The 57,671-nt window shown below is 44.3% G+C and carries 42 protein-coding genes and 1 pseudogene (2 of these 43 only partly in view); 4 read left to right on the plus strand and 39 right to left on the minus strand.

Annotation, left to right across the window (positions count from 1 at the left end):
- The 19 genes and pseudogenes from V1L65_RS07440 to V1L65_RS07530 all read right to left on the minus strand — a co-directional run.
- Positions 1-483, minus strand: the 5' portion of a protein-coding gene (locus tag V1L65_RS07440) for an MBL fold metallo-hydrolase (protein ID WP_331698477.1). 255 nt of this gene lie to the left of the window's left edge; the window shows 483 of its 738 coding nt (coding positions 1-483); the start codon lies at positions 481-483; its stop codon lies beyond the left edge, outside the window.
- Between the two features lie 44 nt (positions 484-527).
- Positions 528-917, minus strand: a complete 390-nt coding sequence (locus V1L65_RS07445; RefSeq protein WP_331698478.1) for a RidA family protein — start codon at positions 915-917, stop codon at positions 528-530.
- Positions 918-1,163: 246 nt separating this feature from the next.
- Positions 1,164-2,333: a M20 family metallopeptidase gene (locus V1L65_RS07450; RefSeq protein ID WP_331698479.1), complete on the minus strand. Its 1,170-nt coding sequence runs from the start codon at positions 2,331-2,333 to the stop codon at positions 1,164-1,166.
- Positions 2,334-2,358: 25 nt separating this feature from the next.
- Complete coding sequence (locus V1L65_RS07455; RefSeq protein WP_331698480.1) at positions 2,359-3,480, minus strand: aminotransferase class V-fold PLP-dependent enzyme; 1,122 nt, start codon at positions 3,478-3,480, stop codon at positions 2,359-2,361.
- A gap of 64 nt (positions 3,481-3,544) precedes the next feature.
- Positions 3,545-5,659 (minus strand): alpha-amylase family protein, encoded by a 2,115-nt coding sequence (locus tag V1L65_RS07460; protein ID WP_331698481.1) that lies wholly within the window; start codon positions 5,657-5,659, stop codon positions 3,545-3,547.
- 27 nt (positions 5,660-5,686) lie between these two features.
- The gene (locus V1L65_RS07465) at positions 5,687-6,571 is read right to left on the minus strand and encodes a carbohydrate ABC transporter permease (RefSeq protein ID WP_331698482.1); all 885 of its coding nucleotides are present in this window, start codon (positions 6,569-6,571) and stop codon (positions 5,687-5,689) included.
- 40 nt (positions 6,572-6,611) lie between these two features.
- The gene (locus V1L65_RS07470; RefSeq protein ID WP_331698483.1) at positions 6,612-7,508 is read right to left on the minus strand and encodes an ABC transporter permease; all 897 of its coding nucleotides are present in this window, start codon (positions 7,506-7,508) and stop codon (positions 6,612-6,614) included.
- A gap of 111 nt (positions 7,509-7,619) precedes the next feature.
- Positions 7,620-9,290 (minus strand): extracellular solute-binding protein, encoded by a 1,671-nt coding sequence (locus V1L65_RS07475; protein WP_331698484.1) that lies wholly within the window; start codon positions 9,288-9,290, stop codon positions 7,620-7,622.
- Positions 9,291-9,669: 379 nt separating this feature from the next.
- Complete coding sequence (locus V1L65_RS07480) at positions 9,670-11,907, minus strand: hypothetical protein (RefSeq protein WP_331698485.1); 2,238 nt, start codon at positions 11,905-11,907, stop codon at positions 9,670-9,672.
- 72 nt (positions 11,908-11,979) lie between these two features.
- A complete protein-coding gene (locus tag V1L65_RS07485) occupies positions 11,980-12,675 on the minus strand; it encodes a GntR family transcriptional regulator (RefSeq protein WP_331698486.1) in 696 nt (231 codons plus the stop codon).
- 234 nt (positions 12,676-12,909) lie between these two features.
- Complete coding sequence (locus V1L65_RS07490; RefSeq protein WP_331698487.1) at positions 12,910-13,266, minus strand: RidA family protein; 357 nt, start codon at positions 13,264-13,266, stop codon at positions 12,910-12,912.
- 45 nt (positions 13,267-13,311) lie between these two features.
- A complete protein-coding gene (locus tag V1L65_RS07495) occupies positions 13,312-14,418 on the minus strand; it encodes a hypothetical protein (protein WP_331698488.1) in 1,107 nt (368 codons plus the stop codon).
- Between the two features lie 3 nt (positions 14,419-14,421).
- Positions 14,422-15,210 carry a creatininase family protein gene (locus V1L65_RS07500; protein ID WP_331698489.1) on the minus strand — a complete coding sequence of 263 codons (789 nt, stop codon included), beginning with the start codon at positions 15,208-15,210 and terminating at the stop codon, positions 14,422-14,424.
- Entirely contained in the window at positions 15,207-15,935 is a 729-nt protein-coding gene (locus tag V1L65_RS07505; RefSeq protein ID WP_331698490.1) for an SDR family NAD(P)-dependent oxidoreductase, read from the minus strand. The genes V1L65_RS07500 and V1L65_RS07505 overlap by 4 nt, the downstream gene beginning before the upstream one ends.
- 19 nt (positions 15,936-15,954) lie before the next feature.
- Positions 15,955-16,830 carry a carbohydrate ABC transporter permease gene (locus V1L65_RS07510; RefSeq protein WP_331698491.1) on the minus strand — a complete coding sequence of 292 codons (876 nt, stop codon included), beginning with the start codon at positions 16,828-16,830 and terminating at the stop codon, positions 15,955-15,957.
- 130 nt (positions 16,831-16,960) lie between these two features.
- Positions 16,961-18,538 (minus strand): annotated as a pseudogene (locus V1L65_RS07515) (FAD-dependent oxidoreductase).
- 95 nt (positions 18,539-18,633) lie between these two features.
- Complete coding sequence (locus V1L65_RS07520; RefSeq protein ID WP_331698546.1) at positions 18,634-19,491, minus strand: ABC transporter permease; 858 nt, start codon at positions 19,489-19,491, stop codon at positions 18,634-18,636.
- A 171-nt stretch (positions 19,492-19,662) separates the two neighbouring features.
- Positions 19,663-21,336 (minus strand): extracellular solute-binding protein, encoded by a 1,674-nt coding sequence (locus V1L65_RS07525; RefSeq protein WP_331698492.1) that lies wholly within the window; start codon positions 21,334-21,336, stop codon positions 19,663-19,665.
- A gap of 112 nt (positions 21,337-21,448) precedes the next feature.
- Positions 21,449-26,812, minus strand: a complete 5,364-nt coding sequence (locus tag V1L65_RS07530) for a DUF4838 domain-containing protein (RefSeq protein WP_331698493.1) — start codon at positions 26,810-26,812, stop codon at positions 21,449-21,451.
- Positions 26,813-27,016: 204 nt separating this feature from the next.
- Here V1L65_RS07530 and V1L65_RS07535 point away from each other — a divergent pair, with 204 nt between their 5' ends.
- On the plus strand, positions 27,017-28,753 hold the full coding sequence (locus V1L65_RS07535) for a sensor histidine kinase (RefSeq protein WP_331698494.1): 1,737 nt from the start codon (positions 27,017-27,019) through the stop codon (positions 28,751-28,753).
- A 6-nt stretch (positions 28,754-28,759) separates the two neighbouring features.
- Positions 28,760-30,445 (plus strand): response regulator, encoded by a 1,686-nt coding sequence (locus V1L65_RS07540; protein WP_331698495.1) that lies wholly within the window; start codon positions 28,760-28,762, stop codon positions 30,443-30,445.
- Here the strand turns inward: V1L65_RS07540 and V1L65_RS07545 are convergent.
- The 7 genes from V1L65_RS07545 to V1L65_RS07575 all read right to left on the minus strand — a co-directional run bounded on the left by V1L65_RS07545 (position 30,431) and on the right by V1L65_RS07575 (position 36,480).
- Positions 30,431-31,507: a sensor histidine kinase gene (locus tag V1L65_RS07545; RefSeq protein ID WP_331698496.1), complete on the minus strand. Its 1,077-nt coding sequence runs from the start codon at positions 31,505-31,507 to the stop codon at positions 30,431-30,433. The genes V1L65_RS07540 and V1L65_RS07545 overlap by 15 nt on opposite strands.
- Positions 31,504-32,178, minus strand: a complete 675-nt coding sequence (locus V1L65_RS07550; protein ID WP_331698497.1) for a response regulator transcription factor — start codon at positions 32,176-32,178, stop codon at positions 31,504-31,506. Before V1L65_RS07550 ends, V1L65_RS07545 begins: the two co-directional genes overlap by 4 nt.
- Before the next feature lie 16 nt (positions 32,179-32,194).
- Positions 32,195-33,010: an ABC transporter permease gene (locus V1L65_RS07555; protein ID WP_331698498.1), complete on the minus strand. Its 816-nt coding sequence runs from the start codon at positions 33,008-33,010 to the stop codon at positions 32,195-32,197.
- Complete coding sequence (locus V1L65_RS07560; RefSeq protein WP_331698499.1) at positions 33,007-34,038, minus strand: ATP-binding cassette domain-containing protein; 1,032 nt, start codon at positions 34,036-34,038, stop codon at positions 33,007-33,009. The genes V1L65_RS07555 and V1L65_RS07560 overlap by 4 nt, the downstream gene beginning before the upstream one ends.
- 172 nt (positions 34,039-34,210) lie before the next feature.
- Positions 34,211-35,185, minus strand: coding sequence for a cation diffusion facilitator family transporter (locus V1L65_RS07565; RefSeq protein ID WP_331698500.1), 975 nt, complete (start codon positions 35,183-35,185; stop codon positions 34,211-34,213).
- A 189-nt stretch (positions 35,186-35,374) separates the two neighbouring features.
- Complete coding sequence (locus V1L65_RS07570; protein ID WP_331698501.1) at positions 35,375-35,611, minus strand: hypothetical protein; 237 nt, start codon at positions 35,609-35,611, stop codon at positions 35,375-35,377.
- Between the two features lie 248 nt (positions 35,612-35,859).
- Complete coding sequence (locus tag V1L65_RS07575; RefSeq protein WP_331698502.1) at positions 35,860-36,480, minus strand: hypothetical protein; 621 nt, start codon at positions 36,478-36,480, stop codon at positions 35,860-35,862.
- 212 nt (positions 36,481-36,692) lie between these two features.
- Here V1L65_RS07575 and V1L65_RS07580 point away from each other — a divergent pair, with 212 nt between their 5' ends.
- Positions 36,693-37,370, plus strand: a complete 678-nt coding sequence (locus V1L65_RS07580; RefSeq protein ID WP_331698503.1) for a DUF559 domain-containing protein — start codon at positions 36,693-36,695, stop codon at positions 37,368-37,370.
- 1,051 nt (positions 37,371-38,421) lie between these two features.
- On the opposite strand, the gene V1L65_RS07585 is transcribed toward V1L65_RS07580, so the two are convergent.
- From V1L65_RS07585 to spoIIP, 7 genes are all read right to left on the minus strand, one after another.
- Entirely contained in the window at positions 38,422-44,250 is a 5,829-nt protein-coding gene (locus V1L65_RS07585; protein WP_331698504.1) for an S-layer homology domain-containing protein, read from the minus strand.
- Positions 44,251-44,350: 100 nt separating this feature from the next.
- The gene (locus V1L65_RS07590) at positions 44,351-44,596 is read right to left on the minus strand and encodes a hypothetical protein (RefSeq protein WP_331698505.1); all 246 of its coding nucleotides are present in this window, start codon (positions 44,594-44,596) and stop codon (positions 44,351-44,353) included.
- A 73-nt stretch (positions 44,597-44,669) separates the two neighbouring features.
- Positions 44,670-45,407 carry an ABC transporter permease gene (locus tag V1L65_RS07595; protein ID WP_331698506.1) on the minus strand — a complete coding sequence of 246 codons (738 nt, stop codon included), beginning with the start codon at positions 45,405-45,407 and terminating at the stop codon, positions 44,670-44,672.
- Positions 45,404-46,138: an ABC transporter ATP-binding protein gene (locus V1L65_RS07600; protein WP_442955679.1), complete on the minus strand. Its 735-nt coding sequence runs from the start codon at positions 46,136-46,138 to the stop codon at positions 45,404-45,406. The genes V1L65_RS07595 and V1L65_RS07600 overlap by 4 nt, the downstream gene beginning before the upstream one ends.
- Entirely contained in the window at positions 46,135-46,575 is a 441-nt protein-coding gene (locus tag V1L65_RS07605; RefSeq protein WP_331698507.1) for a helix-turn-helix transcriptional regulator, read from the minus strand. Before V1L65_RS07605 ends, V1L65_RS07600 begins: the two co-directional genes overlap by 4 nt.
- A gap of 152 nt (positions 46,576-46,727) precedes the next feature.
- Positions 46,728-47,210, minus strand: coding sequence for a DUF4253 domain-containing protein (locus V1L65_RS07610; protein WP_331698508.1), 483 nt, complete (start codon positions 47,208-47,210; stop codon positions 46,728-46,730).
- 79 nt (positions 47,211-47,289) lie between these two features.
- The gene (gene spoIIP / locus V1L65_RS07615; protein ID WP_331698509.1) at positions 47,290-48,504 is read right to left on the minus strand and encodes a stage II sporulation protein P; all 1,215 of its coding nucleotides are present in this window, start codon (positions 48,502-48,504) and stop codon (positions 47,290-47,292) included.
- 213 nt (positions 48,505-48,717) lie between these two features.
- Here spoIIP and V1L65_RS07620 point away from each other — a divergent pair, with 213 nt between their 5' ends.
- Positions 48,718-49,578, plus strand: coding sequence for a DUF4183 domain-containing protein (locus V1L65_RS07620; protein WP_331698510.1), 861 nt, complete (start codon positions 48,718-48,720; stop codon positions 49,576-49,578).
- A 211-nt stretch (positions 49,579-49,789) separates the two neighbouring features.
- Here V1L65_RS07620 and V1L65_RS07625 read toward each other — a convergent pair whose 3' ends face one another.
- From V1L65_RS07625 to V1L65_RS07650, 6 genes are all read right to left on the minus strand, one after another.
- A complete protein-coding gene (locus V1L65_RS07625; protein ID WP_331698511.1) occupies positions 49,790-51,361 on the minus strand; it encodes a response regulator in 1,572 nt (523 codons plus the stop codon).
- Positions 51,348-53,129, minus strand: a complete 1,782-nt coding sequence (locus tag V1L65_RS07630; RefSeq protein ID WP_331698512.1) for a sensor histidine kinase — start codon at positions 53,127-53,129, stop codon at positions 51,348-51,350. The genes V1L65_RS07625 and V1L65_RS07630 overlap by 14 nt, the downstream gene beginning before the upstream one ends.
- 117 nt (positions 53,130-53,246) lie before the next feature.
- Entirely contained in the window at positions 53,247-54,617 is a 1,371-nt protein-coding gene (locus V1L65_RS07635; RefSeq protein WP_331698513.1) for an ABC transporter substrate-binding protein, read from the minus strand.
- Positions 54,618-54,726: 109 nt separating this feature from the next.
- Positions 54,727-55,557 carry a carbohydrate ABC transporter permease gene (locus V1L65_RS07640; protein ID WP_331698514.1) on the minus strand — a complete coding sequence of 277 codons (831 nt, stop codon included), beginning with the start codon at positions 55,555-55,557 and terminating at the stop codon, positions 54,727-54,729.
- Positions 55,558-55,572: 15 nt separating this feature from the next.
- Complete coding sequence (locus V1L65_RS07645) at positions 55,573-56,511, minus strand: carbohydrate ABC transporter permease (protein ID WP_331698515.1); 939 nt, start codon at positions 56,509-56,511, stop codon at positions 55,573-55,575.
- A gap of 315 nt (positions 56,512-56,826) precedes the next feature.
- Positions 56,827-57,671: the final stretch of an S-layer homology domain-containing protein gene (locus V1L65_RS07650; RefSeq protein WP_331698516.1), read on the minus strand. The gene runs 3,997 nt beyond the window's last position; the window shows 845 of its 4,842 coding nt (coding positions 3,998-4,842); its start codon lies off the right edge, out of view; it ends in the stop codon at positions 56,827-56,829.

The raw sequence follows: 57,671 nt of genomic DNA on the forward strand, positions 1-57,671 counted from the left end.
GATATGCCCGTTAGCATGGCCAGGTGTTTCCACGATGCTCACATTCAGCTGTCCTACCTGCAGCGTATCTCCTTCTCGAACGGCTTCGTCTATCGGGCATGGAGCATACACATAATCTTGCGGATAAACTCCGCTGGCTATTGCCGCTCCTATGCTCGTTTTCTCAGGATCAGCGGCAGCGATCCAAGGTGCTGCTTCCGCAGAAGCCACGACCTTCAGCCCGTAGGTTTCACGAAAATAATTCGCGCCGGCCGCATGGTCGCCATGCGCGTGAGTAAGCAAAAGCTGCGTAACCTGCGCCATCGCAATTCCCGAAGCCTCGATCCGTTCTACGATCCGGTGGGGCTCGATCCCCGCTCCAGCATCGATCATGGCAAATGACTTACCGTCTCCAACTAAATAAACATTGCAGTCCAACGCATGCGTCATTTCAAAGCCGTGCTGCCCGCTGCCTACAAGCCAAATGTTGTTATGAATTTTCACAAGCATTCTCCCCCGCTATCTATTTACTCTCTTAGCCAACTGCGTTAAGACGGGATATAGGCTATGCACTCAATCTCAACGCGCATGCCTGGCGGAAACTTCACAATTTCTACCGTGCTTCTAGCAGGAGGCTCGCTATTAAAAAAAGTGCCATACTCTTCGTTATAAACATTAAAATCACCTAGCTCATCTATAAAAGATGTAACCTTTACGACATGATCAAGAGTAGTGCCCGCTTCCTTCAAAATCTCACTAATATATTGCAAGACCAAGCCTGTTTGCTTAGCCATGTCACCAGGATAAAGCACCTCACCTGTCACCAAGTCAAAGGGGCAAGTTCCTGATACATAGACCATATCTCCAAGCTTGACCGCTTGCGAATATTTGCCGCCCGGCTTTGGGGCCGAAGCCGTATCAATAATTTCTTTTTTCAACCAAAAGCACTCCTTTTCATCGGTATCTGTAACTCCATCTGTGACGGACATAAATGTCCGTTAGAGCCGTTTTTTCGAGTTTTTTAAATTTTTACGGACATCTATGACCATTAGAGCCCATTTTGCATGTTATATCGATAAATATTAGCTTCTTATGGTCACAAACGTCCGTTACAGAAGATTCAGCCGCTTAAAACATTCCTTACGGACATAAATGTCCGTTAGCAAGCTTGCCATCATTACATACTACTGCTGCAAATGGCCAAATCGTCCAGCTAACGATTTGTAAAATTGTGCGGCAAGCTCCACCTGCTCCACGGAAACCCATTCTTCCTTGGCATGAGCCTGCCTGATAGAGCCTGGGCCGAAAACGATAGTCGGAACGCCGGCCAGCTGCTGCAGCTTGCTTGCATCCGTTCCATACGGCACGCCGATTGTTTCATCGTCCAAGCCTATTGAACGCATAGCCTCCCGAGCCTTCCAAACAATGGACGATTGCTCAGAAGTATTCAAGGCCCAGTCGGACAAAAGCTCGATTACTTCAACCTTTTCCGCTTTATCTCCTAAATACTCCAATAAGTTTGTCGTGAATTTCTCCCGCACCCCATCAGGTGTCTCGCCTGGAATAATTCTGCGATCCACTTGAATGACGCAGCTTTCGGGTACGATATTAATTTGGGTACCCCCATTAATAGTTCCTACAACTACTGTCGCCTGACCGCACTTGGGATGGCTTATTCGCTCAAGCTGAGGCTCGGCTTCTTCCCTAATAAACCGCAAAACATCCATCATCGTATAGATGGCATTGTCGCCTTCTTCCGGAACTGCACTATGCGCCGCCTTTCCCTTCGTCCAAACGGCCATTCTGGAACAGCCTTTAGTTGCCGTTACGATCGACAGCTCCGTAGGCTCGCCAACTACTGCGCCTGCAATCGGCGCCTGCCATTCCAGGAACTTTAAAACTCCCCGATAGTTAGCCTCCTCATCGACAGCTGCGCAAAGCACGAGATCAGCTTGCAGCTGCTCCCTGTTGCGCGACCAATATTCCATGGCATACACCATGCCGGCGAGCGAGCTTTTCGTGTCGCATGCCCCTCTGCCGTAAAGCCGTCCGTCACGATAAATCGGATTGAGCGGATCTTCCATACTGCCAAGCGAGACCGTGTCCATATGGGCTTCGAACAGCAGCGTCGATTCCGGCTTGCCGATGCGCAGCTCGGCAATGATATTGTCTCTTCCAGCGAGCACAGGCTGCCTGGTTACTGACAGCCCTGCTTTCTTGAGCCTTTGCTCCAAGTAGGCAGCAACACCTTCTTCCCCTTGGGCCCCTTCGCCAAAATGAGGGTTAACGCTTTGTATACGAATGAGATCCTCCAAAATCTGCAATGCAGGATGACGCGCATCTCCGTTGCTCAATTTCTCCCCTCCTCTGTCTGTCAATTTAAATATTCAGCTGTTTCAGTTGTGAGACAAGGCGATCCACGTCCTCTTTATCATTAAACAAATGAATAGAAGCGCGGAATCTTCCATCACCGCCCCATATATATATTGATTTTTCCTTCAATGCCTCGGCAATTTCTTCTCCGGCTGCACATTCAAAGCAAATATTGCCCGCTCTGCGTTCGGCAGCTTCCGGAGTCATTAAAGGGTATGGCAGCTCAGCCATCTGCTCTATTAAATATTGCCCAAGCTCCAGCACATGCCTCTCAATCCGTTCGATTCCTGTTTCCAGCAAAAGCTTGGCAGAGCTGGATAAAGCATATATCGTCGCGTAGCTTGGATATCCCTGCTCAAATCTACTCGCATCGTTCCAGAATGTAAAGGACTGGCTCTCCGCTACACCGAACATATTCGTTACGCTTCTCCAGCCTACAGCCTTTGGAGTCAGACCCGTTACCCGCTTCGGGTTAATCCCCAAAATACCCAAACCATGAATGGACATCAACCACTTATAGGAGCTGCAAACCAGCAGGTCCGTATGGTTAATATCTACCTTCACTACGCCTAGCGCTTGCGTTACATCTAGAAATAACAACGCATTCGTTTGCTTCAGCTGCTCATATAAACGGATATAATCCAATCTTGCGCCTGTCAGGTAGCTTACATGACTGGTCATTACAACTCTCGTTTTTTCATCTACCTGCGCCAAAATATCCTCTACAGAAATTTCCCAATTCGCATGGTCTATAACGCGTATTTCAATTCCTTTTTGCTTGAGGGCAATCCACGGTAAAATGCCTGAAGGAAATTCAATCGTATTAATGACGACGTTATCACCCGGCCTTAGCTCCAGGGAATTAGAGATTAATGAAATAATTTCTGAAGAATTGGACAACAAAGCAATATTGTCAGCAGAACCATTAACAAGCTGCGCTACCCGTTGTTTACAGTTCGCTTCCTCCTGAGCATTAAGCAGCCTGCCATCCGGACCTAATTCACGATTTGCCAGGTAGGCATCAACTGCCCCTTTAGCCTCTATTAAAGGAGGACTTTCAGCGCCTGTGAAAAACCACGTTTTATTTTGTAAGCCTGCAAGTAACCGTTTATCAATAACAGCGTCCATAGTTTTACCTCTCCTGTATTTAGTTATGGATTTGATTTCCTTAACCGAATGAAAGATTCACAATCTAGTACTCCAGTATAATCATGGCAAATGTCTCGAGCATTGGAAGCTGGAAGGAAACCGTACCTTCGCGGATCAAATAAGGAATTGGCGTTTTTTGCGGCACCTGATAAACAGCTTTAGGCACATCTTGCATATGAATATGAAAGTTTATATCCCTGACCGGAATATTAGGCAATTGATCTTGAAAATTCAGCACGCGCAAAGAATAGCATCGGGCAGCCTCGTGGTGGAACCATACCGCTTCCACGCATTTGGGTGAATCGCTCCCTGTTTGCAGCTTGTTCCCCGCCAAAGCACGAATAATATGAATAAAAAGATCACGATGATCGTCAGAGGTCATATTTTCCAATGGTCCTGCGCTGTAGATGCTCGTTCCGCTTCCGAACCTATGCATCACTATTGCGGGCGTAGTTCCTGAATCATCGTCTTCACTTGCTGCATAGCGAGGCGGATTGCTGATAGCAGATGCGAACAACGCTTTATTTCCTGGATCCACAATAGGAAGAACCTGTGACGCTATCCATTCCAACGTCTGCTCCCCATCGGCTTCAACAATCGCTTGATCGCTTGACAGCATAACAGGATGAGCCGTCGAATGATGCTTGAACCAGCTGTCAAATTGCTTTGCAGGCGCTGCATAAGTGACTGATTCCTTCGTCATGCCTTTATAGGAAACGCCAAATACATCAGCGAGCCCAAAGTCTGCGCGAACGCCGCCGAGCTTGTCATACAATGTGCTTCTTTTACTGGCGTACAGCCCGCCGCCTGCTTTTACATAAGCGCGAAAAGCTTCGATTTCTTCTTTGTCGACTGCAAGCAGATCCGGTAAAATAATGACGGCATATTGAGATAATTGCTTAATATTTTTTTTAGAAATGACCCCGTAGCATATATTGGCGTTCATAAGCGACTTGGCTGCATTCATCGCAGCTTGAGCAATAGGACTGCTGTAGGTTTCAACCATAGCCGATTGGCCGTTTTGGGCAAAATCAATTTGCGACTCAAAATTCATGTAGATAACGACATCCTGCAGCATGCGGGCGTCGGCATCGAGATAAAGCCCGTATTGTTCAAGCTCGCCGTAAATTTCGCCCATCCGCTCGTAAACTTGCTCATTCAAGGTGCCGATCGGATCGATGGCGTCTATGAAAAGAAACGCACCGCCATTAGTAATGGCCGAGAATGCCTGTGCGCGAAGCAGCTCCTGCGATTTGGTTGTCGTATGATCAGTCAAATCCGGACAGCGTGACGTCATGAATTCGAAAGGCGGATTTTCGGATAATGCATACAGAGCCTTGCATATAAACGATTGCTGCAGAGCATCTCCATAAAAATCTCCGCTTGCGTAATCCGTTTGTTTAAAAAACTCATTCGTAAAACCGTTAATCCAGCCTGTGGACCAGGAGGCGCACTGCAGGCCAACTGTCACTTCCGGCTTCAGCTCTCTCATTAAACTGCGAATTTCTCCAGCAAATTCAGCCAGCCAACGCTCTCTGGTTCGTTGGAATCGTACCCAATCAGGATCTGTCCAATCAATCGTACGCGGAATTTCCGCTCCCGTCTCAAGCTTATATCTCGCCTTGCAGCCTCCGCAATAGCATGGTGAATACGGCCAATGAATCATATCGATCCATAATCCGTCGAAGGTATAGCTTTCACTTAGCTCGGCAATCTGTGAAAGCATAAAAGAACGGTAAGAAGTATTGAAGCAGCAAACCCCGTATCGGCCTTCCGTCCATAAATATTCCGATGTATTCCGCCCACTCTCTGATACGAACCGCCAATCCGGATGCTCGTCATAGGCCCATTTGCTCCAAAAATTCGAATATACGATCACATTCATGCCTGCGTCCTTGCATTTCGCAATGACTTCGCCTATCAAGTCTTTCCCGTTCAGTCCATTGTGCATATGTCCGTCTGAAACAGGCCAATAGCTGATACCCAGACATGAGCTGGCCGGAATCATCACCGTATCTGCACGTGCTAATTTAAGAAGCGCTGCATAGCGATCAGCATCATACCTGCTCATAAATTGCTCATTCCAATCTGGAATGTGCATATCGACTAAATTTCTGCGGTAGCTGTTCTTATACCAGGGAGTTCCATTTCGATTCATAAATCGCAATCCTCCATCCACTCGCCGTTATTCCTTTACGCTTCCCAATGTAATTCCGGAAACAAAGTATTTTTGAAGAAACGGATACAAGCAAAGCACTGGCAGTGCGCCTAAAAATATTTGTGCCGATTTTATCGTGCGGTCCGATATTAAGCGCATGTTTTTCAGCTCTTGCTCGGTCATTTGCGAAAAATCCTGCTGGATGACGATCGTTTGAAGATAGCTTTGTAATGGGTAGCTGTCAGGTGAATTCATAAAGATCAGGCCATCAAACCAGGAATTCCAGTGCGCTACTATAGTAAGCAGGCTGATCGTAGCAATCGCGGGTAAGGACAGCGGCACAAAAACGCGAAACAGCGTCGATAAATGTCCAGCGCCATCGATAAATGCAGCTTCCTCCAGCTCACGGGGAAGCGTCCTGAAAAAATTAAGCATTAAAATAATATTAAATACCGGAACAGCCCCGGGTAAGATGAGCGCCCATATCGAGCCCATAATGCCCGTCTCGCGTACGACCATGAAAAGAGGAATCAAACCGCCGCTAAACAAAATAGTGACAAAGAAAAACCAGGCATAAAATGATCGCGGCTTAAACCTATCACTTTCCTTCGATAACGGATACGCCGTAATCAAAGTCAGAACCATATTGACAATTCCACCCAGCACTACGCGCTGCATCGTAATGCCCAAAGAATTAAAAAACCGGTCTGAGCTCATTACATATACATAAGAACGCAAATTGAATCCAACAGGCCAAAATTTAACCAGTCCGCCTGTTGCTGCAGCATTAGAGCTGAATGAAACCGCCAGTATGTGTATGATAGGAAGCACGCATATAATGCCTAGGCCGCCAAGAACTACAATGTTGACGATATAGAACGCTTGTCTAGATAATGTTGGTTTATAGCGCATGCCTGAGCCTCCCCGTGAATAACATTTGAATGCTTATCATTTAAAAAATTCTATACTTGGCAAAGCGGTAGGCTAAATAATAAGTGGTAGAAATCAAAATAAGCGAAATAACGGACTTGAAAAGACCTACGGCAGTTGCCGGACCGAATTGAGCGGAAATTAAGCCCATTCGGTAAACGTAAGTATCAATAATATCGCCGCTTTCGTACACCTGCGGGCTGTACAGATTGAATATTTGATCAAAGCCCGCATTCAATACGTTTCCAAGGCTTAACGTTAGCAGAAGAACGATCATGTACCGGATGCCGGGTAACGTAATATGCCAAGTTTGACGAATTCTGCTTGCTCCATCCATTATGGCTGCTTCATACAGGGCAGGATTGATTCCCGTCAGCGCAGCCAAATAAACAATCGTGCTGAATCCGAATTCCTTCCATACATCGGAAAATACCATGACGAACGGAAACCAGCTGTTATCGCCTAAAAAGTACACTGGCTCGATGCCGAATAAACTTATAAATGAATTGACGATTCCAGTTGAAGGAGACAAAATGTCTATCAATACGCCGCCCAAAATAACCCATGATAAAAAGTGTGGCAAATAAATAAGAGTCTGGACACTTCTTTTGAAAAAGTATTGCCTTACCTCATTAAGCATCAGCGACACCGTAAGCGGTACAAACAGCCCGGCGATGATCTTCATGACGGAAATTACAAGGGTATTTCTCATCACTTTCGGAAAATCAGATAAACTGAACACATACTCGAAATTTTTCCAGCCAATAAACTGAGATTCAAAGAAGCCTTTTGCTGGAATAAACTTTTGAAAAGCAATGACGATTCCAAGCATTGGTCCGTATGAATAAATAAGTACTAGAATGACCGCCGGCAGCAGCAATAGATGCAAAGGCAGGTTAGAGAAAGAAGATCTTTTCAACGCAATTGCTCCTCTCTGGTGGACGAATCAGCGATTGCGGAAAAAAGCAGTGTTTTTTCCGCAATGCTGACTATGATGCGCTAATAGCTAACACCGACCCTAGTCGATGCTTTACTTATTGGCATACCACTCATTTACTTCCGCCGTTATGGCATCGCCGCCCTCTTTTTTCCACTCCGCTACAAATTTGTCGAACTCGTCAATGGATGCTGAACCGATAATAATTTTGGTAAACACCTCCAGTTCTTTCTTGTCTAGATCCGCCTTGCGCTCGCTCATTACCGGAAGCGGAGCCGTAATAAATTCATCGTTGACATAAGCATTGGCTTGCCGGTATTGATTCGTAACGCCCATCGAGCCTCCCTCGCCAAAAATAACATTCCAGCCCCACTTGGTCCGATCCCCTTCCAAAAATCCTTTAATATTGGTAAAGGCGCTTTGGTCGTCACCTGTTAATTCAGATGTATCTCCTGTCTCGAGCGCTTTTATAATTTTCAAATGCTGATCCGCATTTTTATAGGCGCGATATGCGGCAAGTTTATTCATCTGCCAAACTTCATTCGTTCCGCTGCTGCCGCCATTGACAAATTGCTTGTTAATATCCAAATCTTTGTTTTCGTAAAATAGCTCTACCCACATATCAAGCATATTGAACAGCACCTCGGGATGCTTGACGCCTTTCTTGACTACCCAATATCCCGAAACGCCTAGCGAAGCTTGTTTTTTCGGCTCTTGACCATCCGCGGAAACGAGGGGGAATGCTTTCCATTCTGCATTCGGATCCTGATCAACACTGGATTGGAAAGGGTACAACCCCGCATATGGATTCATAATAACAACGCCAACCTTACCGCTAACGACCGTTTCAGCCACCTTCGAAAAATCTTTGGAGCCAAATTCCGGATCAATTTGCTTCTTTTTAAACAATTCCTGTAGAACGGACAGGGCCTGCTTCATCTCCGGCTGAATGCTGCTATATTGCAGCTTGCCTTCAGCATCTTTAATCCAAATTTTATGGTAGGCGTGATAGCTGTTGAAAAAGCCGATCAGCGTGCTGAAATCCTTGTCTATCGCCAGTCCGAACGTGTCGGCGGCATTGTTTCCGTCAGGATCCTTCGTTGTGAAGGCGTCCATAATGGCAAACAAATCGTCCATCGTTTTTGGCGGCTCCAGGCTTAACTTTTCCATCCAATCGGTCCGAAGCCAAATCATTGGAGCCCCTTCCTTAGGAGCGCCGGTAAATGGGATAGCCATCAGCTTTCCGTCTACCGTAGCTGACATAAGCGCTTCTGGTCCGCCTTCGTTTAATATGTTTTTCGCCCGCTCAGGTGCAGCTTCATAAGCAGCTGTCAAATCCTCTATCAAATCCGATTCCAGCAGCTGCTTGAATTGGGTAGGCGATGCCTGAAAAAAGTCCGGAATATCGCCTGTTGCAATCATTAAGTTTGTTTTCGTTTCCCATTGCGAGGCATCTACGGTCCAAAGCGTGTTGAATTTAACACCAAAACGTTTTTCGTATTCTCTAGTCCATGGGTTATTGTCTACGGAATCGCCATTCTCGTAAGTCACGGTCGGCTTAACGGTTCCTACTGTTGTCAACGTGATAGGCGGATCGAATTTCCCTCCTTCAGCTGCCTCAGATCCGTTGCCGGACGAAGAAGCGGTCGGAGCAGCAGTCGGCTCTTTTTTATTATTACCGTTGTTATTGTTGCTGCACGCAGCAGCGAAAACGGTTACAATTAGCGTGATAACGATGAATAAAGAATAAGCTCTTTTAGTCATATCAATTCCTCCTAAAAAGTAATAACGTCATTCTTGTTAACATTCAGGGGTTGATTTCTAACTTGACTCGTAAGACAATAGAAGTTAAGAGTTTTTAGCAACTATCCGCTACTTGCTCTTGCATTTCCCGGTCCGCCAGAAAGCTGATTCTTCGACACCGAAGGAATCACAGTGAAATCAAGAAGTGACGGCTTCTTTTTCACCTTAACCTTCTGACACGACCGGGATTGTTATATTGTATCCCTCGACACCCCTCTACCTCCTTCTATAACATCTTTATTTAAATTCCTCCGCAGCTTACTTTCAGCACGACGCTTAAGAGACTACTCACTATACAAGCCGTGCCTCCAATTAGCAATCGAAGGTATTCAAACCCTAATTAGCGAGCGGCAAGCTCTTTGTTCAAATTATTAATTTTGACTTCCATCATGACCCTAGAGGAAGGGAAGTCCCCGTCTGTACGGCGATTCAAGTCTAGCCAAGGAGCTTTGGCAATTAAAGCTAAAGCCTGCTCAGTATTTGCTAACTCGAGCCGAGTAATTTCCAGCATTAGTTCTCGATCACTCTGCTCCTTCGCCAGCAAAAATTTATAAGTATGCAATGTAGTTAGCAGTGAACGATACACAAACTCGATTATGACATGTTCCTCTCTTGCAAAGTTTCGACTGCGAAGTTCCATCGGATAAGTAAGCGTCTGAATTTCTTTAAACGCTGCTTTGGCATAATCGCAAGCCAGCTCATATTCTGAAATCACTAGTTGTACTAAATCTACTCCCTCATCCGCGATCATCGTGCTGTTCATATGGGAATAGGGAAGCTTTGTCAGCGCTAATGAATGCTTGACTTCGTTAACTGCTGTCGAAAACGTTTCTTCATTTTCCTGTAAATAATACAGCCTGGCTTCAAAATACGGTTTTTGCTCGAATTCCTCATCAAAAACGAGAGGATGTGCAGGTCCGATAAACTCCGGTCCCGTGAAATAGATCGGTATATACGGAAAATGCGAGGCAGCCTCGCTCATATAGCTCCATGCGCGTATATATGACAGGGCATCCTCTCCGAAATCCCGATTGGCCATTATGTTCAAAATTTCATCAATAGCCAGATCCGGCTTCCAATTTTTCCACCAGCCTAGCTCTTCAGCCCTCGACCCCCACATGCCAAAAAACATCCAGGATTGCACTACTCCATCTGCTTTCATTAACGAAACCTGTTCCCACTTGTACCCGAGCTTGTGCAATGCAGGCATGTAAGGAATATGAATACACTCGAGACCGATCGCCGTCTCCGTTTTGATATAAAGCGGTATCCCCCTCTTATGCACCACTTCGGCCTGCTTCAATAGATTGGCAGCAGGTCCTACAAAGTCAATCGAGTAATCCCAGATCCGCTTCTTATAGCCATCCTTCCAATACAGCTCATCCTTCTCGATCGTGCTGAGCAAAGCGACATCCTTCGGCAGCGACTCCAGAAGCTCGACTTGCGCCGGATCGCTGGACCAAACAAATGCACTGTATGGCCATGCCATAACGCTTGCTTCCGGCTTCACCTTATGCACGGCTGTTGCGGTTGCAGCAAGCAAAGCGTTCACAGCTTGCTCAGGCGTTTTAGTTTGACAGCGCATACAATTTGTCTTTAAATTTACGTCGATATGCGTCATATCCGGACGCATAAAGCAGTGGTAGTATGATTCGCCGCCGATAATTAGGATCAGTCCTCCAAGATCCGGCACCTCGCGAAATAGCCCAGCCATCGTTTCTCCATGGAAATTGAGACTGTCGTGATCCGATGAGCATAAATTATAAATTTCTTTCGTCGTTTCTTTTAATCCAGGACTGATTTTTGCGCCCTTCATGGAAGGTATGCGGGAGAAAATAGGATGATTGCCATCTAGCTTGGGGCTTACAGCGACAAAATATAATGCAATTCCAAACTTTTTGGCGCGTTTGGCCGCTTTTTTCAAGATTGCAATATTGTGGTCATAGTGTGGGTGATTTAATTCGAAGTAATGGGCATTATTTACATACAGTAACCAATCTCCATAAATAATCATGCCGTTAATGCCATAATGAATGAGTAACCGAAAGGCATCATCCGACAGATAGATATCGTCTAGATCAGGCACTAAGTAATTTGCTCCATAGGGAGCTTGACTAATTTGCTTCTTCCAAGACGGAGCACGCTCAATCCTTCCTATAGGAAGAGCGAGCGTCCCTAATGCAGAAATTTCCTTTTCCAAATAAACGATGCTTGCCCAAAGACCGGAAATATCCGATGCGGACAAAGTAATAGCATTCTCGTTCACATCGCGACAAAATGAGCCTGCCGCAACAGCAGAATCCTCACGAAGAATAAAGAAATTGGAAGCATTTGAAGCTATATCGACGCCGATTCGCTGCATGTAATCCTTTAGGTCAATAGCGGCTTCCTCCATGCCTTCAAGCTTACCTTCCAGCACTACGGACCATTGCCCTTCCAAATAGTTAACATTCGACAGCTTCATTACGCTCCGCTCCAACTTTATCGCATGTCTGTGAGGATCTCTGCGAAGCCGATTATAAGGTTCGTTATTTGCTGCTTCAAGCCTATCCAAAATGAGTAAAGAGTTATGCATCATATCGATCATTACCCTCCTGCTATTCAACTCATAATATAAGACTGGATCAATTATTCAAAGCTTAGCTAACGATTAAAACCATTCTTTTTGTTTAAAAGCAGCATCTGATTCTCCGCTTATTGCAGCAAATTCGAAGTAGGACCGTTTAATATGAGATTTCATGACCGACTCGGCATGATCCGGATCACGGCGTATAAGAGCGTCAATCAATTCCCAATGCTGGTCTACTTCCTTTTGCTTGGTCGACTGGCTCCCGAGTATTCGATTTACCAATGAAATTTGAAAGGAAATCGTCTTGTACATATGAATCAATTTTTTGTGTTTGGACAAGTAAATAATGGATTGATGAAGAAAATGGGAATCCTGCAGCAATGAGCTTACAGAATTGTCATTTAGCTTAACTTTCATGTTTTCGTAGAAGCGGCTAAGATTCTCGACGTCCTCATCGCTCGCATTTTTGACCGCAAGCCTAATAGCAAGACTCTCATAAACGGCTCTTAACGAATAAATCTCAAATACATCCTCCATCTCCAGCAGGCGAACAGATGGTCCGCGATTAGGAATAATGGTGACTATGTCTTCTCCGGCAAGCTTGCGGATCGCTTCTCGAACAGGCGTCTGGCTAACGTTAAGCTCCTTCGCAATTTTTGTCTCTATAATCCGATCTCCCGGATTAAGCTCGCCCTCCAATATTTGCTGCTTTATAATTTCACTGATTTCATCGCTAATATTTTGCTTCTCTATTATAAATTTCTTTGTTTCCCTCATCTCGTACAACCTCCTTGGAGATTTGGCTTGTTCTTTTATTTTCAATTATGGACTTCATCAATTATGGATTATATATAATATATACAATATAATACATCATATAGTATTCTGACAATAGAAATTTTAGAACCTTTTGGCAGTTTTAAAAGCATATATTTTCTATAATAAACAAAGCAGGTCCCGGCGGGACCTGCTTTGTTTGATGAAATATTATGCTAACTACTTTTTTCAAATCTAATCCACGGAAGCAACAACATCGATCTCAACGAGCAAATCATAGTTCAAATCGCAATATACGGTCGTTCTAGCCGGATATGGGGCTGAAAAATAACGGGCATAAATTTCATTAAATTCGGCATAATGCTCCCGTTTGGCCAGAAAAATATTCGCCTTCTTCACTTGATTGAAATCCATATTGTTTGCATGAAGAATAGCTTGAATATTCAACATCGTTCGAACCGTTTGTTCTTCAAGCGTAGGGCCGACTACTTCACCAGTTATAGGATCCAAGCCGCCTTGTCCCGAAACAAATACCAGCGAGCCTGAAAAAGAAGCCGAAGAAAAAGGCAAAACTTTCGACTGAATACTCATAGCCACAACTCCTTAAAATTAATAGTCAATTCAGGCTTGCCGCTGTTAATAAGGTGAATATTCTATTCTAAGTAAAGGCGTATCTATGATAGAATTGCTTATCAAGGATTCCATGGCATAGTGAATCATTCCAGTTGTAAGCAGTGTTCTCTCAATAGGTACAGAAGATTGCCCGGTAATGATCATGCTCTCTATCATTTCCGTCAATATGCCAAAATGACGGAATGGACGGCCTAAGCCTGAATCAAATCGGACGGCATAATCTTTGTTTTCAAAGTTTGTCCACGCTACAGCCCATTGCTCGATTTCATTCGGCAATTGCAGCACATAGCCCGTTAACCCATCAAGGTATTCAACAGTCATTAGTACCGGATTATTAATTCTTGTGCGCGGATGCCCTTCTTTTGGATTCGAATAAGTTGCCAAAGCCAAGTGCATTAATGGTTCCGGCCATAGACCCTGATCCATTTCATCCCACACCTGCTCACCTTGAATGGCACGCACTGACTTCACGCCGCTTTCCCCGCCTATACGCTTCTCGGCAAGATACTGCACAGTCTCCCAGGCATGGAAACCATAATCCTCAGTGCCTCCAAAGCTGACCGCCAAAATCTGCTGCGGATTCTGCAGGCTTGACCTATCCAATTCCGGAACAAGCGGAACATGGGGAATGGACGAGCCGCCCATAAAAGGTATACTGCGATCATTCAAAGCATTGTACATCCATAAAGCATCGTCTATATTCCAAGACAAGTGCTTATCGGAAAAGATCGGCACTCTCACATTAATTTCATCTAGCACATTTAGCGTTTCCTCCAAAAAGCGGCGGCGCGGGTATTTCTTTTGCCCATTGCTATGAACCGGATAAACGCCATGCTCACCTATAATCAATACCCCGTCAAGTCTGTCACGATGAGCTGTAATAATCGTCTCCTTTATAGTTGGACATATCGGAATTCCAGCATAGGCAGCCTCTTCCCTGCTCATATCATTGTCAGGAAATTGGTCCATATAAAGAGTAGCCACCTCGATCTGCGGTTCATATCCCATGCGTCCAAGTAATCTGCCGACAATAACTTCCGCGTGAGAGTTATAGCGGTATTCCGTTATAATTGCAGCAATTTTAGGTTTACTATTTGCAATGGAATTCATTATTTACTCCCTCTCATCATTATCCTTCATGCTTTGCATGTGATTCGTACTCTGAATCAGCCATTCGGTTACCGCTTTAGCAATAACTGCGAAGAAAAGATCGCCCATATCCTTCGTTGCTCCGTCAGCCGCGTCTGTATAACCGTCATAACCTGTAATTAAACCGCGCCGGCCTGCAAATACATTAGTCAGCTCTTTCGTAATTGAGATAGTAGATGGATGTTCTTTCTTCAAGCCATCAGCCTTCAAATCAGGCAATAAAGACATCATCATCGCGGTTTCAAAAGCTCCCGCATGGCCTGGAACAGGACCTATTCGCTGCGCATCAATATCCATCAGCGCTTGCTTCGCCAGATTCCAATAAGATGCAGAAGCTGTCCAGATGGAATACTGCATAGTTAAATCTACAGCTGCCTGCTGCATCATCCACTCATTCCCGCCATGGCCGTTCAGGAATATAATTTGCTTAAAGCCCCCTATATGCAGGCTCCGTCCAATATCCATAAGCATCTGATAATAAACCGATGAAGAGAATGATAACGTTCCTCCGAATTCAAGATGATGCCCCGAGCAGCCAATGCTTAGTACAGGGGCCATGATGAGCTTTGCAGCAGAACCCGCTTGTATAATGGCTTCACGGCATACACGCTCACAAATCATCGTATCCGTATAGACGGGCAGATGAGGACCATGCTGCTCCGTTGCGGCAAGAGGTATAATAACGGTGTAGCCTCCATTAGCAAATGCTTTCAGTTCTTCTCTCGTATATGCGCCAAAATCCAACTTCGTCATAGGTTAAACCCTCCATCTATTGGGTACAAGGAACCTGTTATATAAGAGGAATCATCCGACAGCAGAAATGCTGCCAATTTGGCTACTTCTTCTGGCCGCCCGCTTCTTCCAATCAGATTATCCATAGCCTGTGCGTGATTCTCTGACTTGATATCACCTGGTATTATGGCATTGGCCCGGATACCGAATAGAGCATTCTCAACAGCTATCATTCTTGTCAGATGATTTACCGCTGCTTTCGCCGAGCCATATGCCACCGGCCCATTCTTTACGGGAACCGTCCCGAGCACCGATGAAGTATTGACGAGTGAACCTCCGCCCAATTGTTTCATCATGGATACCGCATATTTATTCACTAGAAATGTGCTCGTAAGCGTCCCTTTCATAACAAATTCCCAATCTTCCAGTGAAGCTTCAGATAACGATTTCCAAATTTGTGTATAAGCATTATGAAACAAGCCGTCCAGCCGGTTAAACTTCCGCTTTATTATTTCAATAATCCCTATGATTTGCCCTTCGTCAGTCGCATCTGAAACATGCAAGGAAAACCGGCCAGGGAATTTCCGCTCTAATTCCGATAGCTCTGCTGCTTGCGTAAAATGCAACAAGTCAGTGCCAATAACATAAGCGCCTTCTTCTAAAAAGTGCTCAACTGAAGCTTTACCAATCAGGCCCAAAGCTCCGGTTACCCAAATCACTTTATTTTTCAATCGGTATTCAGGCATGACTTTCTCCTTCCATGACCTATTCCTTCATTGATCCCATCACAAGCCCTTTCACAAAATACTTCTGCAAAAACGGATAGACGAGTATAATCGGCAGTATCGAAATAAAAATTTGCGCGCCTTTCACCGAACGGTCGGACAACAGTCGCATTTCTGCAGGATCCATTGTAATTTTAGTAAAATCAAGATCGACAACAATTGTGCGCATTAAGGTGGCAAGCGGCCACTGCTTCATATCCGTCATATAAAGCATACCGTCAAACCATGCGTTCCAATGCCCTACCATAAAAAAGAGAGACAGTGTCGTTAAAGCGGGGAGCGATAAAGGAACGTAGACATTCATCAAGCTGCGGAAGTAGCCCGCTCCATCGATAAATGCAGCCTCTTCCAGCTCCTTCGGAATGCCGCGAAAAAAATTGAGCAGCAGCAATATGTTGAAAATATTAATAGGCGGCAGGACAAGCGCCCAGATACTATTCATAAGTCCCAGTTCTTGAATCAAAATGTAAGTCGGGATCAGCCCGCCGCTGAACAGCATTGTAAATAAAAATACCCAAGCATATATTGTGCGGCCTTTAAACACCATATCAGGTTTCGACAGTGGAAAAGCCGTAATAATCGTACATAGCATGCTCAGCGCCGTGCCAAGCAAAGTCCGTTCAAGTGTAATTCCCATCGCTCTTGCAAAATGATCATTTTGCAGCGTTTTTAAGTAAGCTTCCCACGTAAACTCCACCGGCCATAGAGTAACCAGATTGGAATCAATCGCATATCTGGAGCTAAAAGAAATCGCCAGCACGTTAATAAGCGGCAAAATACATAGTATAGCCAGTACCGTCAACAGCGCAATATTGAACGCATAAAAAACTTTATAGGATGGCGTTTTATGATACATCGGTCATTCTCCTTAGCCAAGCTTTTAAAAAATACGATAAGACAAAAATAATCACGGCTGATACAACCGTTAATACCCTTTCTACATTCTTCGTGGCTTGTGAAACTGAAACAATTATCGAGGTTGTTCTCTATAGTTCCATTTTTTCCGGCCAATGAATCTCAATGCCACGCTGTTGAAGAAGCGCTTGAAAGGCGTGCAAATGCTTCTCGACTTCCTTTATTTCTCGAGGCGTAAGATTATTCATGATGGCGTAAGCGCTTAAATATCCTGCTACTTCGCCGATGTTCCATTCCGTTGGATGCACACGGTAGCAGCCGTTGGTAATTTGAGTAGTACCTATGTTTTTGCATGCAGGCAACAAATTTTTAACTCGTACGGGTAGTAACGCGCCAAGCGGAATCTCATAAGGATAGGTTGGAATATAAAAGCTGCGATTCGTCTTCGCAGTATGATGCAAATCAAGATAATAGCTTCCGACACCAACGCTGTCTTCATAGCGCTTAATCCCTTGATGATGACGTTGTTCGATGCTCACATCTTTCTCGGTAATTGTATACAGTGCTTTAATCCTTCTAGATTCCCGGATATAAGGATACTTGGCCAAACCATCATCGGTTCCAAGTACATCCTTCCTCAATCTCACTTCAGGATATCCGCTTCCGCCATTGGGACGAGGAGCCTCCGTTTGAAGCCAATAGACCAGTGACAAGCTTAATTGCTTGGCTCCATACAAATGTCTATCCCGTTCCGCTTCCGACACCTCATAAATCGAACCTAAGAAATAGTCATTTTGCGGCCAATTGATCAGTGCAATATCGCTTTCAAAAACACCTTCAAACAACGCTTTATCAATAATTCTACGATAGGTCCATAAGGATGCCAGTTCGCCCTCATCAGGCAGAAATGAAAAGTTCTTCATTTGATCTGTTTTATTCACGTCCTGCACAAACCAGCTAAACAGCGGATAGGGCGAGAAGCTTGGCATAAATTGGCGCCAAAAATCGTATTGTTCCGGCATAGCAATCGTGTGATCTTCCCCCTCCATGTAGTCTAAAGCGAATACAAAGGTGAAGGCTTGTATATCAAGCGGATCTGCCTGATCGGAGGCGTGAGGCTCTCCAGTTTCGCTCTTCGCTTCGGCACCAGTCACATATTCTGCGCCAACAAGTGGAAGCAAGTCTCCGCATTCTGTAGCATCCAAAAAATAGTCACCCGTTATTCGTTCACTGAATCCCGTGGCAATATGCTTCACCTGAACCCATTGGATGATATCATCAACTGTAGAAGCACTTTCTGGAAGATAACCATATAAAATGATAATCCGGCCGCTGCTGATATAAGGTGCAAGCATATCCTCGATGACTTGAAGTGCGACTCTCGGCTCATGGCAAATACGGCTTACCCAACCATTTCCTGGATTCAAATAGTAATCTTCCTTCGCAGCCGTTGTCAACGGATAATTGTCCTTATAATATCGGCGAACGCGATTGCGGAATTCTCGATACGTGCTGGTACAGCCAAAGTTTTCAATTCATGGATGCTCATCGGGCGGAACACCCTGGCTAGTTAGTTGCCCCCCCAGCCAGTCTGTTACTTCTGTCATAATAACTCGCATCCCCATCTTCGCAGCAGCAAGTGCGGCCATGCAACCTCCTGCACCTCCACCTAATACAATAACGTCTGCAACTCTTTTATTACTTTCCATTGATCCAACCGCCTTTATCGTATGAAAATCTACTTCCATATAGAGCTTGTCGTTAAAGCATGAAGCGGTATCGGTCATTCTCCTCAGCCAAGCTTTTAAAAAATACGATAATCTGCAATCTTGTAAGCTAAACGATAAGACAACACAATTAAGATTAAACCGACAACGGACTTGAACATGCCCACTGCAGTGGCAAAGCCCATTCCGCCGCCCAAAATGCCTGTGCGGTAAACAAACGTATCGATAATATCGGCCTTATCATAAACGAGCGAATTGTACATATTAAAAATTTGATCAAAACCGGCGTTCAGCACATTTCCCAGCGACAAAGTAAACATCAGCACAATGATCGGCATAATGCCTGGCAGCGTAATCGCCAGCGTCTGGCGCCATCTGCTTGCCCCATCAATTTCAGCCGCTTCATACAAGGAAGGATTAATGCCCGTCAAAGCAGCCAAAAATACAATAGCGCCAAAGCCAAACTCCTTCCATACATCCGAGACGACCACCGTAAAGCGAAACCAATTGCCATTCATCAAAAAAGGAATATTGTCTACGCCGAGCATCCACTGCAGCGCCCGATTGACAAGGCCCGCATTAGACAGCACCTCTATTAAAATACCGCCCAAAATAACCCATGACAGAAAATGCGGCAAATAGACCAAAGTTTGTACGGCTCTCTTAAAAAATATCATTCTTACTTCGTTTAAGAGCAGCGCAAAGCCAATCGAGGACAAAGGCGCTGCAATAATCTTCGCGCTGGAAATAATCAGCGTATTCCAAATAACTTGAATGCTGTCCGGCCTGTCAAACATCATGCGAAAATTGTCTAGCCCAACCCACTGAGAACCTGCAACTCCTAGCCAAGGCTTAAAATCCTGGAAAGCGATTATAAGCCCTGCCATTGGAAGATAAGAAAAAATAAGAAGAGCAAGGAGCCCCGGAAGGATCATCAAATGGAGCGTCCACGCTTTATTCCAAGTGAATGGTCTCCCTGCAGTTAGTTTCACTGCATCTGCAGCTGTTGATGTTTGTTTCCGTTTCACTACGATACCTCTTTCTACAGCCGCATCTCCCCGGCATATGCCGGGGCAGACGGGGCATCATCATACTATCCCTATAGCCTAGGAGTTTTTATTCGCTTCGTAGCGCTCGGTTACTTCTTTAATGACATCGGCGCCGCCAGAGGACAGCCATTTCTCAACAAATTGATCAAACTGATCTATAGACGTTTCGCCCATCACGACTTTGCTGTAAAACTCTTTCTCCAGCTTCTGCAAGTAATCCCACTTGGCCGCCATCGTTTTGGTAGGCATACCGCGGTCAAGGTTATATACCGACGCATTCTTCATATCCATCGATAATGCTGCAGCTTCCCAAATAGCCGGATTGCGTTTTGCGAGAGCTTCCTGATAAGCTGTTTCCGGCTTTTTGCCTTGTGCGAGATCTCTAAATGTACTGACCTCCAGATACGGATCACGCGGCGGAACCGTTATAAAATTGCGGGTAAGATCAATGCGGTTCTCATCCTCATAGAATGGCTTGCCGTCTTTCATTACATAGTCATAGCCTTCGAAAAAGCCATTTTCAAACTCGGAGCCAGGAACCTTATTCTGCCCTTCAAACAGCTTGTTCAAATAGCGGAATAAAGCTTCCGGATGTTTGAAGTCTTTATTTACAAGCAGATAAGCATTATCTATGTCTGCGCCGCGCCGGCCTACTTTTCCGTCCGGACCTGCTGGGAGCGGATAAGCCTTCACAATGGCTCCCGGGCTGTTAACCGCAACGTCTTGGATGGGCCAATCCGCCATCCAGTGAGGTCCAGTGCCTACTCCAGAGTTGCCTGTGTTCATCAATTCCGCTGCCTGAACTGGTCCTTGCGTCAAAGCTTCTTTATGAATATAGCCTTTTTCCATCCAGCTTCTTAGCCGTGCCAGAGCATCCTTGGCGCCCGGAGCGATTGATCCGTAAGTTAATTTTCCATCTTCACCTTCAATGAAGTAGCCTGGCATTGCTCCATATGCACCAAACACCCAGCTTGCATCGCTCATGTATTGGTTATAAGATTCTGCAATCCCCATCGATATGCCAACTGTATCCTTCTTCTTGTTGCCATCCGGGTCCCCATTCACAAATTTGTCCATGATGACTTCCAAATCATCAAGCGTCTTTGGAGCTTGAAGATCAAACTTTTTCATCCAATCTTCTCTCAGCCACAGCACCGGCTCGTTCTGGTGCTTACTCTCTACCATCGGAATTGCGTACCGCCCGCCATCTTTGATAACCTTCATCCAAAGACTTGGGTCTTCCAACGTTTTTTTGAAATCTTCCGAAGCGTATTGATTAAATACATCCTTCAAATCCATTAATTTACCTGCTTCGATTAAATCAGCAACCAAGTCGTAAGTGTACGTGAACAGAACATCCGGCAGCGGCTCATTAGAGGATAAGGACAGACGCAGCTTCGTGACGCATTGCTCCGCCGAAGTTGTCCACAGATATTTAATTTCAATGCCTAGCTCTTCCTTAGCCCAACGAGTAGTCACGTTGTCTTCCAGCGTTTCTCCTTCTTTGAACTTCTCTGTCCCCAGAATACAGCCTGCGGTCGTTATCGTGATCGGCTCACTAGCAACTTCGGGCGACGCGCTTGGCGATGATTCCGGAGCAGCAGACTCCTTATTGGCGCTTGGTGAAGTATTTGAATTACCAATGCTGCTCTTGCCGCATGCCGCCAATAAACTAAGCAGCATAATGACGGCTAATACAACCGTTAGTGACTTGCGTTTCATTCGATGCATGTATATCCCCCTTAATAGATTTGATTACACTTTAAAGTATAGAGGCGGTGCTCATACTTAGATATATAAACAATCTAGTCAAAATGTAACTTTGAAAGCCATCATACGCTGCTTAGCGCTTTATTAATTCAAAATCATCAATATATATGATCTGTCCGGTAAAGCCCTCGAAAGCCATACTAATAAACAGTCCCTTCACATCCATCCCATTATTTGTTGCGGGCACTGTAAAATCCCAAACCATTTCAACCCAATCCCCCGCAGTATCCGTTGCTGAGAAGCTAGGTCCCTGCACATGGTTGATCCAGCCATTCGTTTCATTGAGATACTTAGTGAAAAATGTAATCTTTTCAGTTCCCGTGAATGATGCACTCGACTTATAAATCGCTGTGAGCGTGTAATCCCCCGTCTCCGTAATCTTCACGTTTTGAATCGGAAAGGTGTCGGCTCCCCCAACGACTTTTAAGCTATATCCTCCAGTTCTGGCCTCTTCGTCCGTCCGGCTAATGATCCCTGCGCTTTGCCAAAATTGCCAAGGCAACGCACTATACGCGCCGCTATAGCCAATTTCAAAAGAAGAATTTTGGTTAACCGGCGCGCCGCCGACTCCATTGATCGTCATCTCCTCGCTTAGCAGTTCCGCACCGCTGAGGTATTTCACCCGATAAGCCAGTTGCTGGTCTCCTGCTGTTGCTGTGAGCGATGAAACCGTTAAAGTTACCTTCTTGGCAGAAGCATCCCAAACAACGGAATTAGGCTGCTCCGTCAGAGCGTTTGTCCCATTTACTACAGGCTGCACTATAAAATTACTTGCGGTCGGAGGGGAGGGAACGATTCCTTCCAACTGTACTTCCAACTGTCCATTGCTCGCTGTTACACTTGCGATTACCGGATCGTCCGGCGCTGCTCCTTCCACGATTGAAAAGTCATCGACATAAACCGCGCCTTCGCCAGGATCGCGATAAGCAACAATGGTCGCATGCGAGAAATGTTGCGGAGACGTGAAAGTAACCACATATTTCGTGTACTCGCTGGCCGTTACTGATACATGTTTGCCTAGCATTCCTAAATCGGGTACATTCCAAAAATTAACCCCGACTACATTTGCTACGCTTGCATTGCCGTCCTGTTTGCCATAGAAGGTCAGCGTATATGTCTTTCCGCCCTCAAGATAGATCGTTTGTTCGCGACTGCTCCGTTCTACGCGAAGCGCCTTCGTCCCCGTATGGGCATCCTCCGTTATCTGGGCTGTCGTATCAGGCCAATCATGCCAAAAATCAAAGCCGTCTTCAAAGCCAGGGTTGCGAACTTCCGCCCCGAAGGAAGCCGTAATCAATTTCCCCATAAATTGACGAACGTTTTCTGCCTCCGCCGTTTCTAAAAAGGTATCTATATATTGTCTGGTTGAGCCCGTCGGATGATCTGAAATCCATTTTACAATTGCCCAGATATGGTTGTTCGAGATGACATCCCAATAAATCGCATAGGTTATTTTCAGATACTCGTCATTCTCATATTGCTTCATTAAAGCAAGGCGATCGTTCTCAACTTCTAATCTGTCTATAGCAATTTGCAATAATGCCAAAGCCTCCTGTTCCGTCGTCGGCTCGTCGAATTCCTTCGTCAAATCCGGATAGGCGGCAACGGACAGCTCATAGTAGCGAAACATAGCAACAATTTGTTCGGCGCGTTTTTTCTGCTTTGGCGTATTCGCCTTTTCTACGACAGATTCCAATAACGCTCTGCTTGCCATCATATCCGCTTCGGAAACGTCCTTCAAATAGCCCGCTGAAAACAGCGGCATAAAATTGGTTCTTGGAAAGTTGTTTTTCCAAGCCTTATACCAGCCTATATCCACAAGCTGTTCTTCCCAGAACTGCTCCCATATCTCGTAATAAGCTTGCAAATCTGGCGCTGCGTCTTCCCCAACAGCACGCACATACCATTCTTCCAGCAAGGCATCCTTATCTTGATAGGGATCCCATTGCAATTTCATAGATAGCCAGCCTTTAGGTCCTTCCCCTACATTAGGACTCAGCTCGCTATAAAAAGCTTCAACCCCTTTTTCAGCTGCATAAATGTAACTTTCCTGCATCAGGTTCGAATACATTCTTGGCACCATATACGGCGTGCCGTACAAGTATTCATAGAACGCAACCGTCGCTCCTGACTGTGCCCATGCTTCTGTTACTGTATGTCCTTCAGCCAACAGGTCCGGATCTGTCCAGGAAAGCCTGTCATCAGTAATATAGACGATAACTCGAGGATCAATCTGTATGTCCATAGGCGGATCATACACGTTATAGTACGCATACGTGCCCAAATACTTGTCTGGATGCTCGGCAAAAACACCGGCAGCTACTTGATTGACCCATTCAAAGAAAATATTCGACATATCGACCATGCCTATGGAGTTCATTTTATTCGGATAATCCGGGTGTGCAGGGTTTGCCTCGCAAAAATTCGTCGTATCATTAATGCCAATTGAATAAGACTCTGCTTCCGGGTGCTGAACGAAATAGGCATTAATATTCGCTATCGCTTCTTCCACAATGCCATCAGCAGTGAAACAAGGCTGCCAGGTATGAATGGTATTCAAATCAGCGCCTGCCGGATAAAATTCAGGATTGCTGTCTATATATACTGCTGGCGGGAACAAATTGTATAAATTATGACCGAAGTCCACATGCCAGTGCATTTTATTATCCCGCTTCCATTGCTCATGTGAGGCTTGCGGCGCGACTTCGAAGGTGCGGGAGAAGAATGCCGGTTCTTCGCGAACCTCATCCCCGATCGGCACAGAAATCTGATTCGACTGCGGCACATCCTCCCAAATCTCGCCCGGCATGAGCCAGCGTACGCCAACATAGCGCTCCAAGAACTCACTTACGCCAAACTCCGTTCCCCACGATGTCGGACCGGCGATTGTTATCCGCTTCTTGTTCTGATGTATGACAAATCCGTCCTTCTCCATTCCGTCCAGCAAACTGGTCTGCTCAGCTGCCGTTAAACCGTTCTTGCCAATATAAACTTCCGTTGCAGTGCTACTGACCAATGTTGCATAATTTGTTGGTTTTTCGCTTTGTTGAGCTCCTTCGCTAAACATTGCCATATCGTCGGCAGAGACTCCACCCGGCCAATCATCAGCAACTGCTCCGTCAGGCAGAGCACCAGAAGCAGTTCCATTATAAAACAGCTCCACATCATCGAAATACACAACATCTGTTGCTATAAAATCATTAAAAGAAAGACCAATGAGCAATCTCTCAACTGGCACATCGTTCACTGTTTCAGGAATGATGCCCTTCCATTGAAGCTTAAGCCAGTCATCTACACTGTCGGCAATCATCACTGCCTGACTGCTGACCTGCGACAAATGATTTCCATCCTTGTCCAACAAATTCATGAATACCGTTGCGTTGCCATTGGCACTTGCATCCGAAGGCCGATAAAGATAAGCAGACAACTCATATTCGCCATACTGTGCAATTTCGATTTCCTGATTCGGCCATGCAGTTCCAATGCCTGAAGCTTTTATGCTGTACTGTCCACTCCTTGCCTGCTCTGTGCTTCTTTTAAACGTCCATGTATATGGCTGATCTAACCAATAACGCCACGGAAGGGCATCATAACCGCCCAAGTACCCAATCTCCATATCTGCGTTTAACGTCAAAGGGCTGGCTGAATTTTCCTCTATCGTCATTACGGCGCTTTTAATTGGAGAATCATTCTTATAAAACACTTTATAGGCAACCGTCTGTTCGATAAATGCCACAGAAACTGCTGGTACAGTCAAGGTTGCTGTCAGTGAAGCGGCATCCCATGTCAAAGCAGTTGGCTGTATGCGTTCCGCCTCTTCATTGTTTACAATTGGCTGAACCTTAAAATCTGCCGCAACTGGAACAACAGCAGGCGCTTCATCAAACTTATACGTGATGCTGCCATTTTGAGCCGTAATACGATTGGCTTCACTATCATCTATTACGAGCGGCAATTCAGCGCCTGTCGATTTTCGCACATAATCAATCAGCTTATCTGCCGCTTCCTTAATCTGCTTATCCGCAGAAGACGATATCACAATCGCAGCCGCAGGCTCGCCATTTTGCACAATATGCAACGAATCCTCCACCTCAGGCGGAGTCACTATATATCCTCCGCCACTCCCGAAGCTGCCACGATCGTCCTTGTCCACCAGCTTGGATTCAATCGTAGCCGTCACACCAGGCTTAAACTCTACTTTCTCCGGCCAATTGCTAAATACGGAGCCGCTTGTCTGGAAGATTGCCAGCTTGACCGTTCCTTGGCCGCCCACAACAACAGGCGCATCGACAAGAAGCCTATCCACCGTTGTACCTTCAGCCAGCCCCAGCTCAGAGTCCGCCATTGCTCCAGTAACCTGGTCAAAGGCTCCTATGAGCACGACTTTGCCATGCTCCGAAGGTTTCCCGCTATTCACCGTAACCGTTTGAAAACCTGATGCGTTTTCCTTCAAACCCCTTTCCTCCAGCAAGCCGCCGCTTTCCATCACGACAGATGGAATATTGGCTTCTCCCGAAGCAATCAGGCGCACATCGCCTGCCTTCTTATTGACAATGAGCGGGCCTGTCAACGTTGATTGATAAATCTCGATTGCGCCCCCGCCAAGCACATACGTAGATCCTTTGACGGTTACGCCATCAAGCTTAACCTTCCCTTCTTGGGCTCCTTGCACAATATACAAATCTCCCTCTATGACAAGGCCTTGAAGATTCGTATCCGGCTTGCTCACCAGCAAGTTGCCGCGAATCGGCAATTGCAGCGCGCTTGCATCTGTTACCCAAGTTCCTATCACCCGGTCAATAAGCTGTGCCGCTTCGGCTCGCGTTAACAGGCCAAGCGGAGCGAAAGCCTGGTCACCACGCCCCTGCAAATATTGTTTTGCAAACAGCGCGTCAACCGCCGCAAGCGCATAATCTGCTATTTGCGGCCGATCCTTCACTTCAGCCGCTTGCTCCTGCACCCCGCTTAATTGAAAAGCGCGCGCTACAATAACAGCTGCATCCTGACGCGTAATGGTAGCCTCCGGCGCAAAGCTGCTTGCCGACTTTCCATTCACCAGTCCATAATAGTAAGCGCTTGCAACGCTGTCGTAGAACCAGCTGCCTTGCGGCACATCCTGGAAGGGTATAAGATCGTTAATTCGCGGCAGGTTCAGCACTCGAGACAGTATCGTCACAAACTCTGCCCTCGAAATATGGGCATTCGGCTTGTACTTGCCCCCATACCCTTTAAGCAGCTCAAGGCCAATCCATTTCTGCATGACCCCCTCCGCCCAGTGGCCCGCAATATCCGACTTTATCGCTGTCGCACTTGCCGCCGCATCAGTGTCAGCATTCCCTTTACTAGCAGCAGCTGTTTCATGCAATCCCAGTGCCGAGAATAGCAATAAGATGCTTAAAATTGCAGATGCTGCCTTCTTCTGTAGTCTAAACCTCATGACGCTTCCTCCTTTTTTAATGAGAGCTGCGAAAAATCGCTTATTTCGATCACAGTATAACAGGCACAATTTTTTTTGAAATATAAACAATCAAGCCAATATATAAATTTAAGAGCCATCTTTCACAGAATCGCATCTGCTATCATTTTTTGCGGTATGATATACTCATCTGCACACCCACATCCCGACAATGGAGCTGACTACATGCCTATCCGTTTAAAAACTTTAAGCAGACTGTTTCTCCTTATCTTTGTTTTATTAGTTCCAGTCTTCTTTTTATATGGCTACGCCAACTGGGAAAGCATTCGGGTTGTCAAAGAGCAGGTGCTCAGCTCCAACTCTAACCGGCTGCAGTTTTTCCGCAGTCAAATCGACGGCAACATCAATCAAATTGTTAACAACGTTTTCTCGCTTATGCTTGATCCTGACGTCAAGCAGTTTTCCAATTCTTATTCTTTGGATGATCTGAAATATGAAAACGTAGCAGCGCTTAACCGCATCCGTTCCAAGCTGACACATCTAAATACCGCATCAGGCTGGATTACATATGTTTCTATTTATTCTCCAACTGTCAAACGTCTGATTAATTCCTCAGATTTAAGCCTAAGCAATATTGAGTTACTTCCTCCGCCTGAGGATCAGGGAATTAAATGGGCATACAAGCCGGACAAAAGCATGAGCAAGTCTGTATTTACGACTACTTTGGTAGACCCTTTCAGTAGAATTAAAAGAGGAAATGATGCCGCTTTATTCGAAGTTCAATTCCAAGCGCATAATTTTACTAAAATGCTTGATTCTTTCAAAAATGAAGGTCGCAATGATCCTTTCTTGTATCATCCTTCCGGACAGCACATATCGAACAGCACTGCAGAAGAAAAGCTGGTAGCAACGGTCACCGCACATTTGGATTCGCAAACGCTGCTGAACAGCCAGTACAAAACAATTACTATTAATCATGAAGAATATTTACTCTCTTATATTAAATCTGACTTGCTAGACTGGTATTTAGTTGATTACGAACCGCTTGGGCCATTAGTTAAACCGATCATGATGAGCCGTACAATTTTCTTCATCACAGCAAGCTGCTTGGGGGCTGTCCTGCTCTTTCTGGCGATTACGTTGTACAGACAAGTACGTCTGCCGATCAAGAAACTGATAATCAGCTCTACTCAGCTGCGCAATGGCGATTACTCTTCCCGCATTGAAGGCAAGCATAATAACGAATTTGATTTTCTTAATTATCGTTTTAATGAAATGGCATCTGAAATTCAACATTTGATAGAAAATGTTTACAAAGAAAAGCTGCGCTCTCAAACCGCATCCTTAAAGCAGCTGCAATCGCAAATCAACCCGCACTTTTTATATAATTGTCTTCACTTTATAAGCATTATGAATTACCGCGGCAACCGTGAAGCCATTGATGCCATGGTAACCAATTTAGGAGAATATTACCGTTATACGACAAGGCTGGAGCATACAGCTTCAACGCTTCGCGAAGAAATACAAGTCTTGCAAAATTACTTGGAAATTCATCGGATACGCATGCCGAGTCTAACCTATACATTGGATATTTCGGATGATGTGAATAATGTGCCAGTTCCACGACTGATCCTTCAGCCTATTATTGAAAATTCCATCGTTCATGGCTTTGCTCAAAAGTCAGGGCCTTTATGGATTCGTATTGCCAGCTACGTGAATGGCAACCGTCTTCAATTAGTGATCGAAGATAATGGGTCGGGGCTGACGGAACAAGAGCTGGACAAGCTGCGCTTAAGTCTTTCGCAGCCTCCGGAAGTGCATGAGGGAGGAATCGGCATCTGGAATGTTCATCAGCGGCTGTTGCTTCAATACGGGAGCAGTGCGGGCCTGGAATTGTTCCATTCCCCTTCCGGCGGCTTAAAAACACAAATAAACATTATATTTTCTGAACATAAGGAGTAGATGGCTATGGCGAGATTGCTAATTGTTGATGATGAACAGCCCATCGCCGATGGACTTGCAGAAATTGTCGCTTCCTGGAATATTCCTCATCTTGAGAGTGTCAGCAAAGTTTATAACGCTGATGAAGCAATTAAGCTGATGAGAAATACTTCGATTAACATATTACTGACGGATATCCAAATGCCTGGAATGAATGGGCTTGAGCTGATCAGGCATGTTGCTGATACTCAAGAAGGTGTCAAATGCATTTTATTATCCGGCTACTCCGAGTTTGAATACGCCCGGCAGGCTATACAATTGCATGCTATCGAATATTTACTTAAGCCAGTTAAGATGAATGCATTAAAAGAAGTGTTGAAAAGAACAGCCGCGCAATGGCATGAAGAGCAGGCTGACTCCATTTCCCGGCAAAAGACCGTCAGTACGCTAAAAGAGCATCTGCCTACAATCCGTGAACGGTTCTTATTTGATATTTTGTATGGAATTCGATTTTCTAAGGAACAATACGAAACCAAGCTCGAGGAGCTTGAGCTTCCTTTCGGCTTCGGCTCATCTGCCCGCTTGATGCTGATCCGTATGGAGGAGCAATTCTCGCGTTATAATCCCCATGATCTGGGGCTTATGGAATATGCCCTATACAATATTGTGAGCGAGGTGCTGGAGTGGAGATTTCATCTTTGGCATACGAAGGACGATTACGGCTATCATGTGTACGTGCTTTCTCCGTATCAAAAGCGAGTGCTTGAAGCTTACGGGCAGCGTTCCACACTGGCAGCTGAGCAATCCGGTAAATCCTGCAAACAAACCTTGGAGGAATTGGGAGAGACGATTAGGCAGCATGTACAACAGTTTTTAAAAGGGGACGTGTCGATCTTATGCAGCCAGAGCGCCTTGTTTCCGCAAGAGCTCTCGTCTATGTACGAGACTACTTCCGCTGCTTTATTGCAAACCGTGGGCAGTGAGAAAAGAGCGGGCTATGTACAAGCGGGAAATAACAACGGCAGCGGCGGCATTCAAACGCTATCCATGCTGCACGAGCCTCCATCTCTCATTCATTTGATGCAGCATGGCAATTGGAGCGGCGCCAAAGAAAAGCTTCTGCACATTTTTGATGAATTAGATAGCAAATGGGGCGATTCGCAGGAGCATCTTCTTGAAGCCTACCATTCTATTTATCAGGCATATCTGTTCATCGCCCACAAAAATGGCAGGCTGCTTGCGGAGCTGTGCGGCAGCAGCCTAATTAAAACCTTTCACGCCAATCGGTTTCTATCCGTTCAGCAGTTAAAGGAATGGAGTATGCACACACTGGAGCAATTAACCGATCATTTTGCCGTGGAAGAAACCGATAATAAAAGCGCCATCATACGTAAGGCGCAATCTTTTATTCAGCAAAATTTATCAGTTGATATATCGCTGCAGCGTATTGCAGAGCATGTGTACCTGCATCCATCGTCATTATCTAAAATTTATCGCATGGAAACAGGGCAAAGCATTACGGAATACATCTTTCAGGTGCGCATGAACAGCGCCGAACAGCTGCTTCAGCAAACGCGAGGCAAGGTGCAGGATATTGCTGTTGCTTGCGGTTATCAAAGCACACCGTATTTCATTAAAGTTTTCCGCGAATATTCCGGAATGACGCCGCAGGAATATCGAAATACTGTGGGCTGCGATCTATCTCACATTTAACGGCAGCAGCACCTTAAATTCTGCTCCTTCTCCCAGCTTGCTGGATACAGAGATCGAGCCGTGATGCATTTCTGTAATTTTGCTTGCAATAGAAAGGCCAAGACCGCTGCCTCCAGAAGCACGTTCTCGTGATTTATCCGCTTTGTAAAACCGTTCAAAAATACGCAGCTGATCCTTTTCTGCAATTCCCGGACCCGTGTCTGCTACTCGAATCATAGCTTGATCCTCGCTTCTCGTGAGCACAACACTAATTTTTCCGCTATACGGGGTGAACTTAATTGCATTATGAATAAGGTTCACCCATACCTGGCTCATTAGATCCTCATCCGCGACAACTTCAACTTCTTCAACGTCAACATCCATCTCGATTTTTTTGGCTTCCCACTGCGGTTCACAAGTAAGAATAAGAGCGATTAGCTGTTTATCAAGCCGGTAAGGCATCGGCTTGAATGGATGACGCTCAGAATCCAGCACGGCGAGCTTCATTAAATTATCGCTCAGCTTTGACAGCCTTAAGCATTCCGTCTCAATAATCGTCAAATAACGCTGACGCCGCTCCCGGTCCAGATTTTCATTTTTTAGCGCTTTGGCAAAACCGCTAATGGAAGTAAGCGGAGATCCGATTTCGTGGGATACATTGGAAATAAACTCCTGCCGCAGCTCCTCCATCACTTTGAGGTTAGCAGCCATATCGTTAATGCTGTTTACGAGCTGAGCATAGGGATGATTTTGCCGCTGGTTGTTATGAGCAGAGCCAAACCCAGCATCCAAATTAACACGAAAATCACCACGCGAGATACGTCTTAAAGCATCTATCAATTCCGACCAATAATGATGCTCTCTTCTTTTAACAAATGGCCCGGCAATCGAAATAGCTAGACCGAAAATAAAAAAGCCAAGCATTGCGTTAATAAGAAAGGCGAGCAAATCGTGAGGCTCCCAGGCTACTTTGCTGTAAAGAAAGCCAGTAATATAAAAAGCGGCCGTCCAGCTAAGAATTACTACACATACGACTAATAATACATTTAAAGCAATATGAAGAAATCCTGGTTTTCGCTTCACTGCAGCACCTCCAGCCGGTAGCCTAGCCCTCTGATTGTGCTGATCCGGAATGCGCTGCTTTCCTCAGTGAATCGTTCACGCAGCCGTTTAATATGCACATCGACCGTTCTTTCGTCGCCCTCATAATCATAACCCCAAATTTGCTCGATCAGCTGATCACGCGGAAATGTTTTACCCGGATAGCTTGCAAGCTTAAATAATAGCTCAAACTCCTTCAGCGGCAAGGTCATCTCATTATTAGCCAACCAGCACTGGAACGTATCACGACGCAGTGTAAGATCACCAATTTGTATAATTTGTGAGGTCATAATTTTGTATCGCTTCAAAAGTGCTTTTACCCGCGCAACGAGCACTAATGGATCGAATGGCTTTACGAGATAATCGTCTGTTCCCAGCTCAAAGCCTTTTATAATTTGAGAGGTTTCGCCCTTGGCAGTCAGCATCAGCAGCGGCAAATCCGTCTGCTCCCGCAGCTCGCGGCATAGCTCCCAGCCGTCCATGCCGGGCATCATAATATCAAGAATAACTAAATCAATTTGAGCAGCATCAAGAATGCGCAGCGCATCCAAGCCATCCACCGCTTCAACTACGTTCAGCCCTTCCAGCTCCAAAAAATGACTTACTAATTCACGGATATGCGGATCATCATCGACAACTAAAATCCGAGCCATTACAATCCCCCTTTGATTAAGTACGGCGCATATAGGCGCGTACCGTAAGCGGAGCAAAAATAGCTACGACAACAGCAGCCCCAAGGAGCGATAATAAAAAATCAGAGCCGACCGTACCTGTATTAGTCAGCTCGCGCACCGCAGTTACGAGGTGTGAAACCGGATTAACGTCTGCGAACCATTTTAGCCAGCCCGGCATCGTGTCAACCGGTACAAAAGCATTAGAAACAAAGGTTAGCGGAAACAGAACAATCATAGAAATCCCCTGCACACTTGAAGCAGTACGCGCAATAACGCCAAAAAATGCGAAGATCCAGCTGATTGCCCATGCACATACAATAACTAGAATAGCAGCAACGACTACGTTCTCCAAGCCTCCATCTGGCCGGTAACCCATTATATACCCCATAATGAAAGTGATTGTAGTCGCTATCGTGTAACGAATCGTATCAGCGAGCAGCGCTCCTGCCAGTGGTGCAATGCGCGCTATTGGGAGCGACTTGAAGCGGTCAAATACTCCCTTATCCATATCCTCGCGAAGCTGAACACCTGTAACAATTGAAGTAGTAATTACCGTTTGCACAAGAATGCCAGGTATAATAACCGGCAAATAATTATCAATATTACCAGATATAGCCCCCCCAAATATATAAGCAAACATTAAAGTAAATATGATCGGCTGGAGTGTAACATCAAATAATTGCTCCGGCGTACGCCGAATCTTTAAGAGACCTCGATAAGCCATTGTCAAGGAGTTGCGAATGGTTTGTGACAAGCTCGTCTGTTTTTTCAATTTCCTGTTTGCGATAGGGTTAACTACTGTATCTCTCATATTTTTATCTCCACTTCTTCATTAGATTCATTTAGGTCCATTGAATTCTTCTCTTTTACTCCACGGCCGGTGGTAGCTAAAAAGACTTCATCGAGTGTTGGCTTTTGCACACTGATCTCTTCAAGATGAATCCCTGCCTCGCGCAAACCGATAAGTAAATCTGTAACGATATTAGCATTAGCCAGTGGTGCAGTAATTTTATTGGCTTCCACTATCACCTTAGACTCCATATCAAGCAGCCTGCCGACAAGTTGACGTGCTCTCTCCATTTCTTGTGAATCTTGTACCTTTAAGTGCAGTGCTGAAGTTCCAATAGAAGTTTTAAGCTCATCCACAGTGCCCTCAGCTACCACTCTGCCGCTATCGATCACTGCAATTCGATCTGCTAATTGATCGGCTTCATCAAGGTACTGCGTCGTTAAAAGCACAGTTGAGCCCGTCTTCACCAATCGGCGGATCGTATCCCACATCTGTGCACGGGTACGCGGATCAAGCCCCGTAGTCGGTTCATCCAAAAAGATAAGCGGCGGCTGAGCAATAAGACTTGCTGCCAAATCCAGCCGGCGGCGCATGCCTCCTGAGAAATGCTTCAATGGCCTTTTTGCTGCTTCGCTCAGCCCAAATTCTTCAAGCAGCTCCGCTGTCTTCCGCTTTGCCTCAGCACGCCCTAACCCAAGCAGCCTTGAGAAAATAATCAAATTTTCTGTGGCGCTAAGTGACTCATCAACCGAAGCATACTGACCGGTCACTCCTATTAATTGACGCACAATTTGAGGCTCCTTCACAACATCATATCCAAAGATGCGAGCGGATCCGCCGTCAGGCCGCAATAAAGTAGCAAGCATTCTAATTGTCGTCGTCTTGCCTGCACCATTGGGACCAAGTACGCCATAGATCGTACCGGCACCTACTTTTAAATCCACACCATCTACTGCATGATTGCTGCCGAAGGTTTTAACTAACCCTTGCGCCTCAACTGCCCACTCCCCACTGCTTGTATATTTTTGCTTCTTTTGTTCATAAATCATTGTGATTCCTCCCTGCATTTATTTAAAAGGATGATAACTTTCATTTATGAACTGAATATGAACGGTATAAAAGACAAAAAAATCCCCTTAATAATTATTGAACAACCCAGGTGGATTTCAATAATTATTAAAGGGATACTGCAAGGGCTGGCCTATTCATGAATACGATTGATCAGTTTACATCTTTATGAGCATGATTGAACCAAGTTCTTACGCCATCATCTACCAGAAACTCGATGATAACGTCTGTTATTCCATTTATCTCGCTAATCTTCCCTTCAATGCGCTCTTTTATAGCAATCGCTTGGGCTACTGTTAAGGAAGCGTCAATTTCGAGCTTCATTTCGATATGATAATTTTCTCCTTCTTTAATGGCAAACAGCGTCTTTATATCCTTTATCTCAGAATTCGTGAATATATACTCGGCAATCTTATCTTCAAGCTCATCATCCGCCTCGCCAAGCGCTCCTTTGGCATTGTCCATAAACACGTTCCCGACGACGTAAAACATCATGATACCAATAATAACCGAGGCTACTCCCTCAGCCGCATGCCATCCTGCAAAATAGGATATAAGAATCCCGATGATTGCAATAATTCCGCCCAATGTAGCCACCATATCTTCCATAAAAACAAGCTTTGTGGCAGGCTTTGACGCTTTGAAATTTTTGAAGCTCATTGCTATAACGGCAAGGCCATTAGCTTGCCCTCCAGTTTCATGAACAATTTCCTTCATCGCTTTGTAAAGGACGTAAACCTCAAGCAAAAAGCCTACTCCCAATACAGAAATATTAATTAGCAGCCCCGTAGATTCAGTAGGATGCAAAATATGCATAATTCCTTCTTTAATCGTTTCGTAGCTCATAACGCCTACAATAATAACCGCTCCAAGCAAAACCAGATTAACAAGCCTGCCAAATCCATCAGGAAAACGGTTAGTTGGCAGCTTCTTGCTTAAAGCACTTCCTATAAAAACAAAAAGCTGATTTGCTGCGTCTCCAAAAGAATGCATCATTTCAGCAAACATAGCCACATTTCCAGTAAAAAAATACGCTACCCCTTTAATAATGGCAATTATCGTATTTACGATTGAAGCAAGTAATGCCGCTCTATTCCCCTTTTTAAATATACTTTCCTTATTTCTCATAATACCTCCCGCACCTAGGCAACCATTGCTTGGATTCAGTTTTATTCTGCCTTTATCCAGCTCTTATATATCTATTCTTTACAGCTGCTGCAAATGTTATTAGGCTAAATCACAAAATAAGCATAAAAAAATCTCTCTAGTGAGATTCACTAAAGAGACCAAGCCACGCCCCCATTATGTAAGATGCTGCTAATCCTTAACGCCCAACGATCCTTCCTTCATCGTAAAATAGCCAACTTTCACAAACGATAAAATCCGGCTGACACTAATTCCAGTTTGATTCGAAATATCTAAAACGATTGTATCCGGGTATGCCTCAATGATGCTGCGGATTTTATTATAATTCTCCTCACAGCTTTGGCACATTTTTTTACTTCTTTTTTCAGACAGATTCCCGCAAAAATCACAGATCTGATAATTTCCCATGATGTCTCCTTTGCACAATTGAAACAATAATAGTTGGTATCAGATCAATTATATAACGTATTGGCATATGTCGCATAGAAGAGCTCGCTTATAGAACTGAACAACAATATCGCTCATATCAGTTGAACGCTGATTCGTAATCTAACTGTACGACGGTCGGTTTATGATCTAGCTGAGGAATGGTCTGTGATCTAACGCTTACCACCAAGCCTATCCGTTAGAAAATTAGGCGTTTTAATGTTCAATTCCTACTCGCTATGCTCACTTTTAATTTTATACAAGCCTTGAATCAACAATTCAGCAGGATCTCGATTCAGTTGATAATTGGTTAGCAATAAATGCAATGGAATCGCACATACGTTATTTCCATCTTTAATCGTTGGAAATCCGACTTCAAATACCGGACCAAGCTGCTCGTTGAGCGCTAGACCTGCATGTATCTGCTCTGGTGCAAACTCCTCTTTTACAGCTTTCATACATTGTGGGACGATAATCTTGTCCATGATCGCATTAGCTTCATCTTTACTTGCAGCCGGCTGTGGCAAAGTTTTACCGCCTTTGGTTTCCATCAAATTGAAGAAGAAAGAAGCCATCCACATCGCCGGATCATTGCCTGACTGGAATTTGGCTACTAGCTCTCTCAGAAAGAAACCACAGGAATATATACTTTCCGATTCATCCTTCACATGAAAAACAAAAATAGGCCCATATGCTTCAACATTCGAGATTTGTCCTTCAACGTCTTCAAAGTACATTTTTAAAGCTACCGTGCCGTTATGATGAACAGCTTTTATTAACTGAGACCAATCTTCCTCGGTCATTGTATTCTGTTTATTATTTAGTTCCTCTTTCGTTGTCTCATTGCTCATTTTCCACAATCCCTTCTGCCTCATTCATACCAACCACATAGTTATCAACTAACGACACATCTCATAACCTCTATTATAAGCGCGTGTCTGTGAATCTAGCAAACTAGGCTTTTATGCTCGACTGATGTATAATAATTCCATACGACGAAGAACGTCCTCATCTATCTCTTTGATGGAATGGGGCGTTTTATTTTTTTATAGAGGTGATTGCTGTGGATGGATTCGAGGAGGCTAATGATGCATTTATCCAATTTCATTTGAATCAGCGCTCAGGTGAAAGAAAGGGACGCTTGGAACGCGGCTACGGACACGCAGAAATATTATTTGCTAAAAATGTTTGGTGGCCGCTGAAGGGGAATTTTAATTATTTGCATCCGGAATATGAGGTATTGGATTGGCGTGGCAGGTCATACTTTGCAGATTATTTGTATATGCCCAAATCATGTAAAATGATTATTGAAATTAAAGGCTTCGGAGAGCACGTTACGAACATGGATCGTAAAAAATACTGCAGCGAGCTAAATCGGGAAACCTTTTTAACGGGGATGGGATTTCATGTCATTTCATTTTCCTATGATGATGTAGCTCAACGGCCTGAACTATGTATTCATCTGCTCCGCATAGTGCTTAGTCGATTTGAATCGGAGAATAACAAGGTGGAAAGGATATTTTTCGCTGACAACGAAGTTATTCGTCTCGCCATATCACTTGCTCGCCCAATCCGGCCAATCGATGTAACCAGACATTTCTCAATCAATCCACGAACCTCTGTAGTTCATCTGCAGCGTTTATGTAAAAAAGGGTGGTTAAAGCCGCTGCTTCGCGGTACTGGCCAAAGAACCTTATACTATGAACTAACTAGGCAGGGTTTAGATAGCGGCTTTTTATGAACTCAAACTAACTCGTGTGCAACCGATGCAGATAGTGCGTCCTACTAAGTAATGCGACTGGTGCAGATAGTGCTTCTTGCTAGGTAATGTAACTGGTGATGCTTTTGAGTCTTATTCGAGCATGCAACTGATAAGGTTAGTTTGCCTTGCAACTGATGTCTGTAAACAGCTTACTTCTGCTACATTAACAAGCCAAAAAAGAAGATCGCCACCTGTTTTATTAAACAAGCAAAGGAGGCGATCTTCTTTTACGCTGCAGAGTTTCCCTATCTTTACTCAACTAACTGTATTTCATGCCCTTAGTTTTAAGGTATTCGGCGTTTTTCTGAATCTAAAGGGAAAAACTACAGTTAGTTTGAAGAATTTCGCGAGAAACGGTGGATTTTGATCAAACTAGATGCAGGAAATGCACTTAGATTCCTTTTTTCGGCAAAAAAGGGAAAACTAGATGCATAAAATGCACTTAGTTGCCCGCGTGTGGCTTGTCTGTGCATCATCTACCAGTATTTATTAACATTTTTTACTGGAATTCATGAGCAGATGCCCAAATTCCGTTATGAACCAATAAGTTTGCTAAAAAAATCCCCGCCAAGCACCATGAAGCATCCGAATTCTACTTCGAACACAGCAGCACAGCGCCTGACAGGGATTACATCACATCGACTCATACTTCAACTTATGCCTGTGACAAGGGATTACTTCGACTCATACTTCAACTCATGCCTGTGACAGGGATTACATTGACTCATACTTCGACATATGCCTGGACTCATACTTCGATTTTTTTAATAATTAACTTTTACTTAGAGACTGTCGATTAATTGTGGATAGTTGCAACAAGCAATAGAAAGGGGGATCACTGCGATCAAGATTGGGATTCCGACCGCTGTTGTAGTCTAATTTTTATGAATAAATAACCCCTGTAAAGGAAAAAATTAGCCTACAAAGGCGGACGCTACCGCTTCTCCATTCCCATTCTTGCTCTCCGTTTCCCCTTTCTCATTCCTTCTCAATAGTTGCCCACAATGAATCGACAGTCTCACTTATTTCCTTATTTAAGGTTCAACAGCTGATACAGCATTTTGGCTAGCTCGGCCCGTGTTACATTACCTTTCGGATCGAAGCGATTACCGTCTTTACCGTTCATAATACCGAGCGATCTCACTTCATTTACCGCGGCAACTGCCCATTCCGATACAAGTCCAAAGTCTGTGAACGAAGAAGCAGAAATGCTGTTTTGGTTTTGATCCATTTTTTGATCATGGTTTTGATCACGGTTCTGATCTGGGTTCTGATCTGGGTTCTGAATCTGGTTCAGATCTTGTTTTTGATCTGCACTTTGATTCTGCTTTGTTTTCCCCATAACGGCTGCCAGCCTAGCGATCATAACAGCAGCTTCTTCACGAGTTACGGTATCCAAAGGACGAAATTTCCCTCCGCTGCCTTGAATGACACCGAATGCAGTTGCCTTAGCAATATAATCAGAATAGTAAGTATCGGCAGGCACATCGCTAAATGCAGAAGATGAATCTTCAATCTCCGCCTTCGACAGGTCCAGTGAACGCATCAAAAGTGTCGCGAAATCAGCGCGCGATACGCTTCGCTGCGGACCATAGCGGTGATCATCAATACCGCGGATAATATGCTTGGCTGCAAGCTTCTGAATATATGGTTCCGCCCAGCCTCCTGCTACATCATCAAAAGCTTTGTAAAATTCTAAAACAGCAAATTGTGATAGTTGATCAGCAGTAAAGGTTACCGTATTCCCCGCAAATTTTCCGCCAATATAAAAGGCTTCTCCTTTATCTACGGCATAAACGCCTGCAAACTCGCTGTTCAATTGGCGATGCTGCTCATCGGTCAATGTCATAGTCAGGGTCACCGGTTCTCTTAACTGAAGCACCAAAGCTTCCTTACCATTTTTCTTCGAGCGAAGAGTCAATCCAAAGGCAATCTTAGCGGAATTAAGCTTGTCGTCTGCCTTGACCCATTGATTGGTTAAACCCTCAGATGCTTTATTCAATAATGCTCCAAGCTCCAATACAATCATTTCCGCATCGGAAGTATGATCTGGCAACGATGCAGCTGGAATCTTCAACTCTAAAGCCGGCGTTACGATTTCAATCAGCAGCTTGCGTGCTTTTGCTTCCTGCCACGCGGCAGCATCCAGCTCAAGCCTTATGTTAGAGCCGCTCGCCAGTTTATCTGCTATATGAATCCCAATTTCTCCGTTATTCGTCTGTTCCATCGCTTTTTCCAAAGCTGCCCGGTCAACAGTATACTTGTCGTTTGCTTTGCCAGGCTGGAACGTAATCTTACCTGCTTCTACCTTCGGCAATGGCGTTGGCTCGGGATCAGGAGTAGGTGTTGTACCGCCTGTTTCTCCAGTACCGCCGCCGGCTCTCCCTGTCTGGAAGCCCCAAATATCGGATAAAACGATACCGCTGTTAGCATCTTCTGCTTGTACATACCATTGATAGTACATATCGCTTCTTAAATTATTCCAACTGACTGTTGTTTCAGCTCCGCTTGACACATTGCTCGTACTGCCAATTAATTGGTCTGTGTACACCTTTACGCCAATATAATCAGTAGCGACGCGCTTCGTTTTTGGCTGTAAATCCAGATCAAGCGAGAACTCATCCTTGCCTGGATATTGAATTGGATCATAATAATTGTATTCATTCAAATAAGGTGAATAAGTTTTCATGTGCAGCTTATTATTTTCGATATCAAATTGCATAAGCCGGATAAAACCAAGACCGCCTTCTGCCGCTCCTTGATAATCGGCAAGAATTTGATAAACCTTGCGATCCACAATACCGTCGCCGTTATCATCCACTTCATTAATTTTCAACTGTGAATCATGGTAGTGGCCCGATAATGTTGCGAATACATTTTTGTTTGGCAGGACAACCTTCTCGTAGATTTTATCTGCGATTGGCGCACGGTTATTCGATACTAGCAAATATTCATGCAGAGCTAGAATTGCTTTACGTTCCGGGTATTTAGAGACAACTTCATTCATCCATTCGATCTCCTCGTCAGCCAATCCCCAGCCCATATAGACGATGATGAAATCATTTCCGCCTGCCGACACGAGATCATAGTGTCCCCGGTTGTTTTTATAGGAGCCGCCGAACGTCGGCATATCCTTGAAACGCCAGTCGCCAAAATATTCATAGTACTTCGTATAATCATTATTTTGATGGCCGACGTCATGATTGCCAGCTAATACGCCGTATGGAATATTGGCATCCTCTAGTATTTTCATTTTTTTATCGGCTGCTATCCATTGGTACTCCTGATATTCCTTGTCCACGATATCGCCTGTATGAACAATATATTTCAAATTAATCTTCTCTTTATTATCTGCAAACCATTTTACGATCGACTCATAAATATGAGGATAGCTTTCGGAATAATATTGTGTATCGGACATCCATCCGATTGTAAAATCATATCGGTCCTCTGTAACTGGCGAAGATGATGACAAAGCCGCAATCTCATCTTGAACGAGAACTTGAATCGTATGATCCTTTGCATAATCCCCAGCTTTTACTACAGCAGTCAGCTCGAAATCTTCCGTTCCAGCTATTTTACTGTTCAACAGCTCCCAAGCTCCGCTTGTGTAGCTCCATGCATACAAGCTTACTTTACGGCCTTTGAGTGAATTTCCTTTCCACTCTATAACAGCTTGATCGGCTGCTTTTACAGAAGGGTCAAGTTTGATTTCATAACGCTGATACGGGAATTGCTCTACAGCATCATTTACTAAATATTGTCCATCCTGCTCGCCAATTTTTGCGTAATCTTCCTCAGTAAGCGGTTCTTCTCCACTTGGAACCATCACTTTAGGCGGCTCTGTATCCGATGCATGCTTAAAGCCTTTGAAGCCTGTTCTATGTTTACTGTCATACTTGAATCCCTTATAAAAGGAAACATCAAGCGCATCTCCCTCAGGATCCTCCACCTTTACTGTCAAGTTCGCGCTGCTTCCAGAAACGCTCTTTCCATCCGTCGGCCCGATAAGTTCTGGAGAATTTGGATTCTCATCCGGAACTTCAAATTGAACGTTTTTTTCTGTTGCATTGCCTGCTTTATCTGTTGCCTTAATAAATAACGTATGAATACCGCCGCTTAGACTTCCAGATGAAGTGGCATACGGCAATGTAATATTTTGTCCGTCAAGCTTCGTTTCTACATGCTCCACGCCTGAAAGCGCATCTGCAATCAAGGCATTGATCTCAAAAGTTCCGCGGTATTGCTTGCCTTCTTCAATGCTTGGCTCGATCGAAGGTGCAGTATTATCAACCGAAACATTAGCGGATACCTCTTCCGATTGATGCTTTGCTTTTATTACATGAATGCCGTCTTCCAATGCCGTTGTGTCCCATTCATACGCTTTAGCTTTCAGCATCTCAGGCGTCAAATTGAACTGGAAGCCAATCGACTCATGCTTGCCGGCGCTGTCTCCCATCTTGATTTCCTTATCGCGATCAGCATAAAGTGGATCTTTTATTTCAGTTCCGTCTGCAAGCAGCAAACGTATATTTTTAATTTCGAAATCATCCTTATTTTCTTCTGGACGAGGATCAAACGGCGATGACTTGGACCCTGCACGAATATAAATCACATTATCACTGCCAAGCTTCAATCGGTCAGCAGGGATTGGAAATGATAGAGTCGTATAATTCGGAATTGGATCCATAAACGTATACAAAATGGTAGCATCGCCAAGCTCGGGCGGTCCCATTGTAATTCCGTTTTTGAAGTAATAATCTACATTTTTAGCTTCAAATACAAAGTAAGCATCATTCTCTAAAGCATACGATGTACTGCTGTCAGCAATCTCACTGCCGTCAATGCTTAATGTTAGCGGCTCTTGACCAGGAATTTGTGCGGTGCCCTTCAGTATGGCAATTCCGCTAATAATATCGCCATCTTTTACATTCAGTCTCAAAGGCGACTGGTCAGGACCGCCAACAATCTCCACCCTTTTAACATCTGTATCTACCGTATTTGTGCCATCGGACACACTGAAATAATATTCGACGTATGCTCTGCCGATAAGATCAGCAGAAGGAAGCTTATAATGATACAGCTTGTCATTGTAATCCTGTATTAAATATTCGCTAACAAAGACTGTTTGCTTGTCGGAGCGTACAAATACTTCAACAGAAGTAATTTGCTTGTCATCCTCAGCCCGCACCTTAAGATCAAGCGATTGCGATTGATCGATCTGGTCTACATTAGTCAAGTCAGTGACGGCTGGTTCAATCGTGTCGGGAATGACATGCTTCGGAATAGCAGGAACCTGTGAAGCATCGATGCTGCCTGGCGAACCCATTGCTGTACCGGAGCTAGCTTTGATCATATTTACACTGCCGTTAACCGGATATTTATATTGAATGCCACGATCCTCTTTCGTTTCATCGCTCTTTACTCCGCCGTCATACATTTGATCTGCATCATAATAAGCAGCAGAAATTTCCTTGCCTGTATTCGTTTTGATAACAACTGCTCGGCGGCCGGAATTAGCCATACCGTCACTCTTAATCATGAACAAGTCTTTATCTTCTACCAGTGTTGTATTAAAAAAAGTATTAAAGTCTTGAACTGTAAAATGGCTATTTGCGCTGTTAACAATCCAAAAAACAACAGACTGCTGCGCTGGAATCATAAACTTCTCATTCGTAGATGCCCATTTTACATCGGCGACAGGGCCTTTGTCGGGGTAACGATAGTATATTTTATAATTGTTAAAATTTATCGGCTGGTCTGTATTATTGTATATTTCAATAAATTCATAAGCATCTGAACTATTGACATTTTTAGAATTAGGCAAAAGCTCAGTGACTAGCAGTTCAGGCGCTTGCTCAGGATCAAATGCAGGCAAGTTAACTTTAGCCGAATAGCTTTCGGTTGTATCCTTAACCCGAAGCTTGTATTCAAGCTCAGGCTCGATCAACGCTGCTGCAGGGATAATCGCACTGAATTTCCCTTCACCTTTAGACATCATCGAAGCAATTGTATATCTTGCTTGCGATGTGGTTTTATACAGCAGTTCCATTGCTGGCAAATGACCTTCTTCAAAATCTGAAAAGTTTTGGATCGCTGCTGAAATCTCGTAATCGGCAGCTTCTATTAAAGTGCCTGGCGTATGTACAATTACAGGCTGCGCCCCCGATACAACAGGCGGTTTAATCTGCTCTGGCGTTACAACTCCAGGAGTTGCATCCAAAGTGCCTGAATCAGGCATAATCACGATCATATTTTTACTTGCACCTTCCGGATGACCGAAGAAAATGCCTTTGTTCAATTTGACGTGGCTTGCCTCATAAGTAGCGGATACTACAACTTCGTTAGAAGTTCTCTCCTTGATTTGCAAATTGCGAGCAGACGAATTGGCCATTCCTCCGCCGCCTTCAAGTCGAAATATATTCACGCCTTCTTGAAGATCCGTGCTTGTAGAAAAATTAGTTAGAAACTTATCCAGTGTTTCATCGGTATTATTTCCGTTCATAATCCAAAAAACGATTGCTTCATGTGCCGGAATAATGACGTTATCTGTTTCCTTTGTCATTTTCCATGAATCAACATTATTGTAGAAAAAGTAATACTGCTCATCAAAATTAATTGGCTGATCTGTATTATTATAAACCTCAACAAACTCATATGCGTCTGCCTTGTTAACATTTTCCGTGTCTGGTACCATTTCTGTAATAAGCAATGCAGGGCCAGAATTGTACTCTGCTGTTAATGCTTGAACAGTTGTACTTTCATCATTTGTTGCACCTGCTGACGGTACGATCACGCTAAGCAGCATGCTGCTCAATACTAGCGTAGATACCCATCTCTTCCATTTCCTTTTAATCACTACCAAATACCCCTTTCATCAACTACTCAAATTCCATAGAATTTTTCTGTGTTCTAGATAAGGGTATCAAGTAATTATTTGCTGAAGATCAACTGCATATTTAGAAATCGTAAAGGACTATTTGGTTTAACCAATGTGCAAATAATTTCTCTTCTTCAAACTGCGGGTAATGAGCCGAATGTTCAAAAACTACAAAATCCTTCACGGGTGCTTCCAGCATCTCAAAATATGCTCTAGCCGTATTAACTGGAGTCATATAATCATATGCGCCCATGACAAAATAGCATGGGATTTCTAACAGGTTTACATAGCTGCATCCAGGGATACCTTTCCATTCAACTCGCAAAAGTTATATTAATTCTTAGAGATTCAAAAAAAGCAGCCCATATGGCTGCTTAACAGTTGAGGGGGCTGCTCTGCTAATCCGTATCACTTTGCATTTTCTTGTTAAATATATAAATCGCAATAATCATGATAGCAGCTGCATAACCAATCACCCACCAAAGATGCGGTAAAATAGATGAATAGTCTTTGTAAATAGCAGCTCTGCCCGCGTCTACAGCATGTGCGAAGGGAAGAGTGTATGCAATTTCTTTAAACCAACCGCCCATCAAATTCAGATCGAACCAGGTACCGCTCAGCCATGCGCTAAGATTGGTCAATAGTGCACCACAGACGCCTCCTACTTGCTTGTCATTTAACAGGCTGCCTGCCAGCAGTCCGATCACTATAAACAGTACAACCGTCGGAAGCAGCACAATGATAGAAAGCAAAACGTTTAAGTTGATAGGCAGCCCTATAAAAAATGCTGCAACAAAACTTATAGCAATTTGCAAAATGGACAAGGGAATAAGCGGAAAAGTATAACCCATAATGTAATCGCGGGCAGTTAATGGAGCCGTGAACAGCCTCGTCAGAAACGAGGTGCTCCTGTCCTTGGCGATGAGCATGCCAGAGAATAAAGAAATAAAGGAAAGGCCGAAAACGGCTATTCCCGGAATAAGATTGCTAATTACAAATAGCTCAACCTCGATATTCGCCTGCATGGCAGATAACATGAATAGTATGACTAATGGAAAACCTATTCCAAATGCTAAATTCAGAGGATCTCTAATCATCTCTTTGCGGTTTCGGTCGGCAAATGCTAGTGCTTTCATGATACAGCCCCCTCTTTTGCAACGATGGAGACAAAAGCATCCTCGAGTGTTTTCGCATTTTTCTTTTTCATCAATTCAGCCGCTGTTCCAACTGCTTTTAATTTTCCTTTTACCATAATGCCTATTCGATCCGAAAGCGCTTCTGCTTCCTCCATATAATGAGTCGTTAGTATAATCGTTATTTTTCCCTTCAATCTTCCAATAATGTTCCACAGCTCTCGTCTTGCAAGTACGTCCAATCCCAATGTTGGCTCATCTAGAAAAAGGATTTGCGGATTTGAAATAAGAGCCATAGCGATACTGAGCCGTCTTTGCATGCCGCCTGATAACGTTTTTGCTTTATCGCTAGACACATCCTTGAGACTAAATGCTATGAGCATCTCTTCCACTTTTTTTTCCACAGTATTTTTATTGAATTCATATATTTTAGCCATAAAAGCAAGATTCTCTTTCACCGATAAGTTGCGGCCGATCGCCGTTTCCTGCGGAGAAACGCCGATTTTTTCTTTTACTGCATAAGCATTAGTTACGATGCTGTCTCCAAGCAGAACTGCATCTCCGCTAGTGGGCTTGCTTAGGCAAGTAAGCATTTTGATCGTTGTCGTTTTGCCGGCGCCATTCACACCGAGCAGTGCAAAAAGCTCGCCTTGCTCTACTGAAAGGCTGAGAGAATCTACTGCTGTTTTTTCACGGAATTTTTTTGTTAAACCCATTGTTTGAATAGCTGTCACTCCTCTTCCTCCTCGCATTCCTGCGCATTCATTATATCTTGTGCAAACTGAAACAATCCCTCGCTTTTCATTATCGCCAGTCCATGCGCAGACTCATCACCAAGTACAACTAAGCTGTCACCTGGAGAAATGTTAAAAATCTCTCTCGCTTTTTTCGGTATAACGATTTGCCCGCGTTCACCAACCTTCACTAATCCAAATATGTGTTTCCCCTTTGGCCGTATGCCGATTTGTTCTTTTTCTTCTGAATGATGAACCAGGTCGTCCAATACGACCCCATAAAGTTCCGCTAAAGCTATACAATTATTAATATCCGGCACAGTTTCGCCGTTCTCCCATTTCGCAACAGCCTGTCTTGAAACTCCGATCCTCTCAGCAACGTCTTCCTGCGTATATCGATGCTTTTTTCGCAAATTTTTCAAGTTCATGCAAATCATACTTTTCACACTCCTTGCCCTTATTATAAAGCCGTTTTCCGAATAAACCACCAATCTAAGTTAACATGAAATGTTCGGTTCAGTTAACAATAATAAAAAAACAGCCCACATCGGGCTGCCTGATTTCGTAACTCTATAAGCTATAATCGTATTCAATCCCACCAAAAATACCACACATCGTGCTTCAGTAAATAGTCGGCATAATGCCCCAGCGTCGGATAGCTTTCCAAAACATATTGGCAAAACATAAAATGCTCTTTAGCGAGCTTTAATGCATCCTCTTGTGTCGACGGTTTTCTTCCGGCTTGTAAAACCCAAGTATCATCCGACACCGCAAGCGCTCTTGTCTCGTAGTTTTCCTGCCAATGTTTCATAATAACCGATTGGTATTCAGGAAGCGGACATTCATTAAAACCTCCCATCGGAACCCATAACGGCGCTTCAAAGCCGGACTCTGGCGACAATGCCAATACGATCAGCTTCTCGTCTTCATCTTCTATTTTACTCTGAATCCACGAATAATTTAAAATGAAAGGCTCCGTCTCCGCTTCACAAAGCTGTTCGTTTAATAGCTCATGCCCTTCCCATATCAATTTATAGGCTTGGTAGATTCCTTCAAAGCCTTTCCCGTCCAAATTTTTCTGGTCTGCAGGAAGATCCGTATAATAAAGCTGAGACTCTACGATTTTCCGCCATGCATCTTCTGCGCTTAAGCTATGAACCTTTGCCAGCGTTCAAATATTGTGCGAATACATCGGCAATCGCTTCGGAAGTATGCAAGCTTTCTTGGAGCGTGTTGTTCGTTCCCCCGATCTCCAACAATATGCTGCCCGGGGAAATCGACTGATTGTATTCTCCATTCCCTTTATCAGCGCTTTTGGTTAAAATGCCGCGCGATAATCCCGGGTACTTTTCATTTAACAGCTTGTTTAACGATTCGGCGAAAGCTTTGTTTTCCTTGTAACGAGGGTGTCCGGTACCGATCACGAACAAAATTCGCGCATATGTTTTACCTTCGATCGTAATCGTGGTTTTCTCACGCGGAACGTCTGCATCTCGGTGGATATCGAAGAAATAGGAAAGCGACGGATAGTCTTTTCTAGCCTTTTCAATAGCTTTGCGTGATACCGAGTATGATTGACTATAACTCAGCTTCTCCTGCTTCAGCCGTTCAGCGAAATCATCTTGACTGGATAATGCAGGAATGCCTTTTTCCTCCAACAGCTGATCGAGGCGCTTCCCTACCAATGTAATATTTTCGACCGGGTCGTCAACAGAAGAGCCCTTTGTATTACGTGCGATGTTTTTCCAAGATTCTCTATTATGAGTATGATAAATAAATAACATCGGAGCGAAATTCTCGTCCTTTTTCGAAGATGTTGTAACATTGCCATTTCGTTTCGAGAAATCAGTATTTACGACCCAGCTTGCAACATAAGCTGTGCTTTTATTCGGAAGAGATACTTTGTACCATTCCCCCTCAGTACTGATGATCGAGTAGGTATGGCCTGGCTGTGCCTTGCCGATAATTTTATAATCGGTTCCCGGGCCGCTGCGCAAATTTGTCACATCAGTAATATGAACGATGGTCGGCTGCTTGAGACTCGTATCTGCGTCTGTCCCCTTCGACTGCGCCGGCTTGGAGCTTTCATATTGTATGTATTCTTGGTATACCCAGCCGATACTTTCCTTCGATAAACGAATTTTTACCCAATCGCTCTGCTTATCAAGCACTTCATACCGGGTTGACTTTCCTATCTTTCGGATGATGGATGCCGATAAATTCGGCTCTGTGCGTACATTCAACACGTCCACCGTACTTCTGGCATATTCTATTTGATCCGCCTTATTGGCAGCATATGCCGCATCAATGGAGCCGAAAAGCAAAGTAGCGCCTAGGATGGCACTTATTATTTTGTTACGTAACAATCGTACTCAACCCCCTATGTCGATTCTATCATCTATCGATTCGACATAGATTGGCAAAATCCCTTCTCATACAACCCAAAAATATAGCATTCGCGCACGATTCCAAGGAGTGTACGAATGCTGGAATATTACTCTCAATTTTGATGCCGTGACCATGTCTCTTAAATATTGATATTTTGAGCAGGTGTCTGTCCGTTTCGCATCCAGACGAATTTGAATTTACTGAAATTAATAACTCATAGCGAAGGGAAAGGAGAAACAATGAAACGGAATGTCTATTACTGCTGCAAATGTTATTTTTCTTGTAGCTGTAAAAAACATAGAGGACATCGTAGGAAGAACACGAAGAAAAAACGTGTCATTCAAACAAAGGTTAACACATTCTATACGGTGTCTGATGGCGTCAAAAGAACTTATACAAATAATGACCATATAAAGGGATACGGGAAGAACTATATCCCAGACCCGCGTAAAGTTTCATTTGTGAGCCTCTACGTCAATGGCGTGTTACAGCCTTCCGTCAACTACAAATTCAGTAAAGGGAAAATGAAACTAAAAACAACAGATGTTCCCGTAAAAGGTGTTCCGATAACCGCTCAGTTTGTGAGTATTAGTTGGGTAAAGTCACGGTCTCGCCGAAAGGAGGTGATGAACATGGCCGCAAGTCTCGTAAAGTTATATGTCACCGCGACAGCTTCCCAGCCTATTGCTTCAGACGGCGAAGTTACAACCACAGTGAATCCATCTGTAACACGTTACGTTGCAGTCGTGGAAAGTGGAATGATTGGAGCAACAGATACAACCATCCTGGCAGATAGTTTCGTGGACGACAATGGTGCAGCAGTGAGTGCCCTTCCAGCACCGCCAACGAATGGATATTACAATGTATATTCAAACGGTGTGCTGCAAGAAGGCGGATTGTCTACCCTTAGTACAAGCCAGTTGGTTTTATCGACGAATCAAATTATTGCAGGTACTCCGGTGGTTTTAGAGGTTGCAGATTTCTCCAATACGACATCTGCAATTACTACAGAGCCAACTATTTCTGCACCGACTATTACCGTTACCACGTAAAAAATCAATGCCACCTCGCTTTGCTATAAGTGGGGTGGCATTATATTATGTTGAGATGTTATTTCCACATAAATGAGGCAATGGGTAACGATTGTATATATTTACCAATACAAAGGGTTTTCAGCAGTTTGACAAGGTCATCGCATGCTGGCCTTGTCTTTTGTCGTCTGCGGTCTCAGAAAACCTCAATCTCGAAATCGTATTTTTTCGTCTATTTGGTAGACTTGTAGTCCTGCGGACTAATTCCGATATATTTTTTGAATACTTTGGAGAAATACGTCCGATCCGAGTACCCCAGCTTAATCGCAACCATCTCCACCGCTTCGCCCTGCTCAAACAATTGCTTGGCAATGTTCATCTTGTATCTATGCACATATTCGGTAAAGTTAACGCCTGCAATTTTCTTGAAATAGCGGGAGAAATAGCTCGGGTTCAGGAACAGATGATTGGCCACTGAAACCGATGAAACGTTTTCAGCCAAATTGATAGTAATATATTCATTGATCTCGTGCAATCTGGGTTCTCTGGTCAATTCCTTGCGCTCTTTGACCTGAGCGCCCCCAATCTTGTTTATATGCTGCTTGGCCAGCAGAACAGCTTCCCGGGAGGAAACGGTATGCGGCAACAGCGTATACAAATTTTCCTTATCGTATTGAAAATTCCATTCATAGTCCAGCGCCCGCAACATCTGAGACAAATGATACCAGAACGACTTTGGATTCAGCATGACGATCCGGGCATAATGCTCCATCTGCTCCACTACCGTCTCCAACGCGCTCAAACTCCGCTTTTCATTGGCCAACAACAGATCTTCCTTGTACCGCTTGAATTCCTGATCGTCCGCTGTCCATACCGGAAGCGGTTCATCGGGCATATGGGAGACGGTCGAGTCTTCGTAATAAATCATTCTCTGAAATTCCATCAATCGTTCATATGCCGCCTTTAGCGCGCCCAGACCGTGCAGTTCGCCGCTGATAGCGCCTCTCATTTCAATCTTCAAGTAATCTTTGATTTTCAGACGGAGCCTCTCCAAGTATGTCTCAAATTCTTTATGGATATTAACCGCCAAGTTGGGCTTATAATTCAGAATAAATACAAATTTCCCTGCCTGCTCCAGCGGAATAATTGTGACAGGCGACCAAGTGCCTGCCGTCTCTTCCGCAATATTAAAGAAGGCATAATGAATCAGATCCATATCCTCATAGCGATAATGCTCTAGCAATGAGGCGTAATCGATCGCCACCACGGCCAGCATGAAACGCGGAAGTTCCCAACGTATCCCGACCTTCTCCAGCAATTGCTGCAACCGCTGCTCATTCATCTTCCCTACAAGTTGACGCCACAGTTGTTTCTTGACTTGATCACGATGGTGTTCCAGTTCTTCTCTGAAGGACAATTGATCGATGCGATCCCGCAATTCATCGGCCACTCTGGATGCTTTCTGTAAGCTGTTGCTCAGTTTCTTCGGTGTTAATTCGTCCTTGATCAAATAATCGTCAGCCTGCAGACGCACAGCGCTTCTGGCATAACCAAAATCCTCATGGCATGTCACAAATATAATGCGTACTGCGGAGTTGATCTCGCGAATCCGGGAAGCCAGCTCGATTCCGTCAATTTGCGGCATCCCAATATCTGAAATTACAATATCCGGATTTTTCTCCCGAAATATCTCAAGCGCCTTGACACTGGAGAAGGCAGTGGCCACAACTTGCAAATTCAACTCTTCCCATTGAATTATTTGTTCCAAATAGCGGAGCATCGGCACATCATCATCTATGATCATTACTTTTCTCAATCTGATCACCTTCTTTGCCATCTGATAATGGAATACGTGTGGACACTGTTATTCCATTGTCCGTATTTTCAAAAATTCGGATAGAGGCGGAACCTCCGAATGTCAGTTGCAGCCTGCGTAACACATTGGGCAACCCGATATTCTGATTGGATGCTGCCGGCTCTTTATCATTTTCCAGAATGGATCGCAGGTTAGCCAACGTATCGACGGGCGCCCCTTTGCCATTATCTGCGACATCGATCACCAGGGTGCCTTCTAAACAATATACATCTACCCGTATGGCCGGATTGGCGGGATAATCGGGAAGTTTGGAGAAGCCATGAATAATTGCATTCTCTACCATAGGTTGCAACATCAGCCTTGGCACCATAAACGATTTCCATTCATCAGGAATGTGTATGAGAAATTGAAAGTCCATTTCGGTACGCATCTTCAATATACGGGTATAGTCCATCAGCAGCCTGCATTCGTCTTCCAACGAACACATCTCATTAACCCGCATATATGCCCGCAGTAAACTCATCAATGATCCGAGCTGTCCGCCGTGCACCTGATCCCCTTTTAACATTAGGTTACATTTGATCGAATTTAACGTATTAAGCAGAAAATGAGGCTGAATTTGCGCAAACAATGCCTGCAATTCAATTACCCTTTTTTCTTCCTGCTCCTGTTCAATGTTCAAGAGCAGACGGTTGATTCTGTCCAGCATGTTATTGAATGCAATCCCGAGAATGGACAACTCGTCTTTGCCTTTGGCCGGGAAGCGGACGACACGATCTCCCTCGCCAAAATTTTCAGCTACTCGGCGCAGTTTGTCCAGCGGGCGATAAAGCTGCCTTCCGATAAAGATGGAAATGAATATAAAAAGAATGAAGCAAATCGTAATCAGCAAAATATGTATCCGAAACACATAGGTTAGTTCTTTAGTAATTTCTTTGTTGGAAAACCGATAGATCAATTCCCAGCCTGTATTAGAAACAATTGACCGGAGTTCTACCTGATTGTCACTAGAAATTGCATCTGTTCCATCCATCTTATAAGAGAAAACTTCTTCGCCCTTCTCATTAACCAGATCGATTTGCCCAAAATTAACAGAAGACATCACTTCTTGAAAATAATGAATTGGAATACCGATAAACAATGTCCCCAGCCGCTCGCCCGTATATATATGTTTAACGGGACGCATGGCCATATAGAAGGAATCCGATTTCCGCAAATTGCTTACCTTGAGATTCTCCGCCATCATCCATTGCAACTGATTGGGATTTGCATGAGTGATCCAGTCGGAGACGGCTTCCTGGGCCACCCAGGTTTTAAGCGAACGATAATCGAGTTCATTGTTGTTGCCGTACACAATATAGCCCTGCTGATTCAGATAAAAAATAGAGGCTTTCATTCCTGATGTTTTGGAAAACACCAGATCGATATAATCCGTAATATACATTAGGTTTTCGTAATTTTTCGAGGATTGCAAAACCGCTACATCTTTAAAGCTTCTCAGGGATTCCAGAAAACTTGCGTTTTTGTTGAAGCTGATTAAATTGTTGGTATAAATCACGTCCTCCATCGATTTGGACAAATCGTGGGCAATCATCGTGATTACATTATGCTGAGAAGCTTTTACCTTCTCAAGCGTAATATCTTTGATAACTATATAGGCAAGCAAGCTGGCACTGACAAGAGGGAGCAAGATGAAGAATAGTAGCGACAACTGGATGCGCGAATAAAACGAATACTTCTGAAACCACTTCATCATTCCGTTCCCTTCCCTCCGTCCAGTGGCCTTATTGATGTGACGAAATGTTACCCTAGAATACATAATAAGGCAACCTTTATAAGGTTACCTTTACTATGTATAAATTGTGAACGGTCGTTACTTGGATTGCTCAATAATTTTGTTGGCTTCCGAAACCATCCACGCTTGCGTGTCTGCAGCTGACGCTTTGTCCAGCAAGAACATGCTGAGGCCTTCCTCCAACACTTTCTTCAGTTGGCTGGAATAAGCTGTGGAGAAAGTAGGATCATAAGGGATATTTACACGGCTATCGTACACCGTATTTTTGAGAGATTCCACATCGATCAAGTTTTCAAAGCCACCTGCCATGCTGGAGATGACAAGTCCTGCATCTACACTTTTGGAACCCGGGAAGTCAGTGATAACGTCCGTTTGCTGCGCCAAGAACTTGATGAAGTCATATGATTCCTTCTTGTGTTTGGAATTGGCTCCGATCGCATTGTAATGTCCGCCTACATAGGAAGAACCGATCTCCACATTTTCAGAAGAACGAGGCAGCGGTGCAAATACCGTTTGGAAATCATGCGGATACTTTTCCTTGTCCTTGATCATGCCGATCAGGAAAGAGCCCGCCGGAACCATTGCCGCTTCACCGTTCAAATACTCTGATGCATAATGCAGCTTGGATGCAATAACATCGGAGAATGGTTTAACAGATTTGCTTTCTTCCATAGCACGGCGCATATCGAGGTAGTCAGCAAACACTTTTTCACCAAATACAGGCGTTTCGTCTTCTTTTAAATACGGATGCGGCAATTCGTTATACGCTGGGAAGCTTGCATATTCGCCCCATGTGTGGAAATACGTGCCGTATTGTCCGTCTTTGGTCATTTTTTGTGCATAATCGCGGAAATCATCCCATGTCCAGCCCCAAACCGGAACTTCCAGCCCAGCATCTTCCAATGCTTGCTTGTTAATAGCTACGAGCCATGGCTGTGCCAAATCTTGAATGCCGTATACGTTACCGTCATAGATCGGATTAATGAAGAACTCGTCCGCCGGCTTGATGCCGTCCGCGTCCAAATATTCGTTAATCGGAGTCAGAATGCCGCGTGCGGCACGCTCGATCAAGAAATCAACATGCGAGAAAGCAACAACGTCGATTGCTTCTCCCGTACCAGCCATAATGTCAAGCTTCTGATAGAAATCCGTGCTGTTTGCATTCGTAACCAGCTTCACGTATTCAACTTTGATATGAGGAAACTCTTTCTCGAAGTTAGCTATTTTTTCCATTGTTTTTTCTTCCGCTACTCCGTCTTCCCAGCTATAATATTTGATAGTCACATCTTTTGGCTTTTCGTTTTCATTGTTGTTCTGTTCGCTCGACGCCGTCGGTTGCGGCGGTTCCGTAGCTGTCCCCTGATTGTTCCCCTTGTTGTTAGATGAACCGCATCCTGCAAGCAGTCCAATAACCAATATCATTATAGCCAAAAATTTAACCGTTTTCATTCTTTTTTCCTCCCTTTTTCATATACCATTTATACCTCTTCCGTATCTTACAATGCCAAGTATAATAATAGCGTGTACAATCTTTGCATTTACGTGCACTTATTTTACTTTATCCTTTTACTCCCCCTACCGTGATCCCTTTAATAACTTGCTTCTGCAAAATGATAAAGACCAGCAGCAATGGCAGAATAGCCGAGACGGCAGCCATCATGATCGCCGCGTAACTGGTGCTGTACATCCCCTGGAAGGATTGAATACCTAACGGGACCGTATATAGCTTGCTGTCCATAAGGAAAATAAGAGGATTCTGATAGTCATTCCAGGACCACATAAACTTCAGAATACCGGCGGTGGCCAGAATCGGCTTCGCCATAGGCAGGACAATCTGCCAATAAATCCGGAACAGGCCTGCTCCGTCTATTTTACCCGCTTCGATAAATTCCTGATTGATGCCCAGCATGAATTGCCGCATCAGAAAGGTCAAAGGAATCGAGAAGGCGGTCATGACTATCAGGGCAGCATGCGTATTATAAAGCCCCAGCCATTTGATCAGCACATAACGCGGTACTAATGTCGATTCCGCAGGAATCATAAAAAACGAGAGCAATAAGAAAAATACGACGTTCTTGTAACGGAACTTCATCTTGGCGAACGAAAAGCCGGCCAAAGATGAGAAGATCAGCGTAAGGGCTGTCGTGATCACGGCAATCTTAATGGAGTTCATATAATAATGTCCGAATGGAACATTGCCGTACCATACCGTTTTGAAGTTGTTGATCAAGTTCCATTCGGTAGGGATCCACTGTATGGGAAACTTCATAACATCCTTCTCGACCTTAGAAGCTGCAGATAACATCCAAAGCAGCGGCGACAGGAACACCAGGGAAAGGAGCCCCATCAACAATGTAGCTATCACTTTTGATACTTTTAACTGTGTCATGGACAACACCTTTCCTCAATATTGATTCCGCTGCATTCTGACAGTCAGCAACGTTATTACCCCGATCACAATGAACAGCACCCAAGATAGCGTAGCCGCGTATCCCATGCGAAACTTTTGGAAGCCTTCCTCATAAAGATAATAGACCAATACATTCGTGGCGTTTCTCGGACCGCCGCCGGTCAGGAAAGCGACCAAGTCAAACACCTTGAACGAATTGATGACCGAGGTGATTGTCAGGAAAAACGTTGTTGTTCCCAGCATTGGGACGGTAATGCGCGTAAATTGCTTCCATTTGTTGGCACCGTCGATTTCCGCCGCTTCATACAGATCATCCGGAATAGCGGTTAGCCCCGCCAAATAAATAACAACGTTGTAGCCGATGACTTGCCATACGGCAATAATGATAATGCTCCACAATGCATAGTCGGTGCTTCCCAACCATTTCGGCGGATCCATAATACCAAGAGTCATTAATATATTGTTGACGACCCCTTGGGACGGGTGAAACAGCACAGAGAATACGGCGGCTACCGCAACTGTCGTCGCGATATAAGGGATAAAAAATACGACTTTAAAATAACTTTTAAAATACAAAACCGAATGTATCACGACCGCAATGACCATTGCAAAAATTATACTAAGCGGTACGGTTGCTGCCGTATACAATAAATTGTTCTTTAGCGTTTTATAAAACTTCGATTCCTGGAACAGATTGACGTAGTTATCAAACCCGGCAAATGTAATACCTTTAAAACCTGAGACCAGATCCCAACTGGTAAAGCTTAAGTATAGCGAAAAAAGCAAAGGAAAAGCTCCCAGCACTACAATACCAATCGTCTCAGGAGCTATAAATAACCACCCTAACAGCGTTTCTTTCCGAGAACTCGTCCAAAATACTTTTTTCGCTTCTGTTTTTTTCAGCGAGACCCCGGGTTGAGCATTCCCCTGCATATTGTTCTCCCCTCATCCTGATTTTGTATGATTATAGATTTATTATAGTACGCCCGGAACAGCCAAAAAGCTGACGATTTGTACTACAATGTGCACTTTTTTTACCTTCGAAAATATGAATGTTGTTTTAATCAGACAAGGATAAACGGCTTCCGCCGTCCTTCGGAAAGGCGCGTTTACCGATGAATTATCAGAACAAGTTTATAGTGAAAACTTATAAAGTCTTGTAATTCAAAAAAAAAGCGCAATGTGATGTGGCTGTTCGATCACATTGCGCTTATTAATAATCAGTTAAGCTAAAGGATTGATTAACGCTTATTGCTCAATTACACGCATAATAATGGTTACGACTTCCGCTCGAGTAGCAATGCCGTCTGGCACGAAGTGATTATGGCTGCGACCTTGGATAATACCAATTTGGTGTAAAGCTTTCACTGCGCTCTTCGCCCATATCGGTACTGCTCCATCATCAGCAAATCCTGTGTTGTTAGATACATCGTCAAGCGATATATCCATTGCACGTGCAAGCATAACTGCCATTTCTGTACGGCTAATTTGCTGGTTCGGGCGGAAGGTGTCATCACTGTAGCCCTTCACAATTCCTAGCTCAATCGCTTGAGCAATAGCTTTCCTAGCCCAGTCACTGATTTGCCCATGATCCTGGAAATCAATTGCTTCTCCAGCAACATTCCACTTAAATGCATTAGCCAGCATAACGGCAAATTCAGCACGTGTTACTGCGGCGTTTGGTCTGAAGGTCTGATCTTGATAGCCTTTAACGATATTAAGCTCTGCCGCGCGTTTGATAGCATCAGTCGCCCAGTGTCCTTTAACATCAGTAAAGCTTGTTTCTTCAACTTTGGACGGCTCTTCCGGTTCTTCAGTTTCGCCATCCGTGCCGCCTCCCGGCTTGCCTGGATCTGGCTTTTCTGCTGGAGGAATAATAACTCCGCCTCCGCCGCTGCTTGCAGGCATCATTGCAACTTCAATGCTTGGTCCATCCGTTGTCCAATTTCCGGCTGCATCTGCCGCTTCAACCTTAAAGGTATATTTTTTGCCTGGTTGCAGGTTGATAAGATCTGCTTTGTTCACATTACCGGCAACTTCCTTGCTTCCGCCTTCCCAAGTCAACTTATATTGGGTTACGCCGACATTATCTG

Origin of the sequence: Paenibacillus sp. IITD108 (assembly GCF_036541265.1) — a bacterium.
Taxonomy (GTDB): domain Bacteria; phylum Bacillota; class Bacilli; order Paenibacillales; family Paenibacillaceae; genus Pristimantibacillus.

What these genes read in the sequence shown, in the direction of transcription:
- V1L65_RS07455 (WP_331698480.1), bottom strand. Translation starts at nt 3,480, where the DNA reads ATGGACGCTGTTATTGATAAACGGTTACTTGCAGGCTTACAAAATAAA.
- V1L65_RS07460 (WP_331698481.1), bottom strand. Translation starts at nt 5,659, where the DNA reads ATGAATCGAAATGGAACTCCCTGGTATAAGAACAGCTACCGCAGAAAT.
- V1L65_RS07465 (WP_331698482.1), bottom strand. Translation starts at nt 6,571, where the DNA reads ATGCGCTATAAACCAACATTATCTAGACAAGCGTTCTATATCGTCAAC.
- V1L65_RS07475 (WP_331698484.1), bottom strand. Translation starts at nt 9,290, where the DNA reads ATGACTAAAAGAGCTTATTCTTTATTCATCGTTATCACGCTAATTGTA.
- V1L65_RS07480 (WP_331698485.1), bottom strand. Translation starts at nt 11,907, where the DNA reads ATGATGCATAACTCTTTACTCATTTTGGATAGGCTTGAAGCAGCAAAT.
- V1L65_RS07485 (WP_331698486.1), bottom strand. Translation starts at nt 12,675, where the DNA reads ATGAGGGAAACAAAGAAATTTATAATAGAGAAGCAAAATATTAGCGAT.
- V1L65_RS07490 (WP_331698487.1), bottom strand. Translation starts at nt 13,266, where the DNA reads ATGAGTATTCAGTCGAAAGTTTTGCCTTTTTCTTCGGCTTCTTTTTCA.
- V1L65_RS07495 (WP_331698488.1), bottom strand. Translation starts at nt 14,418, where the DNA reads ATGAATTCCATTGCAAATAGTAAACCTAAAATTGCTGCAATTATAACG.
- V1L65_RS07500 (WP_331698489.1), bottom strand. Translation starts at nt 15,210, where the DNA reads ATGACGAAGTTGGATTTTGGCGCATATACGAGAGAAGAACTGAAAGCA.
- V1L65_RS07505 (WP_331698490.1), bottom strand. Translation starts at nt 15,935, where the DNA reads ATGCCTGAATACCGATTGAAAAATAAAGTGATTTGGGTAACCGGAGCT.
- V1L65_RS07510 (WP_331698491.1), bottom strand. Translation starts at nt 16,830, where the DNA reads ATGTATCATAAAACGCCATCCTATAAAGTTTTTTATGCGTTCAATATT.
- V1L65_RS07520 (WP_331698546.1), bottom strand. Translation starts at nt 19,491, where the DNA reads ATGATCCTTCCGGGGCTCCTTGCTCTTCTTATTTTTTCTTATCTTCCA.
- V1L65_RS07525 (WP_331698492.1), bottom strand. Translation starts at nt 21,336, where the DNA reads ATGCATCGAATGAAACGCAAGTCACTAACGGTTGTATTAGCCGTCATT.
- V1L65_RS07530 (WP_331698493.1), bottom strand. Translation starts at nt 26,812, where the DNA reads ATGAGGTTTAGACTACAGAAGAAGGCAGCATCTGCAATTTTAAGCATC.
- V1L65_RS07535 (WP_331698494.1), top strand. Translation starts at nt 27,017, where the DNA reads ATGCCTATCCGTTTAAAAACTTTAAGCAGACTGTTTCTCCTTATCTTT.
- V1L65_RS07540 (WP_331698495.1), top strand. Translation starts at nt 28,760, where the DNA reads ATGGCGAGATTGCTAATTGTTGATGATGAACAGCCCATCGCCGATGGA.
- V1L65_RS07550 (WP_331698497.1), bottom strand. Translation starts at nt 32,178, where the DNA reads ATGGCTCGGATTTTAGTTGTCGATGATGATCCGCATATCCGTGAATTA.
- V1L65_RS07555 (WP_331698498.1), bottom strand. Translation starts at nt 33,010, where the DNA reads ATGAGAGATACAGTAGTTAACCCTATCGCAAACAGGAAATTGAAAAAA.
- V1L65_RS07560 (WP_331698499.1), bottom strand. Translation starts at nt 34,038, where the DNA reads ATGATTTATGAACAAAAGAAGCAAAAATATACAAGCAGTGGGGAGTGG.
- V1L65_RS07565 (WP_331698500.1), bottom strand. Translation starts at nt 35,185, where the DNA reads ATGAGAAATAAGGAAAGTATATTTAAAAAGGGGAATAGAGCGGCATTA.
- V1L65_RS07570 (WP_331698501.1), bottom strand. Translation starts at nt 35,611, where the DNA reads ATGGGAAATTATCAGATCTGTGATTTTTGCGGGAATCTGTCTGAAAAA.
- V1L65_RS07575 (WP_331698502.1), bottom strand. Translation starts at nt 36,480, where the DNA reads ATGAGCAATGAGACAACGAAAGAGGAACTAAATAATAAACAGAATACA.
- V1L65_RS07595 (WP_331698506.1), bottom strand. Translation starts at nt 45,407, where the DNA reads ATGAAAGCACTAGCATTTGCCGACCGAAACCGCAAAGAGATGATTAGA.
- V1L65_RS07605 (WP_331698507.1), bottom strand. Translation starts at nt 46,575, where the DNA reads ATGATTTGCATGAACTTGAAAAATTTGCGAAAAAAGCATCGATATACG.
- V1L65_RS07625 (WP_331698511.1), bottom strand. Translation starts at nt 51,361, where the DNA reads ATGATCATAGATGATGATGTGCCGATGCTCCGCTATTTGGAACAAATA.
- V1L65_RS07630 (WP_331698512.1), bottom strand. Translation starts at nt 53,129, where the DNA reads ATGATGAAGTGGTTTCAGAAGTATTCGTTTTATTCGCGCATCCAGTTG.
- V1L65_RS07635 (WP_331698513.1), bottom strand. Translation starts at nt 54,617, where the DNA reads ATGAAAACGGTTAAATTTTTGGCTATAATGATATTGGTTATTGGACTG.
- V1L65_RS07640 (WP_331698514.1), bottom strand. Translation starts at nt 55,557, where the DNA reads ATGACACAGTTAAAAGTATCAAAAGTGATAGCTACATTGTTGATGGGG.
- V1L65_RS07645 (WP_331698515.1), bottom strand. Translation starts at nt 56,511, where the DNA reads ATGCAGGGGAATGCTCAACCCGGGGTCTCGCTGAAAAAAACAGAAGCG.